The sequence below is a fragment of the Pseudomonas sp. IT-P171 genome (assembly GCF_949767765.1).
GTDB lineage: Bacteria > Pseudomonadota > Gammaproteobacteria > Pseudomonadales > Pseudomonadaceae > Aquipseudomonas > Aquipseudomonas fluorescens_B.
Map to the genome: position 1 here is coordinate 113,769 of NZ_CATKQN010000005.1, position 55,721 is coordinate 169,489.

A 55,721-nucleotide genomic window follows, 5' to 3' on the forward strand; every position below is an offset into this window, starting at 1 on the left:
CATTCGCACAGCAGTGGCTGGGCAAGCGTCTGGTGACTTACCAGACTGATGCCAATGGTCAGCCAGTCACCAAGATCCTGGTTGAATCGTGCACTGATATCGCTAAAGAGCTGTACCTGGGCGCTGTCGTTGACCGTTCGAGCCGTCGCATCGTGTTCATGGCTTCCACCGAAGGTGGCGTGGACATCGAGAAAATCGCTCACGACACTCCAGAAAAAATTCTGAAGGCCACTATCGATCCACTGGTTGGCGCTCAGCCATTCCAGGGTCGCGAGCTGGCATTCCAGCTGGGTCTGGAAGGCAAGCAGGTTGCTCAGTTCGCCAAGATCTTCGTAGGTCTGGCCAAGCTGTTCAAGGATCACGACCTGGCTCTGCTGGAAGTGAACCCGCTGGTGATCAAGGCTGACGGCGATCTGCATTGCCTCGACGCCAAGATCAACATCGACGCCAACGCCATGTACCGTCAGCCTAAGCTGAAGACTTTCCACGATCCGTCGCAAGACGATCCGCGCGAAGCGCACGCTGCCAAGTTCGAACTGAACTACGTGGCACTGGAAGGCAACATCGGTTGCATGGTCAACGGTGCTGGCCTGGCCATGGGTACCATGGACATCGTCAACCTGCATGGCGGCAAACCAGCCAACTTCCTCGACGTGGGCGGCGGTGCTACCAAAGAACGCGTTACCGAAGCGTTCAAGATCATCCTGTCCGACACTAACGTCGCTGCAGTACTGGTCAACATCTTCGGCGGCATCGTTCGTTGCGACATGATTGCCGAAGGCATCATCGGCGCTGTGAAAGAAGTCGGCGTGAAAATCCCGGTTGTTGTTCGCCTTGAAGGCAACAACGCTGAGCTGGGCGCTAAAGTACTGGCAGAAAGCGGTTTGAACATCATCGCTGCTACCAGCCTGACCGACGCTGCTCAACAAGTCGTTAAAGCTGCGGAGGGCAAATAATGAGCGTCCTGATCAATAAAGACACCAAAGTTATCTGCCAGGGTATTACCGGTTCGCAAGGTAGTTTCCACACCCAGCAAGCCATCGAATACGGCACCAAGATGGTTGGCGGCGTAACTCCTGGTAAAGGCGGCACCGAGCACCTGGGTCTGCCAGTGTTCAACACCGTGAAAGACGCTGTAGCTGCCACTGGCGCCACCGCCAGCGTGATCTACGTTCCAGCTCCTTTCTGCAAGGACTCCATCCTGGAAGCGGCATTCGGCGGCATCAAGCTGATCGTTTGCATCACCGAAGGCATTCCTACCCTGGACATGCTGGATGCCAAGGTCAAGTGCGACGAGCTGGGCGTAGTCCTGATCGGTCCTAACTGCCCAGGCGTGATCACTCCAGGCGAATGCAAGATCGGCATCATGCCAGGTCACATTCACTTGCCAGGCAAGGTCGGTATCGTTTCCCGTTCCGGCACCCTGACCTACGAAGCTGTGAAGCAGACCACTGACGCCGGTTTCGGTCAGTCGACTTGCGTCGGCATCGGCGGTGACCCGATCCCGGGTTCGAACTTCATCGACATCCTGAAGCTGTTCCAGGAAGACCCGAAGACCGAAGCGATCGTGATGATCGGCGAGATCGGCGGTTCGGCTGAAGAAGAAGCGGCTGCCTACATCAAGGCAAACGTGACCAAGCCGGTTGTTTCCTACATCGCTGGTGTGACTGCCCCTGCGGGCAAGCGCATGGGCCATGCTGGCGCAATCATCTCTGGCGGCAAAGGCACTGCAGACGAGAAGTTTGCTGCCCTGGAAGACGCAGGCGTTAAAACCGTGCGTTCGCTGGCAGACATCGGCAAGGCTTTGTCCGAGCTGACCGGTTGGGCGATCAAGTAAGCCTCGCGCTTAGCTGACGCTTCACCAAACAAAGGCCACCTTCAGGTGGCCTTTGTCGTTTCCGTGATTCCATATCTCCACAGGCCACAGTGCTTTTTGTGGCGAGGGAGCTTGCTCCCGCTGGGCTGCGAAGCGGCCCCCAAATCACGCGACCGAGGCATGTCGGGTGCGCCGCATTTCATGGTTTTACGGCTGCTTCGCAGCCGAGCGGGAGCAAGCGCCCTCGCCACAGGGTTCTGTGCAGGTAAATTAGATATGTAAACGCGACACGGAAATGTCGTAGATCGGAATGTTCGCCCTCTAACAGTGCGTTTTTAGCTCAAGTTCGTTAGGCTAGCCGCCATTTTGCGTCCGCGACCCACAAGGTTGCTTCGCGCTAAAGGGTCAGTCCTATGCGGACCGACAGCATTTCCCTCACCCATAAAGGGAAATCCCTCTCTAAATTCCGATTCAGTAGTGTGGTATTTCCTTAATGAAAGTGTTGAAAGGCCAGGACATCCTGGCACTTGGTTTTATGACGTTTGCCCTGTTCGTCGGGGCTGGCAACATCATCTTCCCGCCTATCGTCGGTTTGCAGTCCGGGCCTCATGTCTGGATGGCGGCGCTGGGCTTTCTGATCACCGCGGTCGGTCTGCCGGTGATTACCGTCGTGGCCCTGGCCAAGGTCGGCGGCGCCATGGATGCCTTGAGCAGTCCCATCGGCAAAGTCGCTGGCGGCTTGCTGGCCGCTGCATGCTACCTCGCGGTTGGTCCGCTGTTCGCGACGCCGCGCACTGCGACCGTATCGTTCGAAGTGGGCCTGGCGCCGCTGACCGGCGAAAGCCCGCTGGCGCTGTTCCTCTATAGCTCGGTGTACTTCCTGCTGGTGTTCTTCATCTCGCTCTACCCGGGCCGCTTGCTGGATACCGTTGGACGGTTTCTCGCACCGCTGAAGATCATCGCCCTGGCGGTTCTCGGCATTGCCGCGTTTGCTTTGCCTGCCGGTGATATCGGCGTGGCGACGCCTGAGTATGTCGCAGCACCGTTCTCCCAGGGCTTCATCAATGGTTACCTGACCATGGATACCCTCGGTGCGCTGGTGTTCGGCATTGTCATCGTCAACGCCATCCGCTCCCGCGGCGTCGAGTCGCCGGTGTTGATCACCCGCTACGCGATCATTGCCGGGCTGATCGCCGGCGTCGGTCTGGCGCTGGTGTATGTCAGCCTGTTCCGTCTCGGTTCGGGCAGCCATGAAGTGGCTGCCGGCGCGACTAACGGCGCGGCGGTATTGCACGCTTACGTTCAACACACTTTTGGTTCGTTGGGCAGCGGTTTCCTTGCGGTGCTGATCTCGCTGGCCTGCCTTGTCACGGCGGTCGGTCTGACCTGCGCCTGCGCCGAATACTTCAGCCGTGTGCTGCCGCTGTCCTACAAAACATTGGTCATTATCCTGGCCGTGTTTTCCCTGTTTGTGTCCAATCTGGGCCTCACCAAGCTGATCGCGTTCTCGATCCCGGTACTCACCGCGATCTACCCGCCGTGCATCGCGCTGGTCGCCCTGAGCTTCTGCAAGGACTTCTGGCATGAACAGGGCCGCATCGTCGGTCCGGTGATGCTGGTGTCGTTCATCTTCGGTCTGATCGACGCGCTCAAGGGCGCGGGTCTGGCGGACTGGATGCCGACGCAACTGGCTCACTTGCCGCTGAGCGAGCAAGGCCTGGCGTGGCTGGTGCCATCGGTCATGACGCTGGTGGTTGCAGTGGTATGCGACCGCCTGCTGGGTAAACGCGAAGAAGCCTTGGCTTAAGTCGCTTCATGCCCGCCACAAGCGGGTCTTGAGCTACAACAGAAATGCCCCGTATCAATCGACACGGGGCATTTTTTATGCGCGTGACGCAGTGTCTTTTTTTGTGAGCTAACGTCGAAACACTGCAAATCCCCTGCGGGAGCCTCCGCAAACACATCACAAGGACCTGCATGTCGTTCATCCACGCCAACCTGATCCACATTCTCGCCGCCGCCTGGTTTGTCATCTGTTGGGGCGGCTATACCCGCTATGCGACATGGAAAGGCCGCGACACCGCGTGCCTGGCCAGTGTGCTGCATCTGTACCGCGAAGACTGGATGCGCCGCATGCTGCTGCGCGACAACCGTATCGCCGACGCCAGCGTGGTCGGCAACCTGGAACGCAACGCTTCGTTCTTCGCCTCGAGCACGCTGATTATCCTGGCTGGCATTCTCACCGTGCTGGGCGCGTCGGAACGGGCCGTGTCGTTGCTGGCGGATATCCCGATGGTGCAGCAGGCCTCCCAGGGGATGTCCGAGATCAAGTTGCTGTGCCTGGCGCTGGTGTTTGTGTATGCGTTCTTTACGTTCAGCTGGTGCATGCGCCAATACAACTTCGCGGCCATTCTGATCGGTTCGGCACCCATGGTCGGCGAGCGCCATGTCTCGGAGCAGGAGCGCAAAGCGTTTGCGGCCCGGGCGGCGCGTGTCATCTCGATGGCCGCCAACCAGTTCAACTTCGGCCTGCGCTCCTATTACTTCGGCATGACCATGCTGGCCTGGTTCGTCAGCCCCTGGTTGTTCATGTTGATGAGTGCCGGCGTAGTGCTGGTGCTCTATCGCCGGGAGTTTCATTCCGACGTTCTCGACGTGATGGTCTATACCCCTACAGAGGCGCCCTTGCCTGAAGCGAACAAAGAGGCTGCTTGATGAGTATTCCGTTCTGGTGTGTGTTGATCAGCGCCTTGCTGATTTACGTAGCCCGCATGCCGGTGGCCAAGGCCATGAAAGAGCAGGGTGGTTACAACAATCACCTGCCTCGCCAGCAGCAGGCCCAACTCACCGGCTTCGGTGCCCGCGCGGTAGCGGCCCATCAGAACTGCTTCGAAGCCTTCATATTGTTCGCGGTGGGGGTGTTGATGGCGCACACCACGCAGACGGCGGGATGGCTGATTGACTCGCTGGCAATCATCTTTGTGATCACGCGAGTCATTTACTTACTGTGCTATTGGGGCGATCTCGCCTGGCAACGAAGTCTGGTGTGGGTTGTCGGGCTAGTGTGTTCGTTGCTACTGATGATTAGTCCGACTTTTAGAACTATTTTGCTCTAGCAGGGCAAATGACAGGCAAAAGAAAACCCGCACTTGGCGGGTCTTCTTTATCACGCTAAAAACTGATTTAGTTTTTAGGTGCTTCTTTCACAGCGGCTTCGTTCGATTCAGCCTGAGCTTTGGCGGCTTCGGCGTTTTCTTTCGCTGCGTCGTTCACTTTATCCTGAGCTTTGTTCATGTCTTGCTGAGCCTGCTCAGCATGTTCGTTGGCTTCTTGAGCTTTGTCCTCGGATTTTTTATCGCAGGCTGCGAGACCGAGGGAAGCGGTCAACATCAAGGCAATAGCTAAAGTCTTACGCATGGGGTGTTTCTCCTTATGGAAAATATCTACTTGGCCTTTCGAGCACAGCCAACAGGGTTAAGTTCCTCAATTCGTTCAGATATATAAGATAATTCCCACGGGAACTTTTACCGAATCCGCCTAGTGCGGTGTCGGAATACTAAGAAGAGTTTTTATCAAATGGCCGAAAACCCCGTTTTTGAGCGTGCGACGCGATTTTTATCGGCATTGCGACACTGTCAGGTACTCGGGCTGCGAGTTCACAGCGTCAGCAGTGGCGGGCTTACCGTGATTCTGCCGTACAGCCCGCAAATCATCGGTAACCCGCAAACCGGCGTGATCCACGGCGGTGCGCTGACGACCTTGATGGACACCGCGTGTGGCATGTCCACCCTTTGCGTGTTGCCCGAGTTCGAAGTCTGCCCGACCCTCGATCTGCGCATCGACTACATGCACGCGGCCGAGCCGCACAAGGATGTGTATGGCTTTGCCCAGTGCTATCGGGTCACCACGGACGTGATCTTCGCCCGTGGTTTTGCCTATCAGGATGATCCCGAACAGCCTATCGCCCATGTGGTGGGCACGTTCATGCGCATGGGCAAGGGCGTCAAAGGCACCAAAGGCTTCGGTGGCGCCATCGCCGGAGGGGCGAAATGATCGACAACTTCAAGGAACAACTGCAACAGGCCCATGAGCAGGGCGACTACGCCGCGCTGCTGCACCTGATTCCCTACGCCAAACTGATCGGCGTCGAATGCTCGCGGGTCGGGGATGACCTGCTGTTTCGCCTCCCGGCGAACAAGGACAACATTGGTAACCCTTTGCTGCCGGCAATTCATGGTGGTGTGATTGCCGGGTTCATGGAGCTGTCCGCCGCGCTGCACCTGCTGATTCTCACCGGTTCGCCGGGCGTGCCGAAGATCATCGACTTTTCCCTCGACTACCTGCGCACGGGGCAGTTTCGCGACACCTGGGCCAGATGCCAGGTGTGTCGTCAGGGTCGACGTGTCGCAAACGTGGCGGTAACCGCCTGGCAAAGCACCGAAGCCGAGCCAATTGCCACCGCCCGTGCCCACTTCAAAATCGATGAGCCCTTGAAATCCTGATCCGAGCCCCCAACTTTGATGACAACCCGCCGCCGACCCTGAAGGTCGCGGCCACTGCCATCTGATTGGAGTTTGATGACCATGAGTGTGGAAACTCAAAAGGAAACCCTGGGCTTCCAGACCGAGGTGAAGCAACTGCTGCACCTCATGATCCATTCGCTGTATTCCAACAAGGAAATCTTCCTTCGCGAATTGATCTCGAACGCCTCTGACGCTGTCGACAAATTACGTTTCGAAGCCCTGTCCAAGCCTGAGTTGCTGGAAGGTGGCGCCGAACTGAAAATCCGTGTGAGCTTCGACAAGGACGCTAAAACCGTCACCCTCGAAGACAACGGTATCGGCATGAGCCGTGAAGATGCGATCACCCACCTGGGCACGATTGCCAAATCCGGCACCGCCGATTTCATGAAACACCTGTCTGGCGATCAGAAAAAAGATTCGCACCTGATCGGTCAATTTGGCGTGGGTTTCTACTCCGCATTCATCGTCGCCGACAAAGTTGACGTGTTCAGCCGTCGTGCCGGTGCTGCCGCCAGCGAAGGCGTGCACTGGTCGTCGAAGGGCGAAGGCGATTTTGAAGTGGCCACCGTCGAGAAAGCCGAGCGCGGCACTCGCATCGTGCTGCACCTGAAGTCCGGTGAAGACGAGTTCGCCGATGGCTGGCGCCTGCGCAACATCATCAAGAAGTACTCCGACCACATCGCTTTGCCGATCGAGTTGCCGAAAGAAGTGGCCGCCGCCGAGGGTGAAGAGAAGCCAGCCGTTGAGTGGGAAACCGTCAACCGCGCCAGCGCCCTGTGGACCCGTCCTCGCACCGAGATCAAGGACGAGGAATATCAGGAGTTCTACAAGCACATCGCTCATGACTTCGAAAACCCGCTGAGCTGGAGCCACAACAAGGTCGAAGGCAAGCTCGAGTACAGCTCGCTGCTTTATGTTCCGACCCGTGCTCCGTTCGACCTGTACCAGCGTGAAGCGCCGAAAGGCCTGAAGCTGTATGTGCAGCGTGTGTTCGTGATGGATCAAGCCGAGTCGTTCCTGCCGCTGTACCTGCGCTTCATCAAAGGCGTGGTCGATTCCAATGACCTGTCGCTGAACGTGTCGCGGGAAATCCTGCAGAAAGACCCGATCATCGATTCCATGAAGTCGGCGCTGACCAAGCGTGTTCTGGACATGCTGGAAAAACTGGCGAAAAACGAGCCTGAGCAATACAAGGGCTTCTGGAAAAATTTCGGTCAGGTCATGAAAGAAGGCCCGGCAGAAGACTTCGCCAACAAAGAGAAAATCGCCGGCTTGCTGCGTTTCGCGTCCACTCAGGGTGAAGAAGGGGAGCAGGTCGTGGGTCTGGCCGAGTACCTGGCTCGCGCCAAGGAAGGTCAGGACAAGATTTACTACCTGACTGGCGAAACTTACGCGCAAGTCAAAAACAGCCCGCACCTGGAAGTCTTCCGCAAGAAAGGCATCGAAGTGCTGCTGTTGACCGATCGTATTGACGAGTGGCTGATGAGCTACCTCAGCGATTTCGACGGCAAGAGCTTCGTTGACGTGGCGCGCGGTGACCTGGACCTGGGCAATCTGGACTCGGAAGAGGACAAGAAGGCCGCGGAAGAAGTCGCCAAGTCCAAAGAGGGTCTGGTCGAGCGTCTGAAAACTGCACTGGGTGATTCGGTTGCTGAAGTGCGGGTTTCCCACCGTCTGACCGACTCTCCGGCGATTCTGGCTATCGGCGAACAGGACCTGGGCCTGCAGATGCGCCAGATCCTCGAAGCCAGTGGTCAGAAGGTTCCGGATTCGAAGCCGATCTTCGAGTTCAACCCGGCCCACCCGCTGATCGAGAAACTCGACAACGAGCAGAGCGACGAGCGCTTCGGCGACCTGTCGCACATTCTCTTCGATCAGGCGGCCCTGGCGGCCGGCGACAGCTTGAAGGACCCGGCCGCGTATGTGCGCCGCCTCAACAAGCTGCTGGTTGAACTGTCGGTTTAACGGCGTTGTACAAAAAAACCCGCTTCGGCGGGTTTTTTTATTCCTGGGCTTTAGCGGGCGGGGGGCAGTTCGATCCGCTCAACTTCCCCGGGCACCGTCGGCCAATCCCCGGCTGCCCAGCGCCGACGGGCTTCATCGATAGCCGCCGGATCGCTTGCCACAAAATTCCAGTTGATCCTTCGTGGCCCATCCAGCGGCGCACCACCCAACAGCACCGCATGACAGTCGCTCTCGGCGAACAACGTCATCTCTTCCCCCGCAGGCAGCACCACCAGCGCATGGGGTTCTATCAGCTCGCCATCGAGCTGCAATTCGCCGCTCAACACGTACAGCGCCCGTTCTTCATGCTCGGTGGGAATCAGCAGCGTGGTCGCTGTCTGCAGGTTCAGTTCCGCGTACAGCGTAGGAGAAAGCACCGGCACCGGCGATTCCAGGCAGAAGCCTGACCCGGCGATCATCCGGATCTTCACCCCGAGGTTGTCGCTGACCGGCAGTGTGGCCGCCGGATGGTGGCTGTAGTGTCCCGGTCCCTGCTCATGTTCCTTTGGCGATGCCAGCCAGATCTGCAAGCCGTGCATCGTGAATCCGCTGTCCTTCAATGCCTGGGGCGTGCGCTCGACGTGGGCAATCGCGCTGCCGGCGGTCATCCAGCTGACGTCTCCGGCCTCTACCACCTGATCGGAACCGAGGCTGTCCTTGTGCTGGATTTTTCCTTCGAACAAGTAGGTGAGGGTCGATAGACCAATGTGCGGATGCTGACGGATGTTCATGCCTTTGCCCGCCGGATAACGGGTTTCGAGCATATGGTCGAAAAACACAAAAGTCCCGACGCTGCGGCATTTGGCTGACGGTAGCGGACGAAGAATCGGCTGGCCTTCAACATCTTCGGCGCGGGGGCGGATCACGAGGAGAGTGTTCATGGTGCATTCCAGGCTGAGCGGGTGACGCGTGGAGCATAACCCGCTTGCCCGGCCCTTGCCGCTATTGGCTGAACGCGCCTTCGGACAGATGGGTTTCGATGCTGACTTCAGTAGTGGTCATCAGCTTGTGCACAGGGCAACGGTCAGCCACGCGGTGCAGTTCGTCACGTTGCGCGTCGGTGAGCACACCTTTGAGGGTCAGTTTGACGTGCAAGACATATTTGCCTTTCTGTTCTTCGCTGTTGTCGCGTTTGACCTCGACACCAACACCCGTCAGCGGAATGTCTTTTTTCTTCGCGTACAGCTTCAGGGTCAGGGCCTTGCACGCGCCGAGCGCTGCGTCGAAGTAATCATGTGGCTCGGGTGCCGAGCCTTCACCGCCGGCGGAAGTCGGCACATCGGCAAAGAGTTCGTGGTCATCGATTTGTACGCTGTGACGATAACCTTCGGCGGAAACGGTATTGACGGTGACTGTCATGGGAAACCTCGGCAGTAGGAAAAGTCATTCGATCAAAAAAGACCTTGAAGGTATAGAGCATTCCTCCTGATACGCGTTCCACTTTCTTGTTTGAAGCAATTGCAATTCCCTATGGCGAGGGGGCTCGCTCCCGCAGGACTGTGTAGCCGTCCCTTTTTTTGGGGTCGTTTCGCAACCCAGCGGGAGCAAGCTCCCTCGCCACAGGTTACTTTGCGTCAGGCGAAAAAAAGCCCCGCATTAGCGAGGCTTCTTGTGTCGATCCGGATCAGCTGCCTTTGACAGCCTTGCCGTTGACCTTGCCGTCGAGGAGCATGATGTTGTACTCCTTGCCGTCGGTTTCGACCTGTTGCAGGCGGACCAGCAGGTAATCCCAGTCCTTGGCGAACCACAGCACGGTGATGCGCTTGCTTTGTGTCGGATCGCGCACGCGCTCGACCTTGATCGCGTCGATCTGGCCAGCCTTGGTGTCGACTTTTTCCGAACCCAGCACGCGGAAGTCATAGGTATCGACTTCACCATCATCGACCACCTGATAGCTCATGCTTTTCTTGCCGGCGGCCACGTCGTGTTGCAGGGCCAGCTGATAGGTGGATTTGTCGACCATGCCGCGGTTGAGCGGAATGTTGACGGCGTCACCACGATCGGTGCCGGTGACCTTTTTGGTGGTCCAGTCGAAATCCAGGTCGGCCTTTTTGGCTTTGCCCAGGCCCCCGCGTTCAAAGTGGTAGGACTGTGGCAGCAGGGTGTCCTTGTCCAGGGTCAGGGTGCTTTCTTCGGTCAGGCTGGCGATCATCATCGAGGCCTTGAAGCTGAGCTTCCAGACGCCGTTGGCTTCCTTGGTCAGGCTGCGCTCGGCAGTGCCGCTCATTGGAAGCTGCTTCCAGTCGGCGGTGTAGCTGGCGGAGAAGGGTTGAAGTTCTGTGGCCTGCGCGAAAGGCAGGGCAAGCAGAGCGCAAGCGAAGAGCAGGGCGCGACGCATAAAATCTCCTAGGTTCGAATCAAGTGGCCGCTGGCCGCGAGTAACTTGCCATCCAGTAAAGCACCTTGTTCACCGAGAGATAAACGACCTTCGGCAAACCAGCGTACGGCCATCGGGTAGATCAGGTGTTCCTGGGTGTGAACTCGCTGCGCCAGACTCTGCGGCGAATCATGCAACTCTACCGGTATTACTGCCTGTACGACCAGTGGTCCGCCATCGAGTTCCTCGGTGACAAAGTGCACGGAACAGCCGTGTTCAGTGTCGCCGGCCTCCAGCGCGCGCTGATGAGTGTGTAACCCTTTGTATTTGGGTAGCAGCGAGGGATGGATGTTGAGCAGGCGTCCCGCGTAGTGGCGCACGAAGTCAGCGCTGAGGATGCGCATGAAACCGGCCAGGACCACGAGTTTGGGATTGAAGGCGTCGATCAGTTCGATCAGCGCGGCATCGAAGGCTTCGCGGCCTTCGAACGCCTTGTGATCCAGGGAGCGGGTGTCGATGCCCGCATCCCTGGCACGTTGCAGGCCGTAGGCGTCGGCGCGGTTGGAAATCACCGCGGCGATGCGGACCGGGCTGTCGCCGGTCCGCGTGCTGTCGATCAGGGCCTGCAAGTTACTGCCGGTGCCGGACAACAGCACCACCACATCACAGGTCTGAGACATCAATGAGCCTTGAGGTTCTTCAGTTCAACCTGGGCCGCGCCTTCGGCAGCGGTGGCGATCTGGCCGATGACCCAAGGCTGCTCGCCCGCTTCACGCAGTACGTTCAGCGCGGTTTCAACGTGCTCTTGAGCCACGCAGATCACCATGCCAACGCCGCAGTTCAGCACGCGGTGCATTTCGTTTTCGTCGACGTTGCCTTTCTCTTGCAGCCAGTCGAACACGGCAGGGCGAGTCCAGCTTGCAACGTCAACCACCGCTTGAGCGCCTTTTGGCAGCACGCGCGGGATGTTGTCCAGCAGGCCGCCGCCCGTGATGTGGGCCATGGCTTTGACGGCGCCGGTGTCCTTGATCAGCTTCAACAACGGCTTCACGTAGATGCGGGTCGGGGCCATCAGCAGGTCGGTCAGCGGCTTGCCGTCGAGCTGGATGTTTTCGATGTCGGCACCGGACACTTCGATGATCTTGCGGATCAGCGAGTAGCCGTTGGAGTGCGGGCCGGAAGACGGCAGGGCGAGCAGGGCATCGCCGGCAGCGACTTTCGAACCGTCGATGATTTCGGATTTTTCCACGACGCCGACGCAGAAGCCGGCCAGGTCGTAGTCTTCGCCTTCGTACATGCCCGGCATTTCAGCGGTTTCGCCGCCCACCAGGGAGCAACCGGACAGTTCGCAGCCTGCGCCGATACCGGTCACGACCTGGGTCGCGGTTTCAACGTTGAGTTTGCCGGTGGCGTAGTAGTCGAGGAAGAACAGCGGCTCGGCGCCGCAGACCACCAGGTCATTCACGCACATGGCCACCAGGTCGATGCCGATGCTGTCGTGCTTGTTCAGGTTCAGCGCCAGACGCAGCTTGGTGCCGACGCCGTCAGTGCCGGAAACCAGCACAGGCTGCTTGTAGCCGGCCGGGATTTCGCAGAGGGCGCCGAAACCGCCCAGGCCGCCCATGACTTCCGGGCGCGCAGTGCGCTTGGCGACGCTCTTGATGCGTTCGACCAATGCTTCACCGGCGTCGATGTCTACACCGGCGTCCTTGTAGCTCAGGGAGGGTTGCTTGCTCATGATCCAGGCCTTTAGGGGGGATTCAGGGGTAACGACCGAGTCCAGTGGGACCGCCGAAACAAACGAAGGGCATGTGCCTTGCGCGAATTTCAGGGTGCCCGGCTGTTGCCGGTCTGCGAAGGCGCGCGATTTTATCAGGCTTGAGGGGCAGCGGCCATCCTCAGGCCGACAGCAGGGGCATATCGATACAAAAAAACCACGATTGCCCGTGTTGGTCGCCTCCCGCTTGGCTGTATAAGGTATCGCGATTAACCGTCTATCGTTATGGCAGTGCGAAAAACTTAACCGGGACGCGTGAATGTTTTACGTCGGGCGATGGTCACAGCCTTGCTCGATTGTCTTCATGCGGTCAGTTCCAGCCGCCCTTGTCGTCAGGAATCTTCCATGCGTTTTTTCAGATCATTGTTTGTGGGCTGTTTGTCTCTGGCCAGCCTGGCGAGTCAGGCCGAAACCGTCAAAAGCCTTTATCAGGTGCGCGAGCCTGTCACCAGTCAGGCGCCAGAAGAGCGTGATCAAGCCACCCAGCGCGCGCTCGACACGCTGGTGTTGCGCCTGACCGGCGATCCCAAGGCCGGGCAAAGTCCGGGGTTGGCGGCCATTCGCAAGGACCCGCAGCAGATCATCAGCCAGTACGGTTTCGAAGCCGGTCCGCCGGAAGTGCTGAAGGTGGATTTCGACCCGGCCAGCACCGAGCAGGCGTTGCGCCGTGCCGGGCTGTCGCTGTGGGGCGCGAACCGGCCATCGATCCTGACGTGGTGGCTGAACGACTCAACCGAAGGTTCGAGCCTGGTGGGTGATGGCCAGGCCAGTGCGGCGCCACTGCGTCGCGCGGCACAACACCGTGGTCTGCCGCTGCGCCTGCCACTGGCGGACCTGAGCGAGCAACTGGTCGCCACCGCGCCGAATCTTGAAGGCACCGATGCGACGCCGTTGCGCGGCGCATCGGATCGCTACAATGCTGACGCCTTGCTGGCCGTGCATGCCCGTGAAGAGGGTGGTCAGTGGCAGGCCAAATGGCATTTGTGGCTGGGCGATCAGAAGGAAGCGGGCAGCGTGCAGGGCGCGGATCAGGCCGCGGTCGCCGATGCGGTACTGCTCGCGGTCAGTCAGCGCCTGGCGCCCCGCTTTGTGGTCAAGCCCGGCAGTTCGGGCGAGCAGTTGCTGGAAGTGCAGGGCATGAACCTGGAGCGTTACGCGACACTTGGGCGTTTGCTGGAGCCGTTTGGCGCGCGCCTGCAGAGTGTTGACGCTGACCGGGCTCTCTACCGGGTCAATGGCAGCGCCGAACAGTTGCGGTCGCAGTTGTCGCTGGCGAAGTTGCAAGAGGTTCCGGCGGGTGAGGCCCCGGCACCGAGCGTGCCTGTTCAGCCGGTGGCCCAGGGTTCGGCGCCTGCTGTCGCGCCACCGCCCGCACCGGTGCCGCAGTTGCGTTTCCGTTGGTAAGGTTTTCTTTCTTTATATAGATGCATATGGAGTGGTACATGGCCGATACGCGGCGTTGGTTCTGGTTGGGTGGGGTGGTTCTGCTCTGCGCGTTTATCTGGCTGTTGCATCCGATTCTCACGCCGTTTCTGGTGGCGCTGCTGTTGGCCTATTTGTTCGACCCGCTGGTGGATCGGCTGGAAAAGGCCGGTCTGTCCCGGACCTGGGGCGTAGTGGCGGTGTTCGCGCTGTTCACCTTGATCTTCACCACCTTGTTGCTGGTGCTGGTGCCGATGCTCGCCAAGCAGTTGTTTCGCTTGTATGAACTGGCGCCGCAGATGCTCGACTGGTTGCAGCACACCGCATTGCCATGGGCGCAATCGAAGTTCGGGTTGTCGGATGGTTTCTGGAAGTTCGACAAGCTCAAGGCGGCGATCAGCGAACACATGGGCCAGACCACCGACATCGTCGGCGTGGTGCTGAGTCAGGCGACTGCATCGGGCCTTGCATTGATCGGATGGCTGGCCAATCTGGTGCTGATCCCGGTGGTGAGCTTTTATCTGTTGCGGGACTGGGACCTGATGATGGCCAAGATCCGCAGCCTGTTGCCTCGTGACCGGGAAGAGCGCGTGGTGATCCTGGCGGGCGAATGCCATGAAGTGCTCGGCGCGTTCGTGCGCGGGCAATTGCTGGTGATGGTGGCGCTGGGCGTGATCTATTCGGCGGGCCTGATGCTGGTAGGGCTCGAGCTGGGGCTGCTGATCGGGATGATCGCCGGCCTGGCGGCGATTGTGCCGTACATGGGGTTTGTCATCGGGATAGGTGCGGCGCTGATTGCCGGCCTGTTCCAGTTCGGTGGCGACTTGTACCCCATGGTTGGCATCGTCGCGGTGTTCATGGTTGGCCAGGCGCTGGAGGGCATGGTGCTCACACCGTTGCTGGTGGGCGACCGGATCGGTCTGCACCCGGTGGCGGTTATCTTTGCGATCCTGGCCGGTGGTGAGCTGTTCGGTTTTACCGGCGTGCTGCTGGCGCTCCCGGTGGCGGCGGTGATTATGGTTCTTGTGCGCCATGTGCATGATTTGTATAAAGATTCGGATATCTACGGTGGCGTCGACGAACCTGAGCTCTAGAGGTCTTCGATGACGCGTCGCGGGCAGCCTGGTCCAGTGCCAGGCTGGCCTCTGTCCCATGGGCGGCTGTCACATGCGCCGCCAAAGAAACGCTCATGAAACCAGTGCGATAACGCAAACCTTTGATTTTGCTTATGGTCTGTCGCATTGTGCGGTCAGCTTCACGGGTATAAACTTCGCAAACTTTACACAGAGGCCACTAACGGTTCCTTTGGAACTGTTCAGTCAGCATGAAACCGATTCAGCTGCCCCTAGGTGTGCGTCTGCGTGATGACGCTACCTTTATCAATTACTACCCAGGCGCCAATGCCGCTGCACTCGGCTATGTCGAGCGGCTGTGCGAAGCCGACGCCGGCTGGACCGAAAGCCTGATTTATCTCTGGGGCAAGCACGGGGTAGGGCGCACGCATCTGTTGCAGGCGGCCTGCTTGCGCTTCGAACAGATGGGTGAGACGGCGGTGTATCTGCCACTGGCCGAGTTGATGGATCGCGGCATCGAAATTCTCGACAACCTCGAACAGTACGAACTGGTCTGCCTGGATGATCTGCAGGCGGTGGCCGGCAAGGCGGACTGGGAAGAGGCGTTGTTCCATCTGTTCAATCGCCTGCGTGACAGCGGTCGGCGCCTGCTGATTGCCGCATCGACGTCACCGCGTGAACTGCCGGTGAAGCTGGCGGACCTGAAATCCCGACTCACGCTGGCGCTGATCTTCCAGATGCGACCGCTGTCCGACGAAGACAAATTGCGCGCCCTGCAACTGCGTGCGTCCCGTCGCGGATTGCACCTGACCGACGAAGTCGGACATTTTATCTTGACCCGTGGCACTCGCAGCATGAGTGCGCTGTTCGAGCTGCTTGAGCGTCTCGATCAGGCCTCCCTTCAAGCTCAGCGCAAGCTGACCATTCCGTTTCTAAAAGAGACGCTGGGCTGGTAAAGCCCAAGTCCTACAAGGCTTTTGGCATATTTCAGGCGCCAAAAAGTTCGCGTTCCTACAGGGTGTAGGCCGCGCAAGCGTCTAAATGGGGCTTAAGCGCTTAGATGGAAACGCGAAACCGGAAAGTCACATAAAGTTCGATTGAATTTGCAAATGAGGATGATAGCGGGCATAGTCTCGGCTTCTTTACAACTATCAGCCACGGTCGTGCCCATGCTAAATCGCTTTGCACCCCTCGTGCCTCTCGCACTCGTCACCCTGTTGTTCGGTTGCGCTGCCCACTCTCCAGTGTCGGAGCAAGCGCCTCAGCAGCAGGTAAAAAATTCAGTTACTGCGCAATCCTCTTCCGTTCTTTTCCAGGAAGAGCTGGCCACCGATAAAGAACTGGCTGACTTCGCCGACGGCAAGTCGTACCAGCTTCCGGTGCTCGCCGACAGCATCCTTGAGCGTGGCATGTCCCTGATCGGTACCCGTTACCGTTTCGGCGGCACCTCCGAGGCGGGTTTTGATTGCAGCGGTTTCATCGGTTACCTGTTCCGGGAAGAGGCCGGCATGAACCTGCCGCGCTCAACTCGCGAAATGATCAACGTGGACGCGCCGCTGGTTGCTCGCAGCGCGCTCAAGCCGGGCGATCTGCTGTTCTTCGCGACCAATGGCCGCCGCGGTCGTGTCAGTCACGCCGGGATCTACCTCGGTGACAACCAGTTCATCCACTCCAGCAGCCGCAAAAGCGGTGGGGTCCGGGTCGATAGCCTGGGCGACAGCTACTGGAGCAAGACCTTCATCGAAGCCAAGCGCGCACTCGCGATGGCCCCGACCGTGGTCACGGCACGCAAGTAATGCTTGATCCTGTCGCCACGTCAGTGGCGACAAAAAGCCTCTCTGCGACAGAGTAGGCGGATAGTTTGTAAGGCGAACTTAAAGTCTTACTTGAAGTTTGCCGCATAGCCGCTAGAATCCTGATCTATTATTGATGGCAAACCGCCTGCGTCCTGCGCAGGCGGTTTTCTTTTCTGCCCTGTCGGCAGAAAAAAGCCGCAGCCAGATCAGGATGTTCTGCTTATGACGATGTCGGCCCGCCTCGCACTCATGTTCTTCGCAGCGCTGCTCAGCGCATGCGCCAGCCGTACACCGCCACCTGCGCCGGTGGTTCGTGCGCCGATTGTTTTCGGGTCACCCCAACCCTTTTCCCCTGAGGCCGAAGACGTGCTGTTTCGCGCGTTGGGTCTGGTGGGCACGCCTTATCGCTGGGGCGGCAACACGCCGGATTCCGGATTCGATTGCAGCGGCCTGATCGGTTATGTCTACCGTGACGTCACTGGCATCTCGCTGCCGCGCACCACCCGCGAGATGATCAGCATGCAAGCGGCCAGTGTCGGCAAGGAAGGCCTGCAAACCGGCGACCTGATTTTCTTCGCCACCAATGGCGGCTCTCAGGTCAGCCACGCCGGGATCTACGTCGGTGAAGGCCGCTTCGTCCATGCGCCAGCCACGGGCGGCACGGTGAAGCTCGACAGCTTGTCCAAAGCTTATTGGCAGAAAGCCTACCTCAGCGCCAAGCGTGTCCTGCAACCTGAGCATCTGGCGCGTAACCCTTGATTCGCAGAGGTCGTCATGACCGCTCGTACGCTCAATCTCGATGATTCCCTGTATCAATACCTGCTCGACGTTTCCCTGAGGGAAACGCCGCTGCTCAAGCGTTTGCGCGATGAAACCCAGGCCCTGCCGATGGCGCGCTGGCAGGTGGCGCCGGAGCAGGGGCAATTCCTCGCATTGCTGGTGAAACTCACCGGCGCCAGGCGCCTGCTGGAAGTCGGCACCTTCACCGGTTACAGCGCGTTGTGCATGGCGGCGGCGTTGCCGGATGGCGGTTCACTGATCTGCTGTGACATGCCTGGTGACTACAACGCCACGGCGCGCCGTTACTGGCAGGAAGCAGGGCTCGCCGAACGAATTGACCTGCGCCTGGCGCCTGCGCTGGAAACCCTGGCTCAGTTGGACCAGCCCGGACAATTCGATTTGATGTTCATTGATGCCGACAAGGCCAACTATCCGGCCTACCTGGAGCACGCGCTGCGACTGCTGCGCGTTGGAGGCCTGGCAGTGTTCGATAACACCCTGTGGAGCGGGCGGGTGCTGGAGCAGAATCCCGAGAGCGAAGACACCCGAGCCATCCAGGCGCTTAATCTCGCCTTGAAGGATGATTCTCGTGTGGATCTGTCGCTGTTGCCGTTGGGCGATGGATTGACGCTTTGCCGCAAGCGCTAAACGCGGTCCCCTGTGGGAGCGAGCCTGCTCGCGATAGCGGTGCGCCAGGTACATCAATGTCGGATGTGCTGACCCCATCGCTAGCAGGCTTGCTCCCACAGGTCTTGAGTGTGGCAGCTACTTCGCCGCAGAAACCCGCCACACTTTGTTCCCCACATCATCCGCCACCAGCAAGCTACCCTGCTGATCGATCACCACACCCACCGGCCGACCCATGGCTTTCTCTTCGTCATTGAGGAAGCCCGTGAGTACATCAATCGGTTGCCCAATCGGCTTGCCGGCACTGAACGGTACGAAAATCACTTTGTAGCCACTGTGCGGTTTACGGTTCCACGAACCGTGCTGCCCAATGAATGCGCCTTCCTTGAATTGCGCTGGCAGCGAGTTGCCTTCAGCGAACGTCAGGCCCAGCGATGCGGTGTGCGGGCCGACCGCGTAGTCCGGCGCGATGGCCTTGGCGACCAGGTCCGGATTTTGCGGTTCGACGCGAATGTCGACGTGCTGGCCGTAATAGCTGTAAGGCCAGCCGTAGAATCCGCCGTCCTTCACTGAAGTGATGTAGTCCGGCACCAGGTCGCTGCCGATTTCATCCCGCTCGTTGACGGCCGTCCACAGTGCGCCGGTCTGCGGCTCCCAGGCCAGGCCATTTGGATTGCGAATCCCCGAGGCGAAGATCCGGTGATTGCCGGTGGCGCGATCCACTTCCCAGATCGCCGCGCGACCTTCTTCCTGGTCCATGCCGTTTTCGGCGACATTGCTGTTGGAACCCACCGTGACGTACAGCTTGCTGCCGTCCTTGCTGGCAATGACGTTTTTGGTCCAGTGGTGATTCAGTGTGCCGCCCGGCAGATCAACCACTTTGATCGGCTGCGACTTGATGGCCGTGTCGCCATTCTCATAGTGGAAGCGCAGCAAGCGATCCGTGTCGGCGACATACAGGTCATTGCCAACCAAGGTCATGCCGAAGGGCGAATTGAGGTTTTCCAGAAACACCGTACGGGTTTCGGCGATGCCGTCATGGTCCTTGTCCCGTAACAGCGTAATGCGGTTCGGGCTCGGTACACCGGCACCGGCGCGGCCCATGACTTTCTTCATGACCCAGCCTTTAACGCCTTTGCCATCGTCGGGTTTGGGCGGCGCGTTGGTTTCGGCGACGAGCACGTCACCGTTCGGCAGCACGTACAGCCAGCGCGGATGATCGAGATCTTCGGCGAACGCCGCCACCTGGGTGCCCGCTGCGGTGGTGGGTTTCGCACCGTCCGGCCAGCCGATTGCCGGGGCGATGTTCACCGTCGGGATCAGGGTTTTGTTCGGTTCTGGCAATTTGGGTGACGGGCCGGTGCCGTCGGAGACTTGCAGGCTGGAGGTTTCACCGCAGGCGGCGAGCCCTCCGGCCAGGGCGATGACGAGAACGAACGGGGGCTTGTGCATGCTGATCTTCCCTATAAATGCAGTGACCTGATCAATAGAGAAGCGCACACCCGCGATGGTTCAACCGGTCAGCCGCGGGCTTCCTTGAACAGCACGGCGATGCCAGGGTGATAGTTGCCCGCTTCATTACGCAACTTGCGGTAGGCGTAGGGGAAATACCAGGCGACGGCGCAGGAGTGTTCCTTTAGCAGATCGTCGACCATGTCCTGGAGTTCTTCCGGGGTGGCGCCATGCTGGGCTTTTTGCGGTGCAACGAACAGGCAGCCGAGTTTCAGGTCACTGGCGTAGCTGATTCGCCTGGCGTCGCTGGTGATATCGGCCAGCGCCTGTGTCAGGTTCAGGTTGTTGACCCGTGGCCAACGCTGCGTGGCTTGAAGGTAGGCGCGTTCTTCGCTGGTGGCGATGAACAGGTCGGCGCGGGCGTTGCGTTCGCCTTCCTCGTTCTGTTTGCGGGTCGGTGTCTGTTGCAGCGTGACCATTTCCGCCGCCCATGCGGCGGCGGAGAGCAAGCCGAGGTTGGCTTTTTCGTCGTACCAGTAAGGCGTGTCGTTATCGCCGCGCACGGCGTTGTAACGGTCGATACAGTCAAACCAGCGCTCCAGCACCGGGCGCAGGAATTCCAGCTTCGGATTGCTGATGATCATGCCTTGCATGTGGCTCACCCTTGTTATTGTGTTGTCAGGTTGTGGCGCTTTGATATCACTGCTGAGAGTGTGGCACAAGATTGGCGTCAGTTAATTGATCAACGGCAGTTAATCGCCCGACGGCGTCCCGGCTTTAATTGACGCTCCACCCCCAACCCTCTAACCTTCGCGGCTTGTTTCAGGTGCTCTGTGGCCTTGGTCGACAGAGTGAAACAGGGAAGCCGGTGAGTGCATTCGTTCCATTCATGAACAATCACGATCCCGGCGCTGCCCCCGCAACGGTAAATGAGTGAAGACTGAGCATTGTTGCCACTGTGTCGATATCGGCATGGGAAGGCGCGCAGTCAGGCGGAGTGCCGCTCATGAGCCCGGAGACCGGCCTGATCCATCCAGCGGCATCACGGTGGGCGATGCCAGGCTTCTTGCCGTCTATTCTTGTGCCTGCCCGCCGTTATCCAGCCTCAACGGAGAGCTCCCCATGACTGATACTCCCGATCGTGACGAACGCCATCTGGCGCGCATGCTGCGCAAAAAAGCCGTGATCGACGAACGCATCGCCAACTCGCCCAATGAATGCGGCCTGCTGCTGGTGCTGACAGGCAACGGCAAAGGCAAAAGCAGCTCGGCGTTCGGCATGCTCGCCCGCTCCCTGGGCCATGGCATGCAATGCGGCGTGGTGCAGTTCATCAAGGGCCGCAACAGCACGGGCGAAGAACTGTTTTTCCGGCGCTTTCCCGAGCAGGTGCGTTTTCATGTGATGGGCGAGGGCTTTACCTGGGAAACCCAGGACCGCCAACGCGACATCGCCGCCGCCGAAGCCGCCTGGGCAGTGTCCCGTGAACTGCTTCAGGATCCGTCGATCGGCCTGGTGGTGCTGGATGAACTGAACATTGCCCTCAAGCACGGTTACCTCGATCTCGATCAGGTGCTCAGCGACTTGCAGGCGCGGCCGCCGATGCAGCACGTGGTGGTCACCGGTCGCGGCGCCAAGCCGGAAATGATTGAACTGGCCGACACCGTTACAGAAATGGGCGTCATCAAGCACGCCTTCCAGGCCGGCATCAAAGCGCAAAAAGGCGTCGAATTGTGAGTCAACCACGTCATTGCCCGGCGGTCTTGATTGCCGCGCCGGCTTCCGGTCAGGGCAAGACCACCGTCACCGCCGCGCTGGCCCGTTTGCATCGCAATCAGGGGCGCAAGGTGCGCGTGTTCAAATGCGGTCCGGACTTTCTCGACCCGATGATTCTCGAGCGCGCCAGCGGTGCGCCGGTCTACCAACTGGACATGTGGATGGTCGGCGAGCAGGAAAGTCGTCGACTGTTGTGGGAAGCCGCCGGTGAAGCCGATCTGATCCTGATCGAAGGCGTCATGGGGCTGTTTGACGGTACGCCGTCCAGCGCTGACCTGGCGCGGCATTTCGGTGTGCCGGTGCTCGGGGTGATCGACGGCACGGCGATGGCGCAGACCTTTGGTGCGCTGGCGTTGGGGTTGGCGAAGTATCAGCCGGACCTGCCGTTCGCTGGCGTGCTGGCCAACCGGGTGGGCACCTTGCGCCATGCGCAGTTGCTTGAAGGCAGCCTGACTGAAGGCTTGCGCTGGTACGGCGCATTGTCCCGGGAGACCGGGATTGAATTGCCGAGTCGGCACCTCGGTCTGGTTCAGGCCAGCGAGTTGAACGATCTCGACCTGCGTCTCGATGCGGCGGCCGAATCACTGGCCAACAGCTGTGACGTTGCGCTGCCGCCACCTGTGGAGTTCGCCGCTCCAGAAGTGATCGCCGCCGAACCGTTGCTGGCCGGTGTACGGATTGCCGTGGCCCGTGATGAAGCCTTCGCTTTCACCTACGGCGCGAGCCTGGATTTGCTGCGAGCCATGGGCGCCGAATTGTCATTCTTCTCGCCGATCCGCGACATGCAATTGCCGGAGGCAGATAGTCTCTATCTGCCGGGCGGTTACCCGGAATTGCACCATGTCGCGCTGGCACAGAACACCTCCATGCTTGGCGCCACTCGCGCTCACCATGCGGCGGGCAAACCGTTGCTGGCCGAGTGTGGCGGCATGCTGTATCTGCTCGATTCGCTGACCGATGTCGAAGGTACTCGCGCAGAACTGGTGGGGTTGCTGGCCGGTGATGCGGTGATGCAGAAACGGCTGGCGGCGCTGGCGTTGCAGGCGGTGGAATTGCCCGAAGGTTCGCTGCGCGGCCACACCTATCATCATTCGTTGACCAGCACCGAACTTGAGCCGATTGCCCGTGGCCTCAGTCCTAACGGCGGGCGCGGAGCGGAGGCGGTTTATCGGCAGGGGCGGATGACGGCTTCCTATGTGCATTTCTATTTCCCGTCCAATCCGAACGCTGTAGCTGCGCTGTTTGCGCCTGACCGTGAAGCTGCCATCGCTGGCAGGCCAGCTCCCACAGTTGACCGTGTATTACCTGAAGAAACGCAGATCCCTGTGGGAGCTGGCCTGCCAGCGATGAGGCCATGACCGACAACGCATTCAGTGAAGCCGAGCGGGAAGCAGTGTATCGCGCGATAGCCGAACGCCGCGACATGCGCCACTTCAGCGGCGGCACCGTCGAACCTGAGTTGCTCCGGCGACTGCTCGAAGCCGCGCATCAGGCCCCAAGCGTCGGCCTGATGCAGCCTTGGCGATTCATCCGCATCAGCGATCGCACCCTGCGCGGCAAGATCCAAGTGCTGGTGGAAGAAGAACGCATCCGCACCGCCGAAGCCCTCGGCGAACGCACCGACGAATTCATGAAGCTGAAAGTCGAAGGCATCAACGACTGCGCGGAAGTGTTGGTCGCCGCGCTGATGGACGACCGTGAACGCCACATTTTCGGCCGCCGCACCCTGCCGGAAATGGACATGGCCTCGTTGTCCTGCGCGATCCAGAACCTGTGGCTGGCCTCCCGCGCCGAAGGACTGGGCATGGGCTGGGTCTCTTTATTTGAACCGCAAGCCCTGGCCGATCTGCTGGGTTTGCCCGCCGGGGCCAAACCTTTGGCGATTCTTTGCCTCGGGCCGGTCAAGGAATTCTATCCGGCGCCGATGCTGGTACTCGAAGGCTGGGCGCAGGCGCGTCCGCTAAGCGAATTGCTGTATGAGAATTATTGGGGAGTGAGTCAATGAGTGTGGCGTTGTTGAGTGTCGCCGCAGTGGCGCTGGATGCGCTGCTGGGTGAACCCAAACGCTGGCATCCGCTGGTGGCGTTCGGCCGTTTTGCCGACCGCATCGAACAACGTTTCAATGGTGAAGGACGCGGCTGGCGCAGCCACGGCGTTACCGCCTGGGTGATCGCGGTCGTGCCGCTGACCTTGCTCGCCACGGCTTTTTCCTGGGCGCCTTATGTCGGCTGGATCGTCGAGATTCTCGCGCTCTATTGCGCCCTCGGCCTGCGTAGCCTCGGTGAACACGTCACGCCGGTGGCCACGGCGCTGCGCAGTGATGATCTGGAGGAAGCGCGCGCGCGTGTCGGTTACCTGGTCAGCCGCCAGACCAGTGAGCTGGATAAAACCGAGGTCGCCCGCGCCGCCACCGAATCCGTCCTGGAGAACGGCAGCGACGCGGTGTTTGCCGCGCTGTTCTGGTTTGCAGTGGCTGGCGCGCCCGGCGTGGTGCTCTACCGATTGAGCAATACGCTGGATGCGATGTGGGGTTATCGCACCGAGCGCTTCGAACGTTTTGGCTGGGCCGCGGCGAAGATCGACGACGTGCTCAACTACATTCCTGCGCGACTGGTGGCGTTGACCTACGCGCTGCTGGGCAAAACCCGACTCGCCTTGAAATGCTGGCGCACCCAGGGTCCGACATGGGACAGTCCGAACGCCGGCCCGGTGATGGCCGCGGGTGCTGGTTCGCTGGGCGTCGAGTTGGGCGGGGCGGCGATTTATCACGGTGAACTGCATCAGCGTCCGCAACTGGGCGAGGGCGCGCCGGCGGACGCCGACTCCATCGACCGAGGCTGGCAATTGGTCCAGCGCGGGGTATGGTTATGGCTGCTGATTCTCTGCGTGGGGGCTGAATTCTATGCTTGAGCATGGTGGACGGTTGCGCAAGGCGGCGCTCGAATACGGCATCGCCGAAGCTGATTGGCTTGATCTGTCCAGCGGCCTCGCGCCCTGGCCGTTTCCGGTCCCCGACATTCCGTTGCGCGCCTGGGCGCGATTGCCGGAAACCGATGACGGACTGGAACAAGCCGCCTGCGATTACTACGGTGCCGCGCAGGTGCTGCCAGTGGCCGGTTCACAAATGGCGATCCAGTTGCTGCCGCGTTTGCGCCGGGTCGGCAAGGTCGGCGTGCTGTCGCCGTGTTACGCCGAGCACGCCGAAGCCTGGCGCCGCAGCGGCTACATCGTGCGTGAAGTGCTGGAGCAAGAGGTCGACTTTTTCCTCGACAGTCTCGATGTGCTGGTGGTGGTCAACCCGAACAATCCGACGGGCCTGAGCCTGACCCCGAGCCGTCTGCTCGACTGGCATTCCAGACTGGCCCAGCGCGGTGGCTGGCTGGTGGTGGACGAAGCGTTCATGGACAACACGCCACAGCTGAGCCTGGCGCCGTGCGCCCATCAGGTCGGCTTGATCGTGTTGCGCTCCTTCGGCAAGTTTTTTGGCCTGGCCGGTGTCCGGCTGGGGTTCGTGCTGGCGGAGCGCAAGCTGCTCAAGCTGCTCGCCGAACAAGTCGGGCCCTGGGCCGTCAGCGGACCGACTCGCGTGTTGGGGCAAGCCTGTCTGCAGGATACCGAAGGCCACGCCAGACAGCGTGTGCGCACCGAAGCGGCCAGCGAGCGTTTGGCTGCACTGTTGGAAAAGCACGGTTTCAAACCTCAGGGCGGTTGTGCCCTGTTTCAGTGGCTGACCACCGAACACGCCGAAGCACTCCATGAATTCATGGCCCGCCACGGCATTCTGCTGCGGTTGTTCACCCACAACAGCAGCCTGCGGTTCGGCCTGCCCGGCGAAGAAGCCGACTGGGCCCGACTTGATCAAGCGTTCGACGCCTACGCCAGGGAAACCCGATGACAACGTTGATGGTGCAGGGCACGACTTCGGACGCCGGTAAAAGCACACTGGTGACGGCGCTGTGTCGCTGGGTCACGCGGCAGGGCGTACGAGTCGTGCCGTTCAAGCCGCAGAACATGGCGCTCAACAGTGCCGTGACCGCCGACGGTGGCGAGATCGGACGTGCACAAGCGGTGCAGGCTCAGGCCGCTTATCTCGACCCGCATACCGACATGAACCCGGTGCTGCTCAAACCCAACAGCGACACTGGCGCCCAAGTGATCATTCACGGGCGCGCTGTCACGACGATGAACGCGGTTGCGTATCACGACTACAAAGCCATCGCCATGCAAGCGGTGCTCGCGTCCCATGAGCGGCTGAGCGCGGCGTATCCGGTGGTGATGGTCGAAGGCGCAGGCTCGCCGGCCGAGATCAATTTGCGGGCCGGCGACATTGCCAACATGGGGTTTGCCGAGGCGGTGGATTGCCCGGTGCTGCTGATCGCCGACATCAATCGCGGCGGCGTTTTCGCACATCTGGTGGGCACGCTGGAATTGCTTTCTCCCACCGAGCAGGCGCGGATCAAAGGCTTCATCATCAACCGTTTTCGCGGCGACATTGCCTTGCTGCAACCCGGCCTCGACTGGCTGGAAGCGCGCACCGGCAAACCGGTGATCGGCGTGCTGCCCTACGTGATGGACCTGCACCTGGAGGCCGAGGACGGCATCGATCAGCGCCAGACCGACAAGGCCGACCAGGTGCTGAAGGTCGTTGTGCCGGTGTTGCCGCGCATCAGCAACCACACCGATTTCGATCCGCTGCGCCTGCACCCGCAAGTGGACCTGCAATTCATCGGCCCCGGCCAGGCGATTCCACCCGCTGACCTGATCGTTCTTCCCGGCTCGAAAAGCGTGCGCAGCGACCTCGCGTATTTGCGCGCCAATGGCTGGGACACCGCCATCGCCCGGCATTTGCGCTATGGCGGAAAGGTGTTGGGGATTTGCGGCGGCCTGCAGATGCTCGGCGAGCAGGTGCACGACCCGTTGGGCCTCGAAGGTGCGCCGGGCTCCAGTGCCGGTCTGGGTTTGTTGGCGTTCGAAACGCAGCTCGAAGAAGAGAAGCAACTGCGCAATGTGCGCGGGCGCCTGACGCTGGAAAACGCTGAAGTCAGCGGTTATGAAATTCATGCTGGCGTGACCACCGGACCCGCGTTGGAAAATGCCGCCGTGCAGTTGGACGATGGTCGTTGCGACGGCGCGCAAAGTGGTGACGGACAGATTTTCGGCACCTACCTGCATGGCCTGTTCGAATCGCCGGCGGCGTGCAGTGCGCTGTTGCGTTGGGCGGGTTTGCAGGAGGTGCAGGACGTGGATTACCACGGCTTGCGCGAGCGGGATATCGAACGTCTGGCGGATCTGGTGGAGAAGCATCTGGATACCCGGCTGCTGCGTGAGCTCTGCGGGATTTGATGAGGCCGGCACAGTCACCGAAGATTGAAAGGAATGAACCATGCTGCAACTGATCCTCGGCGGTGCCCGCTCCGGCAAAAGTCGCCTGGCCGAGAAACTCGCGTCCGACAGCCACCTGAGCGTGACCTACATCGCCACCAGCCAACCCCTGGACGGTGAAATGAACGAACGGGTCGCCCATCACCGTGCACGCCGTCCGGCCGAGTGGGCGCTGATCGAAGAGCCCGTTGAACTCGCCCGCGTCCTGCGCGAATCCGCCCGCGCCGATCGTTGCCTGCTGGTGGATTGCCTGACCCTGTGGATGACCAATCTGCTGATGCTCGACGACGCCGAGCGACTGACCGCCGAGCGCGAAGCCTTGCTGGACTGCCTGGCCGAATTGCCGGGTGAAATCATTTTTGTCAGCAACGAGACCGGAATGGGTGTCGTGCCGCTGGGCGAATTGACTCGCCGCTATGTCGATGAAGCCGGTTGGCTGCATCAAGCCTTGGCCGAGCGCTGTCAGCGAGTCGTCCTGACCGTCGCCGGCCTGCCCCTGACCTTGAAAGGAACTGCGTTATGACTCAAACCTGGTGGCTGAATCCGTGCAAGCCGGTTGACGCTCAAGCCGTCGAACAGGCTCAGGCACGGCAACAGCAGCTGACCAAGCCCGCCGGCTCTCTTGGGCGGCTCGAGTCGGTAGCGGTGCAATTGGCCGGGTTGCAGGGGCAGGTCAAACCGAGCCTGGATCAGTTGTGGATTGCGATTTTTGCCGGTGACCATGGCGTGGTCGCCGAAGGCGTGTCGGCGTTTCCCCAGGAAGTCACCGGGCAGATGCTGCACAACTTCGTCAGCGGTGGCGCGGCGATCAGTGTGCTGGCGCGCCAGCTCGGCGCTTCCCTCGAAGTGGTCGACCTCGGGACCGTGACGCCATCGTTGAATCTGCCGGGCGTGCGGCACTTGAACATCGGCGCAGGCACCGCGAATTTTGTTGAAGGTCCCGCCATGACTCAAGCGCAGGGCGCGCTCGCCTTGCAGGCCGGTCGTGACAGTGTGCAGCGTGCCAGCGCCGCCGGTACGCAGTTGTTCATCGGTGGCGAAATGGGCATCGGCAATACCACGGCGGCCAGCGCGTTGGCTTGTGCGTTGCTGGATTGCCCGGTGCTGCACTTGACCGGGCCGGGCACCGGCCTGAGCGCGGCGGGTGTCAGCCTCAAGGCCCAGGTCATCGAACGCGCTTTGGCTTTGCACCGCGCTCAGCGTGACGACGCGCTGCAAACCCTGTTCAGCCTCGGCGGTTTCGAAATTGGAGCGTTGGTCGGCGCGTACCTGGCGTGTGCCCAGGAAGGCATCGCAGTGCTGGTCGACGGGTTCATTTGCAGCGTTGCGGCGTTGGTGGCGGTGCGCCTGAATCCTGACTGCCGCCCGTGGCTGTTGTTCGGTCATCGCGGCGCCGAGCCGGGTCATCGTCATGTGCTGGAAACCTTGAACGCCGAACCGTTGCTCGACCTCGGCCTGCGTCTGGGTGAAGGCAGCGGCGCTGCGTTGGCCGTGCCGCTGCTGCGCCTGGCGTGCGACCTTCACGGACAAATGGCGACGTTCGCCGAAGCGGCCGTGGCGGATCGTCCGGCATGACTTTGCGCCTTGATCTGTTGCGCCACGGCGAAACCGAACTCGGTGGCGGCCTGCGCGGCAGCCTCGACGACGCGTTGACCGACACAGGTTGGGCGCAGATGCGCGCGGCGGTGGTCGAGCAGGGGCCTTGGGATCGTCTGGTCAGTTCGCCGTTGCAACGTTGTGCGCGGTTCGCGCAAGAGCTCGGGGCGCAACTGGGCTTGCCCGTGCAGCTGGATAAGGATCTGCAGGAACTGCATTTCGGTGCGTGGGAAGGGCAGAGCGCGTTGGCGTTGATGCAAACCGATGCCGAAGCGCTGGGCCTGTTCTGGGCTGACCCTTATTCGTTTACGCCACCTCAAGGGGAGCGGGTCGAGGATTTTTCGACGCGGGTATTGGCGGCTGTAGCCCGGTTGCATGCGGCGTATGCGGGCGAACGTGTTTTGCTGATCAGTCATGGCGGCGTCATGCGTTTGTTGCTGGCGCAGGCGCGGGGCTTGCCACGTGAGCAGTTGCTGAACGTTGAAGTCGGCCATGGTGCGTTGTTTTCTCTGAGCATCGAGACTGGCGTCATCCTCAAGGAAGCGATCTGATCATGTTGCCGTTCTGGATCGCCCTGCAATTTTTGAGCAGTCTGCCGATTCGTCTGCCGGGCATGCCGGCGCCCGAGGAGTTGGGGCGCTCCCTGCTGTTTTATCCGTTGGTGGGGCTGCTGTTTGGCGCGATCTTGTGGGCGCTGAATTGGCTGTTGCTCGGCACGCCTTTGATACTGCACGCAGCGCTGTTGCTGACGGTTTGGGTATTGCTCAGCGGAGCGTTGCACCTCGACGGTCTGGCCGATAGCGCCGACGCCTGGCTCGGTGGATTCGGCGACCGTGAACGCACGCTGACGATCATGAAAGACCCGCGCAGCGGTCCGATCGCGGTGGTGACGCTGGTGCTGGTGTTGCTGCTCAAGTTCGCTGCGCTGCTGGCATTGATCGAGCAACAACACAGCGTTTTCCTGATCGTCGTTCCGTTGATTGGCCGTGCCGCGTTGCTGGGGTTGTTCCTGACCACGCCCTATGTGCGGGCCGGTGGTTTGGGGCAGGCACTGGCCGATCATCTGCCGCGATTGGCGGGCAAGTGGGTGCTGGCGGTCAGTGCATTGGCGTGTGTGCTGATTGCAGGTCTCGGCAGTGTTTTGGCGTTGGTAATCGCTTTACTGGTCTTCTTTTGGTTGCGACAGGTGATGCTGCGGCGACTGGCCGGGACCACGGGCGATACGGCCGGTGCATTGCTAGAGTTGCTGGAAATGACGGTGATCGTAGGGCTTGCATTAGTTTTGTAGGATCGCCGCACCGCTTGCTCCTACGGGTAACATGTTTTAAAAATTTGCTTTCATTTAACCGCGGGTATATACACGCACCATGCTCGAATCCCAATGTTTATGCATCAACCTGCGTCGCGCCGCCCGTGGCGTCAGCAGGCATTACGACGGCGCTCTCGACGGCTTCGGAATCAACGTTGCCCAGTATTCTTTGCTGTGCAATCTGCAGCGTCTGAATGAACCGAGTATTTCCGTCCTGGCGGAGGCCATGGGCCTGGACCGCAGTACCCTCGGTCGTAATCTGCGAGTGCTGGAGGGCGAAGGCCTGGTCAGGCTGGTCGAGGGCGAAGACATGCGCAATCGCATCGTCAAGCTGACCGAGGCTGGCGCTGAGCGTTTGACCGCGGCGTTGCCAGCCTGGGAGGCGGCGCAGCAGCGACTGGTTGATCGACTGGGTGCCGAAAAACGCGAAATTTTGCTGAAGTTGCTGGACGAACTGGCGTGACGCCGGTTTTTCCGATCTTAAGCGGGTATATACCCGCTACCGGAGAATAAGAATGACATCGATGTGGCGTACTTGCGGTTGGGTTTTAGTGGGGAGTGCGCTGATCCTTGCGTTGTCTCTGGGCGTGCGACACGGCTTCGGGTTGTTCCTGGCGCCGATGAGTGCCGAATTTGGCTGGGGGCGTGAGACGTTTGCCTTTGCCATCGCCCTGCAAAACCTGATCTGGGGGCTGGCGCAGCCCTTCACCGGTGCGCTGGCCGACCGCTTCGGCGCGGCGAAAGTGGTGCTGATCGGCGGCGTGCTCTACGCGATGGGCCTGCTGTTCATGGGGTTGTCCGATTCGGCGGTCACCCTGTCGTTGAGCGCGGGCCTGTTGATCGGTATCGGGCTGTCGGGCACCTCATTTTCGGTGATCCTGGGCGTGGTTGGCCGCGTGGTACCCCCAGAGAAACGTAGCATGGGCATGGGCATCGCCAGCGCAGCTGGCTCTTTTGGCCAGTTCGCGATGGTGCCTGGCACGCTGGGTTTGATCGGTTGGCTCGGCTGGTCGGCGGCATTGCTGGCGCTGGGCCTGCTGGTCGCGCTGATCGTGCCGCTGGTGAGCATGCTCAAGGACAAGCCGTTGCCAGTTTTCGGTCATGAACAGACCCTCTCCGAAGCCTTGCGTGAAGCCTGTTCCCATTCGGGCTTCTGGCTGCTGTCGTTCGGCTTTTTTGTCTGCGGTTTCCAGGTCGTGTTCATCGGCGTGCACTTGCCGGCGTATCTGGTGGATCAGCATTTGCCCGCCACGGTCGGCACGACGGTGCTGGCGCTGATCGGCTTGTTTAACATCTTCGGTACTTACACGGCGGGCTGGCTCGGCGGGCGGATGTCCAAGCCGCGTTTGCTCACCGGCCTGTATTTACTGCGGGCCGTGGTCATTGTCCTGTTTCTGTGGGCGCCGGTGACGACGACCACGGCGTATCTGTTTGGCATGGCCATGGGCTTCCTGTGGCTGTCGACGGTGCCATTGACCAACGGCACCGTGGCGACCTTGTTTGGCGTGCGAAATCTGTCCATGCTCGGTGGGATTGTTTTCCTGTTCCACCAGCTCGGATCATTCCTGGGTGGCTGGTTGGGCGGGGTGGTGTATGACCGGACCGGGAGCTATGACTTGATCTGGCAGGTAGCGATTCTCTTGAGTCTGTTGGCGGCTGCCCTGAACTGGCCGGTGCGTGAGCGGCCGGTGGCGCGCCTGCAAACCCGGATGAGTGCGACATGAACAGCCTCTGGCCGCGGATCGCCGTGGCAACGGGCGGCGTGTTACTGCTGGCGTTGGCGTGGTGGGGTTGGCATCAGGGCGGGCTGGCGTTGATGCAATTGGGTATGGGCGCTTGCTAGCACGAGGTGAGGGCGAGTAAGTTCGTTTCAGGCGACTTTTCAAGGAGGTATGGACATGCTGATGCGCTGGCTGGCCGTTCCCGCGTTACTGGTGTCGTTTACCGGATTGTCACAAGCCACCGAGTGCCCGGAGCTGTTGCAAGGCTCGTTGCCCAAGCTGCGCGCCAAGGAATCCATCGACCTGTGTCAGCGCTTTGCCGGTAAACCGCTGGTGGTGGTCAATACCGCCAGCTTTTGCGGTTTCGCCCCCCAGTTCAAAAGCCTTGAGGCGCTGAACCAGCATTACAAGGGCCAGGGCCTGGAGGTAATCGGTGTGCCTTCCAACGACTTCAAGCAGGAGTCCAAGGACGGCGAAGAGACCGCCAAGGTGTGCTACGTCAATTACGGTGTGACCTTCACCATGACCGAACCGCAGAAAGTCCGCGGTGACGACGCGACCCACCTGTTCCGGGTGCTCGCTGCGCAGAGTGATGCGCCGAAGTGGAACTTCTACAAATACGTGGTCGATCGCAAGGGCAAAGTGATCGCCAATTTTTCCAGCCTGACCAAGCCTGATGACCCCGAGTTTATCGAGGCGGTGGAGAAAGCACTGGCCTCGCAGCCCTGATCGATACCCACTAAAAAGCCCCGCCTCTGTACAAGAGCGCGGGGCTTTTTTGATTCAAGCGGCGAGCGGTTCAGGCTCGCCGTGAGTCATCAGAAGCGGTAGGTTGCACCCACACCGAAACCGTTTGCCGAGTTTTCATACTTGGCGGTGTAGTTCTGGTTGCGAGCGTTGGTCTCGTTGATCTTGACCGACTCTTCGACCAGGTACGAATACGCGACGTCGATGGTCAGGTCGTCGGTCGGGCTCCAGCCGGCGCCCAGGCTGAAAATCTTGCGATCGCCAGTCGGAATGCGTGGGGAACGGTTCTCGTTGTTGGTCGGCGCCTGATCGACGGAGAAACCGGTACGCAGGACCCATTGCTTGTTCACTTGATACGAAGCACCGATGGCGTGAGCCCAGGTGTCATGCCAGTTCTGTTCTTCGGTGATGGTGCCAAACTGAGGGCGCAGGGCCGCTGGAACGCCTTCGTTCTCGACGGAGATCTCTTTCAGGCGGCTCCAGCGAGTCCAGGTGCTACCGGCGTAGAGCGTCCATTGGTCGTCCAGCTTATGAGTCAACGAGAAGTCGACCGATTCAGGCGTGGTGATGTCCAGCGACGCGTCGTACTTCTGGCTCGGGTTCTGACCCTGCAGCGCGAAGAGTTGGTAGTTGACCTTGGTGTTGCCCTCGAGCTTGTATTTCACTTTCGAGTGATAGGTCAGGCCGACGCGAGTGCTATCGGTGGCTTGAACCAGGATACCGAAGTTGTAGCCAAGCGCAGTGTCGTCACCTTCGATCTTGACCTTGCCGTCTGGACGGGCCTGCGTTGCCGACAGGTTCGATTCCAGAGTGCCGTCAATACGGTTGATGGTCGGACCGAAACCGATCGACACCTTGTCGTTGAAGGCATAGCTGACGGTTGGCTGCAGGGTGACGATTTTGACTTCGCTCTTGCTACCGAAGTAACGACCGGCAAAGTTGTTCTCATAGTCGGTCACCAGGCCGAACGGTGCGTATACACCGAGACCGAATGCCCAATGATCGTCGATAGGCTTGACGTAGTAACCCATAGGGACGCCCATGAAAGGGACCATGTCACCTTTGTTGGAGCCACCATTAGGGCGGGAACTGGCATCACTGATGTCTGTGTGCGCGTCGATAAATGCAACGCCACCGGTTACTTGTTCGCGCTTGAGGCGAGACATACCGGCAGGGTTGCCAAAAACGGTGGAAGCGTCGTCGGCAGAAGAAGATCGCCCGGCAAAACCTGTCCCCATTCCGCTGATGCTTTGCTCATTGAGGGCGAAGCCACTTGCGAAGATTTGGGTGGAGGCCACGGCAACGGCAAGGCTAAGGGTGGTTTTGAGCATTACTTTTTTCATTATTAGAACTCTTGGTGATCACCGGGCCGAAAATTACCAACATTTTCGTCCCAGCGCCATAGGCTGTATGCGTTGATTTAGAGCGGTTTTGTAGGACAATCCGACCAAATCGCGGCGTGTTGCGCGATCTTCGGAAAAGGGGGGGATTAGCAGGCAACCTGATTCAATGGTGAAACACAGGTTTGCCAGGCATAGGTGAAGTCTCTCAGGCGTCCTTGAGGCTGGAAGGTCTGGCGCCAGATGCGGGCCATTCCCAGCAGGTCGTCTGCTTCGGGAAGCGGAGTGTTCTGTTCTTCGACCAGCAGCCAGGCGATGGCGGTGGCATAACGCAGGTTGACGGTCAGTTCGAGGTGCGGGCCGCTCAGGAAAGCATGCTGGCTGGCCAGGCCGCGGACCAGGCTGGCGCGCTCCGGATCAAGTGCCAGGTAATGGTCCCAGAGTGCCTGGTGGCGGGGTTCGGCGATTCGGTACAGGCCGTGTCCACGGCGATCGTGCAGGGCGGAGCCCAAGGCTGACTGACTGGCGGCGATGCCCAGCAGCAGGGATTCGGCGGTTGCGCTATGGCGCCCAAGGTAGATCAATGTCGGACGTATCACATAGCGGCACAGTTCGCTGGCAGCGATACCCATAAAACCCTCGAACATGAAGTGGTCGGCGAGTCCTGAAGGTAGCGTTGGCAGCGGGTGGATCGAATCAGGCTCGCCGGAAGCGGCTCAGGCCGCTTGAGTTGAAGTGTAGTGTCATATTCGCGCTGTAAAGGACTGTTTTTAAAATATTTCCGGCAGCCAGTTATAACCGTTATATCGGTTAGTGCTTACGCGGCGGGCGCGAAAACAGAAATATCGGGCAATAAAAAGCCCCGCTTTTCAGCGAGGCTTCTGAGGTTTTCAGCCTTTGCGGCGTATCAGGCAACCAGTGCCTGACGGGTACGCTCGATCACAGCCTGCAGCGGCTCGGCGCTGGAGTATTGATCGGGGTACAGGCGTTCGCTGTGACGAGCGATGCCGTGTTCGTTGACCAGTGTGAAGCTGAAGCAGCCTTTGCGAGCGGCCATGATCAGGCAGTTCATTGGGGCAAAAGCGTTGGTTAGGGTGCGGATAGCATCCTGGGTGTGGATTTGAGTAGTCATTTAATGGGTGTTCCTACAAGCGACACGGATAAGAACCGTGCAAAGTTAAAACGTTCCAGTGACGACGACCACCATTGGTCGAACGAAGAACCCGACTGGAACAAAGCAGCCAGTTTGAAGCGCTGATTAAATTGGCGCGCTTGGGCTGGCAGGTAGGTACTTAGGAGGGCAGGCAACACATCAAGGGCAAAGGTTCTGGGCCCGGGGTGAAGATCCTGATCAATTTGCAGGCTGGTTCGGTCAGAGTAAATGAGCTTCGCAACACCCTTTGTTTTCGATTCAAAGGCAGTGTTGACGCAAGTTTTACCTGGAAACCATCGAGGTGGTCGATCCCGCTTGTTCGATTGATGCTTCCTGTTGGAAGGCATATCGGGGGGATTTGTTCGACCAGAATTGACTTTCAGCTTGGTACTAACGCCGCGGATAGTAACGGATTGAATTGCAGAAAGGAAGTGTGTTAGCCAAAAACATCTTCTGGTATCACCTCGCAGGTGTTAATTGGCAGCCATGATCGCCTTGTAATGGCTCAAAATCCGACGGTCGGTCTGCGACGTTCATCGGGTCAAAGTAAGCCTGAACCAGGGGTTTGGCAGGGGTTATCCCCAGACCGGCTAACAAAATGCGCCGAAAAAGCGCATCGATATAACTGTCTCGGAGGCACTTGTGCACATAAGTTGCGCGAGTTGTCACCCCACTGTCATCTTGCCCTCCAGCGCAGTGGGTGCCTGCAACCAAAATTTAAGTCAATGAAAAACATCGCTTTTTTTTACTGGTGAAAAAATCGTCAGTTTGACTGCGAGCCCCATTCCACAGGGCTTTGCGAGAGTTCAAGGGCGGTTGTCCACTGAGTTATCCACAGCTTCTGTGGATTGTCCCGAGCGCTTGCTCTAGCACGGGCGTGCCGGGTTTTTTTAGGCTTTACCTGTAAGAAAAAAAGAGTAGAGTGGCGCGCCTTCCGATCTGCCCCACAGTGCTTTATGAAGTTTCGCTCAGTACCCGTTTCTGTAACCTCTACACCTCCCCGTGTTACCCCGCCCAAGCGCTTTTCGATGCGTGTGGCCGAGTGGCTGCTCGACAGCCCGCGCCTGGGTGAAAACAGCAACGTCAAACACTTCGCCGGGCGATTGCTCAAGCAACCGGCCCGAGAAGGCGTAGTGGCCGCGCAAAGCCGTCTCGGCCAGTTGATGTGCCGCGAATGCGGGAATGCCCGGGATCGCCGAATCGGCCAGGACCTTTTGCGTCAGGCCGCGCGGGCAGGGGATCGACGCGCCCAACAGGAACTGGGTCTGATCGAAGACTGAGCTGTCCAAGACCTGACACCTTGGTTAACCTTCAAGCTTTATCGAATGGGCAGGAATGGCGATGGCGATGGACTTGACCAGCATATTGCTCGGGCTGGCGGGGGCTGCACTGCCGTTGTTGGCATTGGCCTGGCAACTTCAGCGCCGGGCGAGCGCCTCGCAGTCGGATGTCGCCCTGCTGGAAGAACGCCTGGCCATGACCCAACTGGCCCAGGATGGACTGAACGCCCAGCTCGAAGCCTGTCGCGACGAGATTGCCGATCTGGGGCAGGCCAACGCCGCCAAACAGGCAGACCTTGCCGCGATGCGCCGTGAAGTCGAACTGTTGCAGATCGAGCGCGATGACGCCCGCGATGCGTCCCACGCCTGGAATATCGAACGCGCCGGCAAAGAGGCTGAGTTGCGACGTCTGGACGCCCAGGCCGCCTCCCTCAACGCCGAGCTGCGCGAGCAACAGGAAAGCCATCAGCAGCGTCTCAACGACCTGCAAGGCTCGCGAGACGAATTGCGTGCCCAGTTCGCCGAACTGGCCGGCAAGATCTTCGACGAGCGCGAGCAGCGTTTCGCCGAAACCAGTCAGCAGCGTCTGGGCCAGTTGCTCGATCCTTTGAAGGAGCGCATTCAGTCGTTTGAAAAGCGGGTCGAGGAAAGTTATCAGGCCGAGGCGCGCGAGCGCTTCTCGCTGGCCAAGGAGCTGGAGCGCCTGCAACAGCTGAACCTGCGCCTGAGCGATGAAGCCACCAACCTGACCCGCGCCTTGAAAGGGCAGAAAACCCAGGGCAACTGGGGCGAGCTGATTCTTGAGCGGGTGCTTGAACACGCCGGCCTCGAGAAGGGCCGCGAGTATCAGACCCAAGTCAATCTCAAAGGTCCGGACGGTGAGCGGTTCCAGCCAGACGTGATCATTTATCTGCCGGGCGACAAGCAGGTGGTTGTCGACTCCAAGGTCAGCCTGACGGCTTATCAGCAATACGTGGCAGCGGAAGACGATGCCATCGGCCAGATCGCCATCAAGCAGCATGTGCTGTCGCTACGCACTCACGTCAAAGGCCTGGCCGGCAAGGATTACAAGCGGCTCGACGGTTTGCACAGCCTGGATTTCGTCTTGCTGTTCGTCCCCATCGAAGCGGCATTTTCCGCGGCGTTGCAGGCGGAGCCGAGCCTGTTCCAGGAGGCTTTCGACCGTAACATCGTGATCGTCAGTCCGACCACGTTGCTGGCCACCCTGCGTGTCATCGACAGCCTGTGGAAGCAGGAGCGCCAGAGTCAGAACGCCCGGGAAATCGCCGAACGGGCAGGTTGGCTGTACGACAAGTTCGTGCTGTTCATTCAGGACCTGGATGAAGTCGGCAATCGCTTGCAGCAACTGGACAAGGCCTACAGTTCTGCACGTAACAAGCTGACTGAAGGCCGTGGCAATCTGGTCAGCCGCAGTGAGCAGCTCAAGTTGCTGGGCGCGCGAGCGAGTAAAAGCCTGCCGGCGGACCTGCTGGAGCGGGCAATGACCGATGTGGACGGGTTGGCAGAGTTGCCCGAGTAAAATCAAAAAGATCGCAGCCTTCGGCAGCTCCTGCAGATGTACACAAAACCCTGCAGGAGCTGCCGAAGGCTGCGATCTTTTGGGCTTACAACGGCAAATGCCGACTCAACAACGCCCGCAACGCTGCCGGTTTCACCGGTTTGGCCAGGTAGTCCAGCCCCGCTGCATGCACCTGGGCCACGGTTTCCGGATGCCCATCGGCGCTGATCACCACGCCTGGCACCGGCTCGCCCAGGCGGGTTCGCAACCAGGCCATCAAGTCGGTCCCGGTCTCGCCATCGTCCAGGTGATAATCCACCAGCACCAGTTGCGGATGCATGCCATTGCCCAGCAGGGCCGCACATTCGTCGCGGTTGCGCGCTGTCCAGACCTGACAACCCCAGCGGGTCAGCAGGCTGTTCATGCCAACCAGGATGCTGTCTTCGTTGTCGATGCACAGCACCTGCGCGCCGCTCAGGAGTTTGCCGTTGAGCTCGGTGACGTTGGCCGGCGCCGCGATTTGCGCCTTGGCTAACGGAACGGTGACGCTGAATACACTGCCGCGCCCCGGCCAGGAACGCACTTGCAAGGTGTGGCCCAGAACGCGACACAACCCGTCTGCAATCGCCAGGCCCAGGCCCAGACCTTTCTCGGCACGGGTCTGGTGGCTGTCCAGGCGTTTGAATTCTTCGAAAATCACTTTCAGTTTGTCTTGTGCAATCCCCGGCCCACGGTCCCAGACCTCCAGGCACAGTTCGCCCTTGTGCCGACGAACCCCCAGCAGCACGGGCCCCTTGGCGTAGCGAAAGGCGTTGGTCAGAAAGTTCTGCAAGATCCGACGTAACAGTTTGATGTCGCTGTTGACCCGCAGCGTGCTGCCGCGAACGCGGAATTTGAGCCCTTGGTCCCGGGCCAGCGCCTTGAATTCTGCGCCGAGCGTGTCGAACAGTTCATTGAGCACAAACGGCTTCGGATCCGGGTTGATCTTGCCGTTTTCCAGGCGGGAAATGTCCAGCAGATCGCTGATCAGGTCTTCGGCCGAGCGCAATGACGAATCCAGGTGATGGACCAGTTTCTGCGCTTCGCTGGACAAACTGTCTTCCTGATGGGACAGCGCTGCAGAAAACAGTCGCGCGGCGTTCAGCGGTTGCATCAGGTCGTGGCTGACCGCCGTGAGGAACCGGGTTTTCGACTGGTTGGCCGACTCGGCGGTGCCCTTGGCTTCGGTCAGCGCCACGTTGAGTTGCGACAGCTCGTGGGTGCGCTCGGTGACCCGCCGCTCCAGGCCTTCGTTGGCTTCGGTCAGCGCCTGCTCGGCTTCGCGGAACGCGGTGATGTCGGTAAAACTCATGACGAAACCGCCGCCCGGCATCGGGTTGCCGATCAGCTCGATCACACGACCATTGGGGAACAGTCGTTCAGAGGTGTGGGCGCGGCCCTGGCGCATCCAGTGCAAACGGCGGGCGACGTGCACTTCGGCTTCGCCCGGACCGCACAGACCGCGTTCGGCGTTGTAGCGAATGATGTCGGCAATCGGCCGGCCAACGCTGATCAAGCCGTCCGGGTAGTTGAACAGCTCCAGGTAACGCCGGTTCCACGCCACCAGTCGCAACGACTGGTCGACCACGCTGATGCCTTGTGTGATGTTCTCGATCGCGCCTTGCAGCAGTGCGCGATTGAACTGCAGCACTTCCGAGGCTTCGTCGGCGATTCGCACGACATCCTCGAGTTGCATTTCCCGACCTTCGATAGCGGCTTTTACTACGGCGCGGGTCGAGGAGGCGCCGAGCACACCGGCCAGCAAGCGCTCGGTGTGGGCGATCCATTCACCGTCGGCGTTCTGGTTCGGGTTGAAGCCTTTGCCCTGTCGGTAAGCGAAACGGATAAAACTCTGACGGGCGCGTTCTTCACCGACAAACCGTGCGGCCAGATGCAGCAGATCGTCGATTTGCACCGCCAGCATCGAGCGGGCGCTGGGGCGGGCACTGATCTCCTGGCCGATGAAACGGCCAGCCTGCCAGTGTTCCGAAACCCGTGTGCGCGACAGCACCGATACCCAGGCGAACAAGGTGAAGTTGGCGGCCAGTGACAGCACCACGCCCTGGGTCAGTGGGGTGAGCGGCAGGTTTAGCGGGTTGCTGTGCAACCAGGCCAGGCCGGGGAAACTGCTCAACGATAAACCGAGGCTGTGGGCGGCAATCGGCAGGACCAGCGTGTAGAACCACAGGAATGTCCCGGCGGCGAGGCCGGCGAATACGCCGCGGCGGTTGGCCTGTTTCCAGTACAGTGCGCCGAGCATGGCCGGTGCCAGTTGGGTCACGGCGGCGAAGGCGATCTGGCCGATGGTCGCCAGGCTCGCGGTGGAGCCCAAAAGGCGATAGCTGACGTAGGCCAGCAGCAGAATCACCACGATGCTGACGCGGCGCACCGAGAGCATCCACTGGCGGAATACTTCGAACGGCCGCTCGGCGTTATTGCGGCGCAGCAACCACGGCAACAGCATGTCGTTGGACACCATGGTCGACAGCGCCACGCTGGCCACAATCACCATGCCGGTTGCCGCCGAGGCACCGCCGATAAAGGCCAGCATCGCCAGCGCGGGGTGGGCTTGCGCCAATGGCAGGCTGATGACAAACGAGTCCGGCAACACCGAGCTGGGCAGCAGCATCTGACCGGCCAGGGCGATCGGGACAACGAACAAGGCCGCCAACGCCAGGTACGCCGGGAAGACCCACTTGGCCAGGCGCAAATCCTGTGGGTCGATGTTTTCCACCACCGTCACGTGGAACTGCCGGGGCAGGCAGATGATCGCCATCATCGCCACGCCGGTTTGCACCACCATCGATGGCCAGTTGATGGTTTCCTTCCAATACGCTTCAAGGCGCGGTGCGAGCATCGCCTGATCGAACAGGTCGTCGAAGCCGTCGTACAGGCCGTAGGTCACGAACGCGCCGACCGCGAGAAACGCGAACAGCTTGACCAGCGATTCGAAGGCAATCGCCAGCACCATGCCCCGGTGGTGTTCGGTGGCGTCGAGGTTGCGGGTACCGAACACGATGGTAAACAGCGCGAGCACCAGCGATACAATCAACGCCGTGTCCTGGGCGCGAGTGCCCATGGCGTCGGCGCCGGCACCGATCAGCAGGTTCACCCCGAGCACGATGCCTTTGAGCTGCAACGCAATGTAGGGCAAAACGCCGACCAGGCAGATCAACGCCACGACAATCGCCAGCGACTGGGATTTGCCGTAACGGGCGGCGATGAAGTCGGCAATGGAGGTGATGTTCTCCTGCTTGCTGATCATCACCATTTTTTGCAGGACCCACGGTGCGCAGACCAGTAGCAGGATCGGCCCGAGGTAGATCGGCAGGAAGGACCAGAGTTGTTCGGCGGCCTGGCCGACGGCGCCGAAGAACGTCCAGCTGGTGCAATAGACCGCCAGCGACAAGCTGTACACCCAGGCGCGCACCCGCGGCGGTAACGGCGCACTGCGACGGTCACCGTAGAAGGCGATGGCGAACATGATGGCCATATAGGCCAGGGCAACGGCGGCGATCAGCCCGCTGGACAGCGACATGGGAACTCCAGACAAAAGATACCGGGACTCCCGCCCGGACAGACAGTCTCGCACGACCGTCTGCGTTAGTCAGTGTCGACCAAGGTCGTGGCGTGGTGGGGTGTCGCAGGCGGTGTGTCAGATGTATCCAAGGTGTTTTTTCATGCCCCTGCTCGAGCAAGCCCGCTCTCACATTCGGCTGCATGCTTATAGGAGAACTCGGTTAAATGTGTGGGCCTTGCTCGCGAAGAAGCCCTCACTGACTCAACGCAATCTCGATCAACTGATGCAGCTCCTCAACCTCCAGCGGTGCCGCCGAAAACAGAATGCGAAACACCGAAGGCGCCGCCACCAGATTGATCAGTCGATCAACATTCGGTTTCGGTTGATCAGGATAGCGATCCAGAATCGTCTGCAACTGCCCGCCAATGAGCGCTGTGCAAAAGCCCGGCGTCAGGCTCGATTGCACATCGCGCAGCATGTTGCGGCCAGGTTCGGAGCTCATTTCGTCCAGATACTGCTCCGCCCACGCTCGCACGTCTCCCCGCAAGCTGCCGGTGTTGGCCGGTTCGCTATCGGGCTGCATGCGCGCCAGGGCGACATCCGCCAGCAATGTCGACAAGTCGCCCCAGCGTCGATAAATGGTCGACGGCGTAACCCCTGCGCGCGCAGCAATTTGCGGGACGGTCACGGTGGAACGGTCCTGCTCTTCAAGAAGTGCGCGGACCGCCGAGTGAATCGACTCTTGCACCCGGGCGCTGCGTCCGCCAGGGCGTAAACCTTCTTTAATAGCCATGCATCGGACCTTAACACTAATAATTTGCTTTAAGCGCTGGTGAATAGCACACTCCGCAAAAGCAAAAAATTAGCTTTTGCGGAGTGTGCGCATGTCGAATTCAGCTTCCAACCGTTCAAGCCTGTGGTTCCTGGCGATCACTTTACTGAGTTTTCTCGCCGCTTCCACGGCACCGACGCCGTTGTATCACTTGTATCAGGAGCAAATGCAATTCTCGGCAACGACCCTGACCGTGATTTTTGGTGTGTACGCCATCAGTTTGCTGGTGGCGCTGCTGACCGTCGGTTCGCTTTCGGATCATCTGGGGCGCAAGCCGGTCATTTTCACGGCTGTCCTGCTGAACCTGCTGGCGATGCTGCTGTTTATCAATGCTGACAGCGTAGTTTGGTTGATCAGTGCGCGGGTCCTTCAGGGGTTTGCCACCGGGATGGCCACTGCCGTATTGAGTGCCGCGCTGCTCGACATCGATCGCCATCAGGGGCCGCTGGTCAACAGCGTTGCACCGCTGCTCGGCATGGCGATTGGCGGTATGGGCTGCGGCTTGCTGGCCGAGTTTGCGCCGCTGCCGTTGCAGTTGACCTATTGGGTGCTGCTCGCGCTGTTTGTGATGCAGGCGCTGTACGTCTGGCGCCTGCCGGAAAGCGTCAGTCCGCAGCCGGGGGCATGGGCCTCGTTGCGCCCAACCCTGCATGTACCGACCCAGGCACGCGCCACTTTGTGGCGGGTGTTGCCGCTGAATCTCTCGACCTGGGCGCTTGGCGGTTTTTTTGCCTCGCTTGCCCCCTCGTTGTTGCGCACCGCTACCGGTTCAACCTCGAATCTGATGGGTGGGGCGGCAGTAGCGGCATTGACACTGACTGGCGCTCTGATGATTTTCATCCTGCGTAACCAGCCCGCCGCCAAGGCTCTCAAGTTGGGGGGCACCTTCCTGCCAGCAGGTGTCGTGTTGCTTTTACTGGGTGTGCACAGCGCCAGCCTGCCTTTGTTTTTCCTTGGCTCACTGGTGGCCGGTTGCGGATTCGGTGCCGGATTCCTCGGCTCGGTGCGCAGTCTGGTACCACTGGCGCTGCCCCATGAACGGGCAGGGTTGATGTCAGCATTTTATGTGCTCAGTTACCTGGCGTTCTGTTTGCCATCGTTGCTGGCGGGGAGCCTGACGCGGACGTTTGGCCTGGTGACCACCACCGACGGTTATGGCGCGGTGCTGATCATCCTGTCTGTCGGTGCCTTATTGGCGTTGCAGCGTGAGCAGCCCATCAAAGTCTGTAGCGCCGATGTTTAATGATCGCTAGCCTTGGCACTGCCATTCATTTCCACGGACCGACCATGAAAATCATCCGCAGCCAATCCTTCACCGCTGAGCGTGCCTGGGGCGCGCTCGACATCGCGAACATGAATGGCATCACCACCCGTTTGCACTGGACCGACCAGCCCTACAAATGGCACATCAATGACGGTCAGGAAGTGTTCGTCGTGCTCGATGGCCAGGTGCAGATGCACTACCGCGAAGCAGGTCTGGAGAAAGAGGTGATGTTGAATGTAGGAGATATCTTTTACGCCGCTGTAGGCACCGAGCATGTGGCGCATCCGCTGGGTGTGGCGAGGGTATTGGTGATCGAATCGGAAGGCAGTGTCTGATGATATATCTGCTAAATAGATAACAGTTAGAGATATTACCCGTTATATCGATATTCGATTCGGATCTACCATGGATTCCACCTCAACCGAGGAGAGGAATTTGACATGACATGCTCTGAAACCGCCAAGCCCGGCCTTAAACCGTTCAGTCATTTGCAGCATCCGCGCGAGGTGATCCGCCAATTCACTCCGAACTGGTTCGCCGCGACCATGGGCACCGGCGTTCTAGCGCTGGCGCTGGCGCAGTTGCCGGTCGCGAGCACGGGGTTGCAAGCGGTTGCCGAAGCCCTCTGGCTGTTCAATATCTTTCTGTTCGCTGTGTTCACGGTACTGTACGCGGCACGCTGGGTGCTGTTCTTCGACGAAGCACGACGGATTTTCGGCCACTCCACGGTATCGATGTTTTTCGGCACGATTCCCATGGGACTGGCGACGATCATCAACGGTTTTCTGGTGTTCGGCCTGCCGCGCTGGGGCGAGGGCGTGATTCATGTTGCCGAAGCGCTGTGGTGGCTGGACGTGGCGATGTCGCTGGCCTGCGGGGTGCTGATCCCCTACATGATGTTTACCCGCCAGGAACACAGCATCGATCAGATGACTGCCGTCTGGCTATTGCCGGTGGTGGCTGCGGAAGTGGCGGCGGCCAGCGGCGGCTTGCTGGCGCCGCATCTGGCCGACGCTCATTCGCAACTGATGGTGCTGGTCACCAGCTACGTGCTCTGGGCATTTTCCCTGCCGGTGGCGTTCAGCATTCTGACGATCCTGTTGCTGCGCATGGCGCTGCACAAACTGCCCCACGAAAACATGGCCGCTTCGAGCTGGCTGGCGCTCGGCCCGATTGGCACCGGGGCGCTGGGGATGTTGCTGCTGGGGGCCGACGCACCGGCGATCTTTGCCGCCAACGGTTTACCGGGAATCGGTGAGATCGCCGCCGGGCTGGGGCTGGTGGCCGGGATCACCTTGTGGGGCTTTGGTCTGTGGTGGATGCTGATCGCGTTGTTGATCACCGGCCGTTACCTGCGCGCCGGCATACCCTTCAACCTCGGCTGGTGGGGGTTCACCTTTCCGCTGGGCGTCTATTCTCTGGCAACGTTGAAACTGGCCAGTACCTTGAACCTGACGTTTTTCAGTGCCTTTGGCTGTGTGCTGGTGGCGATGCTGGCAGTGATGTGGCTGATCGTCGCCAAACGCACCGTGCAGGGCGCATGGCGGGGCGAGTTGTTTGTCTCGCCGTGCATTGCAGGATTAAACAAATAACCGGCAAAGATTAGGTAAGGTGTGGCCTGGATCGACGATCGACATTCCAACAATGGTATCCACGCCACTCTCTACCCAAATTCAGGAACACGGAAGATGAGTCACCCCTCACAGTTCAGCCTGCTTCGCACCCGGCGCTTCCTGCCGTTTTTCGTGACCCAGTCCCTCGGGGCGTTCAACGACAACGTCTTCAAGCAGTCGTTGATCCTCGCCATTCTGTACAAGTTGACTATCGAGGGTGATCGTTCGATCTGGGTCAATCTGTGTGCGCTGCTGTTTATCCTGCCGTTCTTTCTGTTTTCGGCGCTGGCCGGTCAGTTCGGCGAGAAGTTCGCCAAGGACGCGCTGATTCGCCTGATCAAGCTCGGGGAGATCGCGATCATGGCGGTCGGCGCAGTCGGATTTGTCTTCGATCACCTGTCGCTGATGCTGTTGGCGCTGTTTGCCATGGGGACGCACTCGGCGCTGTTCGGGCCGGTGAAATACTCGATCCTGCCTCAGGCCTTGCGTGAAGAAGAACTGGTGGGCGGCAACGGGCTGGTGGAAATGGGCACCTTCCTGGCCATCCTCGCCGGGACCATCGGCGCCGGGATCATGATGTCGTCCGCGCATTACGCACCCATCGTGTCCACGGCGATCATCGGCATTGCAGTGCTGGGTTATCTGGCCAGTCGCAGCATTCCCCGGGCAGCGGCCTCATCGCCGGAAATGCGCCTGAACTGGAATATCTTCAGTCAATCCTGGGCCACCTTGAAACTGGGCCTGGGGCAAACCCCGGCGGTATCGCGCTCGATTGTCGGTAACTCATGGTTCTGGTTTGTCGGGGCGATTTACCTGACGCAAATCCCGGCGTATGCCAAGGAGTGGATGCACGGTGACGAAACCGTGGTGACGCTGATTCTTACCGTGTTCTCGGTGGGTATCGCACTCGGCTCGCTGCTCTGCGAAAAACTGTCCGGACGCAAAGTCGAGATCGGGCTTGTGCCGTTCGGATCGTTCGGTCTGACCGTGTTCGGATTGTTGCTGTGGTGGCATTCCGGCTCAATTCCCGACAGCGTCAACGGCCATGGCTGGATCGAAATCCTCGGCTTTGGTCACACCTGGCTGGTGTTGATCGACATTCTCGGCCTCGGGGTTTTCGGCGGTTTCTACATTGTGCCGCTGTACGCGCTGATTCAGTCACGCACCCCGGAGAACGAGCGGGCGCGAGTGATCGCTGCCAACAACATTCTCAACGCGCTGTTCATGGTGGTCTCGGCGATTGTTTCGATCGTGTTGCTGAGCCTGGCCAAGTTGTCGATCCCGCATCTGTTCCTGGTGGTGTCGCTGCTGAACATCGGCGTCAACGCCTACATCTTCAAAATCGTCCCCGAATTCAGCATGCGCTTCATGATCTGGCTGCTCAGCCACTCCATGTACCGCGTGGAGCATCGCAATCTGGAGGCGATTCCGGATGAGGGCGCGGCGCTGCTGGTGTGCAATCACGTGTCCTTTGTCGACGCGTTGCTGATTGGCGGCGCGGTGCGTCGGCCGATTCGCTTTGTGATGTACTACAAGATCTACAACCTGCCGGTGCTGAACTTCATCTTTCGCACGGCCGGGACCATTCCTATCGCGGGACGTCAGGAAGACATTCAGATTTACGAAAGGGCCTTCACGCGCATCGCCCAATACCTGAAGGACGGTGAGCTGGTGTGCATCTTCCCTGAAGGCAAACTGACTACCGACGGCGAGATCAGCGAATTCAAGGGCGGGCTGACGCGGATTCTCGAAGAGACGCCGGTGCCAGTGATTCCGTTGGCATTGCAGGGGCTGTGGGGGAGTTTCTTCAGTCGCGATCCCGACAAAGGCGTGTTCCGTCGGTTGTGGTCGCGGGTGACCCTGGTGGCGGGGTCGGCGGTGGCGGTCGAGGCGGCAGAGCCTGCCAGGTTGCAAGGGTTGGTCGGGGAACTGCGTGGCGCTGTGCGCTGATTCCTGTCAATGCGGGCCGCTACGGTTGCGAGCCCGCCGGCGACTCTTCAGCCCGCCATCGCCAATCGGTTGCGTCCTTCACGCTTGGCCACATACAGCGCGCTGTCGGCCCGGCGCAACAGGCTTTCGACTGACTCGCCGGGCAGCAGGGTCGCACAGCCGAGGCTGACGGTCAGCTCGATCAGCTTGCCATCGGCCAGATAATCCTTGGCCTGGGCGGCAAACCGCAGCCGCTCGCCGACCATGGCCGCCGCCTCGCGGCCGGTGTTGGACAGCAGAATCAGGAACTCTTCGCCGCCAAAGCGAAACACCATGTCGACGTTGCGCAACTGGCCTTTGATCGAGGCTGCAACGGCTTTGAGCACATCATCGCCGGCACTGTGGCCGTGGGTATCGTTGATCTGTTTGAAGTGGTCGATGTCCAGCATCAGCAGCGACAAAGGTTGCAGATGCCGACGCGACATGTCGATTTCCCGTTGCAGCGTCTGGTCCATGGCAATGCGATTGCCGGTGTCCGTGAGGGGGTCGCGCAAGGCGCTTTGGGTGGCGGCGCGGTAGAGCAGGGCATTGCGCATCGGGTACAGCAATGCGGACAGCAGCGACTCGAGGTTGCCCTGCTCCTGCTCGCTGAAGCGCTGATTTCTGCGGAAAACCAGTTCGCCCAGGTGCTCGCCTTCATGGCTGAGGGTGTAACTGATCGAGTGGTGACCGCGCAGACCGAGCTCCAGGCGCAAGTCGCTGGCTTTGTGCTGGTAGCTCAAGGCGTCGAGCGGCACGAGTCGGTGAATTTCACGGTAGAAGAGCCCGAGAATGCGTTGTGGCTCAAGCGTGGTTTGCAGTTGCAGGCTCAGTTGCTGGCGCACTTGCGCAAGACTGACCGGCCGCTTCAGAAGCAGGGGCTGTTGACCAAAGCCCAGGCGTTGCAATTTGGCGCTATCGAAGTCAATTGCGTTGGTCTGGGAAGGTGATTTCATATGGCGTGCGCCCCTAAGCAGTAAGGCTGTCTTACAGGCTGGGTGAGAGCGGCTTTGGGCTGCGCGTCGTACTGGTCCATCAGTCCCGTAGGACATTTGGCGCAAGTCTAATCTGCTTTGTCGAAGATTAGTAACCTATCGACGCGAGCGTCGGCCCGTCTGCTTTCACACGGCGTGTCTGAGCAGATATAGAGCGAAACTCGTGCCATTCGTTTCATTCGGATTAAATTGCTTGTTAATCAATAACCTGTGTCGTTTTTCGGCGGTTTTTGCCGAACTGGATGGCATTTATTTGACTGGCATGACCTTCAGTTATGTCGCTTGTTGAGTGCCATGACAAAAATTCGCCACGGCACAAAAGCGACGCACGGCGTTACTGGGCGTTGAACGCCTGGCCGTTGATGCCGGTGCTGTCCGGACCCATCAGGTAGAGATAGACCGGCATGATCTCCTCGGGCGTCGGGTTGTTCAGCGGGTTTTCGCCGGGGTAAGCCTGGGCGCGCATGCTGGTGCGGGTGGCGCCGGGGTTGATGCTGTTCGAGCGCACCGGGGCCACGGTGTCGACTTCGTCGGCCAGGGTTTGCATCAGGCCTTCGGTGGCAAACTTGGAGACGCCGTATGCACCCCAATACGCACGGCCCTTGCGGCCGACGCTGCTGGAAGTGAACACCACCGAAGCATCCTGCGACAGTTTGAGCAGCGGCAACAACGTGCTGGTGAGCATGAACATGGCGTTGACGTTGACTTGCATGACGCGCATGAAGTTTTCGCCGGACAGCTGTTCGATCGGGGTGCGCGGACCAATGATCGATGCGTTGTGCAGCAAGCCGTCGAGGTGGCCGAACTCGGTTTCGATCATCGCCGCCAGCTCATCGTATTGATGGGGCAGGGCGGTTTCGAGGTTGAACGGGATCACGGCCGGTTGTGGATGGCCGGCGGCCTCGATTTCGTCATAGACCTGAGTCAGGTTGGCTTCGGTCTTGCCCAGCAACAGTACGGTGGCGCCGTGGGCGGCATAGGTTTTCGCAGCGGCAGCGCCGATGCCGCGACCAGCGCCGGTGACCAGAATGACCCGGTCCTTGAGCAATTCAGGGCGGGCGGAATAATCAAACATAAAAACCTCGTCAAAATCGTGCATCGAACCAGTGGCGAGCGGGCTTGCCGTGGCGAGGGGATTTATCCCCGTTCGGCTGCGGAGCAGCCGCAATTAACGGTTTGGGGCCGCTTCGCGACCCAACGGGGATAAATCCCCTCGCCACAATGTTTCCGGCAAACCATCGGTTTAGCAGCTACAAAGCGCGCTATCCAAAACCTTGCGCAACTCCAGCGGATGATCGACCACCACATCCGCCCCCCAATGCCGCGGGTTATCGTCCGGATGAATGTAGCCATAGGTCACGGCGGCCGTTCGGGTGCCGGCATCGCGGCCGGACTCGATATCACGCAGGTCATCACCCACGAACAGCACGCTGGCCGGATCGAGGTCGAGCATCTTGCACGCGAGGATCAACGGCTCCGGGTCCGGCTTGCTGTTCTTCACGTGATCCGGGCAGATCAGCAGCGCCGAACGCTCGGCCAGCCCCAGTTGCTGCATGATCGGCTCGGCAAACCGCAGTGGCTTGTTGGTGACCACGCCCCAGATCAGGTTGGCTTTTTCGATGTCGGCCAGTACTTCCACCATGCCGTCGAACAGCTTGCTGTGAACCGCACAGCCCGCGAGATAACGCTCGAGGAACTCCAGGCGAAGTGCTTCGAAGCCCGGAGATTCCGGGTCCATCGAGAAGGTCACGGCAACCATCGCCCTGGCGCCGCCGGAGATCTCGTCGCGGATGTGCTTGTCATTCATCGGCGGCAGGCCGCGGTCGGCACGCATCGCCTGACAGATCGCAATGAAGTCCGGCGCGGTGTCGAGCAGGGTGCCGTCCATGTCGAAAAGAACTGCTCTGATACGCATCTGCTTACTCCTCGCGCAGGGTCTGGATCATGTAGTTGACGTCCACGTCGGAGGCCAGTTTGTAGTGCTTGGTCAGCGGGTTGTAGGTCAGGCCGATGATGTCCTTGACGGTCAGGCCGGCCATGCGGCTCCAGGCACCGAGCTCGGAAGGGCGGATGAATTTCTTGAAGTCGTGGGTGCCGCGCGGCAGCAGCTTCATGATGTATTCGGCACCGACGATGGCGAACAGATACGCCTTCGGGTTGCGGTTGATGGTGGAGAAGAACACCTGGCCACCCGGCTTGACCATTTTGAAGCAGGCGCGGATCACCGACGACGGGTCCGGTACGTGCTCGAGCATTTCCAGGCAAGTGACTACGTCGAACTGCTCCGGCATCTCTTCGGCCAGGGCTTCGGCGGTGATCTGCCGGTATTCGACGCTCACGCCGGATTCCAGCTGATGCAGCTGAGCAACGGCCAGCGGCGCCTCGCCCATGTCGATGCCCATCACGGTCGCGCCGCGTTGAGCCATGGCCTCGCTGAGGATGCCGCCGCCGCAACCGACGTCGAGAACCTTCTTGCCGGCCAGGTTGACGCGTTCGTCAATCCAGTTGACCCGCAGCGGATTGATGTCATGCAGCGGTTTGAACTCGCTTTCGCGGTCCCACCAGCGATGGGCCAGGGCTTCGAATTTGGCGATTTCGGCGTAGTCGACGTTACTCATGGTTCATCCTCTAAAACTTGAAAAATCCTGTTGCCCCGGCGGTTCGCCCCGGGGTGCTTACGATTCGGTGTGGCCGCTGATGCGCCGGCCCCAGGCCTTGGCGGTGGCGCAAAGCTGTTCTTCATCGAGACGGGTCAGGCGACGGTCGTCGAGCAGTTGCTTGCCACCCACCCAAAGGTGTTTCACGCAGTCGCGACCGGTGGCATATATAAGCTGCGAAACCGGGTCGTAGACCGGTTGCTGCGCCAGGCCGGAAAGGTCGAACGCGACCATGTCCGCGGCTTTGCCGATTTCCAGCGAGCCGACCTCCGCCTCGATGCCCAGGGCGCGTGCGCCGTTCAGGGTGGCCATGCGCAGGGCGCGATGGGCGTCCAGCGCGGTGGCCGAGCCGGCGACGGCTTTGGCGAGCAATGCGGCGGTGCGGGTTTCGCCAAGCAGGTCGAGGTCATTATTGCTGGCCGAGCCATCGGTGCCGACGGCCACATTGACGCCAGCCTGCCACAACCGCTCCACCTGGCAGAAACCGCTGGCCAGCTTCAGGTTCGACTCTGGGCAATGAATCACATGGGTGTTGCTTTCTACCAGCATCACCAGGTCTTCATCGCTGATCTGAGTCATGTGAACCGCCTGGAAGCGTGGCCCCAACAGGCCCAGGCGCGCGAGTCGGGCCAACGGGCGTTCGCCGCGCTGCTCGACCGATTGCTGCACTTCGAAGGCGGTTTCGTGGACGTGCATGTGAATCGACGCGTCCAGCTCTTCGGCGATCACCCGGATTTTCTCCAGGTTTTCGTCGCCCACGGTGTAAGGCGCGTGGGGGCCGAAGGTGACTTTGATGCGCTCGTGGTGCCTGAGATCGTTGAACAGTTCAACGCCCTGACGAATGGCTTCGTCCGCCGTGCTGGCGCCCGGGATCGGGAAATCGAGGATCGGAATCGCGATTTGTGCGCGAATGCCGCTGTTATGCACGCGTTCACTGGCAACCTTCGGGAAGAAATACATGTCAGAGAAACAGGTGATGCCACCTTTGATCTGTTCGGCGATGGCAAGGTCGGTGCCATCGCGTACAAAGGCTTCATCGACCCACTTGGTCTCGGCGGGCCAGATGTGGTTTTCCAGCCAGGTCATCAGCGGCAGATCGTCTGCCAGGCCGCGGAACAGCGTCATCGCCGCATGCCCGTGAGCATTGATCAGGCCGGGGCTGAGCAACATGTCCGGCAGTTCGCGGATTTCGGTGGCGTCAAGCTTCAGCGCAGCCGCGCGCGGGCCGATAAAGACAATGCGCCCGTCGCGAATGCCCAGGCCATGCTCTTTGAGGACAACGCCAGCGGGTTCGACGGGTACCAGCCAGGTCGGCAGCAATAACAGGTCGAGCGCAACGGCAGTGTTCGGCATCGAGGGTCGGTTCCAGTGCTTTTGTAAAGGATGGCGAAGTATACCCGAGCGTCTTCGCGGGGGGATCGCTATAATCGGCGGCTTTGTTACTGAGTACGGGGTGTGGGATGCGCAATCGACTGTTGGCTGCGGAGAAGGTGAAGGCCATCGATTGGCGTGATGGCGCCCTGTACCTGCTGGATCAGCGTATTTTGCCATTCGAGGAAACCTGGATTGCCTACACCAGCGCTGCTGGCGTGGCCGAAGCCATTCGTTCGATGGTGGTGCGTGGTGCTCCGGCGATTGGCATCAGTGCTGCGTATGCCATGGTGCTGGCAGCCCGTGCCCGAATTGCAGAAGGCGGTGACTGGCAGGCTGCGTGGGAAGAGGATTACGCGTTGCTGGCCGATTCCCGGCCAACGGCGGTGAATCTGTTCTGGGCCTTGAGTCGCATGCGTGACCGCCTGGATCGTCTCAAGGAAGATGCAGACCCACTGGCGGCGCTGGAAGCGGAGGCCATTGCCATTCACGAAAGTGATCGCGAAGCCAACCTGACCATGGCGCAACTGGGTGTGGACCTGATCCGCAAGCATCAGGGCAACGCGCAGGCGATCCTGACCCACTGCAACACCGGCGCGTTGGCCACCGGCGGCTTCGGCACCGCGCTGGGGGTGATTCGCGGGGCGTTCATCGAGGGCATGGTCGAGCGCGTCTACGCCGACGAAACCCGTCCGTGGCTACAGGGTTCGCGTCTGACGGCGTGGGAGTTGGCCAACGAAGGCATTCCCGTGACCCTGAATGCCGACTCTGCCGCTGCCCATATCATGAAGACCAAAGGCATTACCTGGGTCATCGTCGGCGCCGACCGGATCACCGCCAATGGCGACGTGGCCAACAAGATCGGTACTTATCAACTGGCGGTGAACGCCATGCACCACGGCGTGCGCTTCATGGTGGTGGCGCCGAGTTCGACCATCGACATGAACCTGGCCAGTGGCGACGACATTCCGATTGAAGAGCGTGACGGCCGCGAGTTGCTGGAAGTGGGCGGCAAGCGAGTCGGGGCGGATGTCGATGCGTTCAACCCGGTGTTCGACGTGACCCCGGCGGATTTGATCGACGCGATCGTCACCGAGAAAGGCATCGTCGAGCGTCCGGATACGGCGAAGATGGCGCAGTTGATGTGCCGCAAGCGACTGCATTGAGGGCGTTCGGCGTCTTGTGAATCGCCATCGCCGGAAGGCTGGCTCCCACAGGTTTTGTGATCGGCACCGATCCTGTGGGAGCCAGCCTGCTGGCGATGAGGCGCCCAATGCCAATAAACATCCGTAATTCGGTCGCGAATTCTGCATTCGGAGTGGCTCTGAGCCTCTCTCGTCGCCGTTAAGCCTGCCACCAGTCAACTAACTACACTCCATGCGCGTCTGGGGGATAGGTGCGTGGCGGCTCTTGTGATAACATCCGGCGGTTTCCAAGGTAGCCCGATGTGGCTGCCTTTACTGCGCAGATCCATGGCATAACTCGTTGATTTGTCGTAAGTCGGTGCACTGGCAATCAGCCTGCATCGGCGAGCTTCGTTCGTCCCATATGGATGTGACGAAGTTTCACCAGAAAAAGGAATCAGGCTTCTCATGGGCGAACTGGCCAAAGAAATCCTCCCGGTCAATATCGAAGACGAGCTGAAGCAGTCCTACCTCGACTACGCGATGAGCGTAATTGTCGGGCGGGCACTGCCGGATGCGCGCGATGGCTTGAAGCCCGTGCACCGGCGTGTGCTGTTCGCGATGAGCGAGCTGGGCAACGACTTCAACAAGCCGTACAAGAAATCTGCCCGTGTTGTCGGTGACGTGATCGGTAAGTATCACCCTCACGGTGATACCGCGGTTTACGACACCATCGTTCGGATGGCGCAGCCATTCTCGCTGCGCTACCTGCTGGTAGACGGCCAGGGCAACTTCGGTTCGGTGGACGGCGACAACGCCGCGGCCATGCGATACACCGAAGTGCGCATGACCAAGCTGGCGCACGAACTGCTGGCCGACCTGCATAAAGAAACCGTGGACTGGGTGCCGAACTACGACGGCACCGAAATGATCCCGGCGGTCATGCCGACCCGTATTCCCAACCTGCTGGTCAACGGCTCCAGCGGTATCGCCGTGGGCATGGCGACCAACATTCCGCCGCACAACCTCGGTGAAGTCATCGACGGTTGCCTGGCCCTCATCGACAACCCCGAGTTGACCATCGATGAGCTGATGCAATACATCCCCGGCCCGGACTTCCCGACTGCCGCGATCATCAACGGTCGCGCCGGCATCATCGAAGCCTACCGCACCGGTCGCGGTCGCATTTACATGCGCGCCCGCTCGATCATCGAAGACATCGACAAGGTCGGTGGCCGTCAGCAGATCGTCATCACCGAACTCCCTTACCAGCTGAACAAGGCCCGTCTGATCGAGAAGATCGCCGAGCTGGTAAAAGAGAAGAAGCTGGAAGGCATCACCGAATTGCGCGACGAGTCCGACAAGGACGGTATGCGCGTCGTGATCGAGCTGCGTCGTGGCGAAGTGCCTGAGGTGATCCTCAACAACCTCTACGCCCAGACCCAGCTGCAAGCGGTGTTCGGTATCAACATCGTGGCGCTGATCGACGGCCGTCCGCGGATCCTGAACCTCAAGGACCTGCTGGAAGCCTTCGTTCGCCACCGTCGCGAAGTCGTTACCCGTCGTACCGTGTTCGAGCTGCGTAAAGCCCGCGAACGTGGTCACATTCTGGAAGGTCAAGCGGTTGCCCTGTCGAACATCGACCCGGTCATTGCCCTGATCAAGGCCTCGCCAACCCCGTCGGAAGCCAAGGAAGCGCTGATCAGCACGCCTTGGGAATCCTCCGCCGTGGTCGCGATGGTCGAGCGTGCCGGTGCCGATTCGTGCCGTCCGGAAAACCTCGATCCGCAATACGGTCTGCGCGAAGGCAAGTACTTCCTGTCGCCGGAACAGGCGCAAGCCATTCTGGAACTGCGACTGCACCGCCTGACCGGTCTGGAACACGAAAAACTGCTGGCCGAGTATCAAGAGATCCTCAACCAGATCGGCGAGCTGATCCGCATCCTCAACAGCGCCACGCGCCTGATGGAAGTGATCCGCGAAGAGCTGGAAGTGATCCGTGCCGAATACGGCGACGTGCGACGCACCGAAATTCTCGATGCCCGTCTCGACCTGACCCTGGGTGACATGATCCCGGAAGAAGAGCGCGTCGTGACCATTTCCCATGGTGGCTACGCCAAGACCCAGCCATTGGCTGCGTACCAGGCCCAGCGTCGTGGCGGTAAAGGCAAATCGGCTACCGGCGTCAAGGATGAGGACTACATCGCTCACCTGCTGGTCGCCAACAGCCACACCACGCTGTTGCTGTTCTCCAGCAAAGGCAAGGTGTACTGGCTGAAGACCTACGAAATCCCGGAAGCGTCCCGCGCAGCCCGTGGTCGTCCGCTGGTCAACCTGCTGCCGCTGGACAGTGATGAATACATCACCACCATGCTGCCGGTCGAGGAATACACCGAAGGTCACTTCATCTTCATGGCCACCGCCAAAGGCACCGTGAAGAAGACCCCGCTGGAATCCTTCAGCCGTCAACGCAGCGTCGGTCTGATCGCGCTGGAACTGGATGAAGGTGACGTACTGATCTCTGCCGCCATTACCGATGGCGATCGTGAAGTCATGTTGTTCTCCGACGGTGGCAAGGTCACTCGCTTCAAGGAAACCGACGTCCGCGCCATGGGCCGTACCGCTCGCGGTGTCCGCGGCATGCGTCTGCCGGAAGGCCAGAAGCTGATTTCCATGCTGATTCCGGAAGAGGGCAGCCAGATCCTTACCGCCTCGGCCCGTGGTTTCGGCAAGCGTACGGCGATCACCGAGTTCCCTGAGTACAAGCGTGGCGGTCAGGGCGTTATCGCCATGGTCAGCAACGACCGTAACGGCCGTCTGGTCGGCGCGGTTCAGGTGCTCGACGGCGAGGAGATCATGCTGATTTCCGACCAGGGTACGTTGGTTCGCACCCGTGTCGACGAAGTCTCCAGCCTGGGTCGTAACACCCAG

General features: G+C 60.1%; 54 protein-coding genes and 1 riboswitch (2 of these 55 cut by a window edge). Of the genes, 36 read left to right on the plus strand and 18 right to left on the minus strand.

Annotated features, from left to right (window positions below):
* The 5 genes from sucC to ACM6I5_RS04685 all read left to right on the plus strand — a co-directional run.
* Nucleotides 1-956, plus strand: the 3' portion of a protein-coding gene (gene sucC / locus ACM6I5_RS04665) for an ADP-forming succinate--CoA ligase subunit beta (protein WP_007898980.1). Its footprint begins 211 nt before the window's first position; the window shows 956 of its 1,167 coding nt (coding positions 212-1,167); the start codon falls outside the window, past its left edge; the stop codon is at nt 954-956.
* Entirely contained in the window at nt 956-1,837 is an 882-nt protein-coding gene (gene sucD / locus ACM6I5_RS04670) for a succinate--CoA ligase subunit alpha (RefSeq protein ID WP_007898976.1), read from the plus strand. Before sucC ends, sucD begins: the two co-directional genes overlap by 1 nt.
* 472 nt (nt 1,838-2,309) lie before the next feature.
* Nucleotides 2,310-3,623 (plus strand): branched-chain amino acid transport system II carrier protein, encoded by a 1,314-nt coding sequence (brnQ, locus tag ACM6I5_RS04675; RefSeq protein ID WP_017337247.1) that lies wholly within the window; start codon nt 2,310-2,312, stop codon nt 3,621-3,623.
* 170 nt (nt 3,624-3,793) lie between these two features.
* Nucleotides 3,794-4,531: a DUF599 domain-containing protein gene (locus ACM6I5_RS04680; RefSeq protein ID WP_017337248.1), complete on the plus strand. Its 738-nt coding sequence runs from the start codon at nt 3,794-3,796 to the stop codon at nt 4,529-4,531.
* The gene (locus ACM6I5_RS04685) at nt 4,531-4,932 is read left to right on the plus strand and encodes an MAPEG family protein (protein WP_414878542.1); all 402 of its coding nucleotides are present in this window, start codon (nt 4,531-4,533) and stop codon (nt 4,930-4,932) included. Before ACM6I5_RS04680 ends, ACM6I5_RS04685 begins: the two co-directional genes overlap by 1 nt.
* Before the next feature lie 67 nt (nt 4,933-4,999).
* On the opposite strand, the gene ACM6I5_RS04690 is transcribed toward ACM6I5_RS04685, so the two are convergent.
* Entirely contained in the window at nt 5,000-5,233 is a 234-nt protein-coding gene (locus tag ACM6I5_RS04690) for a hypothetical protein (RefSeq protein ID WP_017337250.1), read from the minus strand.
* Nucleotides 5,234-5,392: 159 nt separating this feature from the next.
* On the opposite strand from ACM6I5_RS04690, the gene ACM6I5_RS04695 reads away from it, so the two are divergent.
* The 3 genes from ACM6I5_RS04695 to htpG all read left to right on the plus strand — a co-directional run bounded on the left by ACM6I5_RS04695 (nt 5,393) and on the right by htpG (nt 8,304).
* Nucleotides 5,393-5,869, plus strand: a complete 477-nt coding sequence (locus ACM6I5_RS04695) for a PaaI family thioesterase (RefSeq protein ID WP_017337251.1) — start codon at nt 5,393-5,395, stop codon at nt 5,867-5,869.
* A complete protein-coding gene (locus ACM6I5_RS04700; protein WP_017337252.1) occupies nt 5,866-6,318 on the plus strand; it encodes a PaaI family thioesterase in 453 nt (150 codons plus the stop codon). The genes ACM6I5_RS04695 and ACM6I5_RS04700 overlap by 4 nt, the downstream gene beginning before the upstream one ends.
* An 81-nt stretch (nt 6,319-6,399) precedes the next feature.
* Nucleotides 6,400-8,304 (plus strand): molecular chaperone HtpG, encoded by a 1,905-nt coding sequence (gene htpG / locus ACM6I5_RS04705; protein WP_031318553.1) that lies wholly within the window; start codon nt 6,400-6,402, stop codon nt 8,302-8,304.
* Between the two features lie 50 nt (nt 8,305-8,354).
* Here htpG and ACM6I5_RS04710 read toward each other — a convergent pair whose 3' ends face one another.
* The 5 genes from ACM6I5_RS04710 to purM all read right to left on the minus strand — a co-directional run bounded on the left by ACM6I5_RS04710 (nt 8,355) and on the right by purM (nt 12,398).
* Nucleotides 8,355-9,224, minus strand: coding sequence for a pirin family protein (locus ACM6I5_RS04710; RefSeq protein ID WP_414883283.1), 870 nt, complete (start codon nt 9,222-9,224; stop codon nt 8,355-8,357).
* 61 nt (nt 9,225-9,285) lie between these two features.
* A complete protein-coding gene (locus ACM6I5_RS04715) occupies nt 9,286-9,702 on the minus strand; it encodes an OsmC family protein (protein ID WP_017337255.1) in 417 nt (138 codons plus the stop codon).
* Between the two features lie 265 nt (nt 9,703-9,967).
* The gene (locus ACM6I5_RS04720) at nt 9,968-10,681 is read right to left on the minus strand and encodes a DUF3108 domain-containing protein (protein ID WP_017337256.1); all 714 of its coding nucleotides are present in this window, start codon (nt 10,679-10,681) and stop codon (nt 9,968-9,970) included.
* Between the two features lie 8 nt (nt 10,682-10,689).
* Nucleotides 10,690-11,340 carry a phosphoribosylglycinamide formyltransferase gene (gene purN / locus ACM6I5_RS04725; RefSeq protein ID WP_017337257.1) on the minus strand — a complete coding sequence of 217 codons (651 nt, stop codon included), beginning with the start codon at nt 11,338-11,340 and terminating at the stop codon, nt 10,690-10,692.
* Nucleotides 11,340-12,398, minus strand: a complete 1,059-nt coding sequence (purM, locus tag ACM6I5_RS04730) for a phosphoribosylformylglycinamidine cyclo-ligase (RefSeq protein ID WP_010456810.1) — start codon at nt 12,396-12,398, stop codon at nt 11,340-11,342. Before purM ends, purN begins: the two co-directional genes overlap by 1 nt.
* 384 nt (nt 12,399-12,782) lie before the next feature.
* Between purM and ACM6I5_RS04735 the strand changes: the two genes are divergently transcribed.
* The 6 genes from ACM6I5_RS04735 to ACM6I5_RS04760 all read left to right on the plus strand — a co-directional run bounded on the left by ACM6I5_RS04735 (nt 12,783) and on the right by ACM6I5_RS04760 (nt 18,156).
* Complete coding sequence (locus tag ACM6I5_RS04735) at nt 12,783-13,841, plus strand: DUF2066 domain-containing protein (protein WP_414883284.1); 1,059 nt, start codon at nt 12,783-12,785, stop codon at nt 13,839-13,841.
* Between the two features lie 38 nt (nt 13,842-13,879).
* Nucleotides 13,880-14,953: an AI-2E family transporter gene (locus ACM6I5_RS04740; RefSeq protein ID WP_017337259.1), complete on the plus strand. Its 1,074-nt coding sequence runs from the start codon at nt 13,880-13,882 to the stop codon at nt 14,951-14,953.
* A 230-nt stretch (nt 14,954-15,183) separates the two neighbouring features.
* On the plus strand, nt 15,184-15,888 hold the full coding sequence (gene hda / locus ACM6I5_RS04745) for a DnaA regulatory inactivator Hda (RefSeq protein WP_017337260.1): 705 nt from the start codon (nt 15,184-15,186) through the stop codon (nt 15,886-15,888).
* Nucleotides 15,889-16,101: 213 nt separating this feature from the next.
* The gene (locus ACM6I5_RS04750; RefSeq protein WP_017337261.1) at nt 16,102-16,728 is read left to right on the plus strand and encodes a C40 family peptidase; all 627 of its coding nucleotides are present in this window, start codon (nt 16,102-16,104) and stop codon (nt 16,726-16,728) included.
* A gap of 222 nt (nt 16,729-16,950) precedes the next feature.
* Nucleotides 16,951-17,487 (plus strand): C40 family peptidase, encoded by a 537-nt coding sequence (locus ACM6I5_RS04755; protein ID WP_017337262.1) that lies wholly within the window; start codon nt 16,951-16,953, stop codon nt 17,485-17,487.
* A 15-nt stretch (nt 17,488-17,502) separates the two neighbouring features.
* Nucleotides 17,503-18,156, plus strand: coding sequence for an O-methyltransferase (locus ACM6I5_RS04760; protein ID WP_017337263.1), 654 nt, complete (start codon nt 17,503-17,505; stop codon nt 18,154-18,156).
* Between the two features lie 117 nt (nt 18,157-18,273).
* Here the strand turns inward: ACM6I5_RS04760 and ACM6I5_RS04765 are convergent, their stop codons facing one another.
* Complete coding sequence (locus ACM6I5_RS04765; RefSeq protein WP_017337264.1) at nt 18,274-19,587, minus strand: PQQ-dependent sugar dehydrogenase; 1,314 nt, start codon at nt 19,585-19,587, stop codon at nt 18,274-18,276.
* Between the two features lie 68 nt (nt 19,588-19,655).
* A complete protein-coding gene (locus tag ACM6I5_RS04770; RefSeq protein WP_414883285.1) occupies nt 19,656-20,240 on the minus strand; it encodes a hypothetical protein in 585 nt (194 codons plus the stop codon).
* 154 nt (nt 20,241-20,394) lie between these two features.
* A riboswitch (cobalamin riboswitch) is annotated at nt 20,395-20,630 on the plus strand.
* 79 nt (nt 20,631-20,709) lie between these two features.
* Between ACM6I5_RS04770 and cobO the strand changes: the two genes are divergently transcribed.
* The 14 genes from cobO to ACM6I5_RS04840 all read left to right on the plus strand — a co-directional run bounded on the left by cobO (nt 20,710) and on the right by ACM6I5_RS04840 (nt 32,097).
* Entirely contained in the window at nt 20,710-21,321 is a 612-nt protein-coding gene (gene cobO, locus ACM6I5_RS04775; protein ID WP_017337266.1) for a cob(I)yrinic acid a,c-diamide adenosyltransferase, read from the plus strand.
* Nucleotides 21,318-22,718, plus strand: a complete 1,401-nt coding sequence (locus tag ACM6I5_RS04780) for a cobyrinate a,c-diamide synthase (RefSeq protein WP_414883286.1) — start codon at nt 21,318-21,320, stop codon at nt 22,716-22,718. The genes cobO and ACM6I5_RS04780 overlap by 4 nt, the downstream gene beginning before the upstream one ends.
* Entirely contained in the window at nt 22,715-23,365 is a 651-nt protein-coding gene (bluB, locus tag ACM6I5_RS04785; RefSeq protein WP_414883287.1) for a 5,6-dimethylbenzimidazole synthase, read from the plus strand. The genes ACM6I5_RS04780 and bluB overlap by 4 nt, the downstream gene beginning before the upstream one ends.
* Entirely contained in the window at nt 23,362-24,270 is a 909-nt protein-coding gene (gene cbiB, locus ACM6I5_RS04790; RefSeq protein ID WP_017337269.1) for an adenosylcobinamide-phosphate synthase CbiB, read from the plus strand. The genes bluB and cbiB overlap by 4 nt, the downstream gene beginning before the upstream one ends.
* Complete coding sequence (gene cobD / locus ACM6I5_RS04795; RefSeq protein ID WP_017337270.1) at nt 24,263-25,255, plus strand: threonine-phosphate decarboxylase CobD; 993 nt, start codon at nt 24,263-24,265, stop codon at nt 25,253-25,255. The genes cbiB and cobD overlap by 8 nt, the downstream gene beginning before the upstream one ends.
* Nucleotides 25,252-26,703, plus strand: a complete 1,452-nt coding sequence (locus ACM6I5_RS04800) for a cobyric acid synthase (protein ID WP_414878552.1) — start codon at nt 25,252-25,254, stop codon at nt 26,701-26,703. The genes cobD and ACM6I5_RS04800 overlap by 4 nt, the downstream gene beginning before the upstream one ends.
* Before the next feature lie 40 nt (nt 26,704-26,743).
* Nucleotides 26,744-27,265, plus strand: a complete 522-nt coding sequence (cobU, locus tag ACM6I5_RS04805; protein WP_017337272.1) for a bifunctional adenosylcobinamide kinase/adenosylcobinamide-phosphate guanylyltransferase — start codon at nt 26,744-26,746, stop codon at nt 27,263-27,265.
* Nucleotides 27,262-28,317, plus strand: coding sequence for a nicotinate-nucleotide--dimethylbenzimidazole phosphoribosyltransferase (gene cobT, locus ACM6I5_RS04810; protein WP_414883288.1), 1,056 nt, complete (start codon nt 27,262-27,264; stop codon nt 28,315-28,317). The genes cobU and cobT overlap by 4 nt, the downstream gene beginning before the upstream one ends.
* Nucleotides 28,314-28,889, plus strand: a complete 576-nt coding sequence (gene cobC / locus ACM6I5_RS04815; protein ID WP_017337274.1) for an alpha-ribazole phosphatase family protein — start codon at nt 28,314-28,316, stop codon at nt 28,887-28,889. The genes cobT and cobC overlap by 4 nt, the downstream gene beginning before the upstream one ends.
* Before the next feature lie 2 nt (nt 28,890-28,891).
* On the plus strand, nt 28,892-29,626 hold the full coding sequence (locus tag ACM6I5_RS04820; protein ID WP_414883289.1) for an adenosylcobinamide-GDP ribazoletransferase: 735 nt from the start codon (nt 28,892-28,894) through the stop codon (nt 29,624-29,626).
* Between the two features lie 79 nt (nt 29,627-29,705).
* On the plus strand, nt 29,706-30,110 hold the full coding sequence (locus ACM6I5_RS04825; RefSeq protein WP_017337276.1) for a MarR family winged helix-turn-helix transcriptional regulator: 405 nt from the start codon (nt 29,706-29,708) through the stop codon (nt 30,108-30,110).
* Nucleotides 30,111-30,162: 52 nt separating this feature from the next.
* Nucleotides 30,163-31,371 (plus strand): MFS transporter, encoded by a 1,209-nt coding sequence (locus ACM6I5_RS04830; protein WP_017337277.1) that lies wholly within the window; start codon nt 30,163-30,165, stop codon nt 31,369-31,371.
* Complete coding sequence (locus tag ACM6I5_RS04835; protein WP_017337278.1) at nt 31,368-31,490, plus strand: hypothetical protein; 123 nt, start codon at nt 31,368-31,370, stop codon at nt 31,488-31,490. The genes ACM6I5_RS04830 and ACM6I5_RS04835 overlap by 4 nt, the downstream gene beginning before the upstream one ends.
* A gap of 55 nt (nt 31,491-31,545) precedes the next feature.
* A complete protein-coding gene (locus tag ACM6I5_RS04840; RefSeq protein ID WP_414883290.1) occupies nt 31,546-32,097 on the plus strand; it encodes a glutathione peroxidase in 552 nt (183 codons plus the stop codon).
* Nucleotides 32,098-32,186: 89 nt separating this feature from the next.
* Here the strand turns inward: ACM6I5_RS04840 and ACM6I5_RS04845 are convergent, their stop codons facing one another.
* The 3 genes from ACM6I5_RS04845 to ACM6I5_RS04855 form a co-directional block, all read right to left on the minus strand.
* A complete protein-coding gene (locus tag ACM6I5_RS04845) occupies nt 32,187-33,458 on the minus strand; it encodes an OmpP1/FadL family transporter (RefSeq protein ID WP_414878557.1) in 1,272 nt (423 codons plus the stop codon).
* A gap of 146 nt (nt 33,459-33,604) precedes the next feature.
* Nucleotides 33,605-34,087 carry a hypothetical protein gene (locus tag ACM6I5_RS04850; RefSeq protein ID WP_008033583.1) on the minus strand — a complete coding sequence of 161 codons (483 nt, stop codon included), beginning with the start codon at nt 34,085-34,087 and terminating at the stop codon, nt 33,605-33,607.
* A 275-nt stretch (nt 34,088-34,362) separates the two neighbouring features.
* A complete protein-coding gene (locus ACM6I5_RS04855; RefSeq protein WP_008031832.1) occupies nt 34,363-34,587 on the minus strand; it encodes a hypothetical protein in 225 nt (74 codons plus the stop codon).
* A 977-nt stretch (nt 34,588-35,564) separates the two neighbouring features.
* Here ACM6I5_RS04855 and ACM6I5_RS04860 point away from each other — a divergent pair.
* Nucleotides 35,565-35,888, plus strand: a complete 324-nt coding sequence (locus ACM6I5_RS04860; RefSeq protein ID WP_017337282.1) for a sel1 repeat family protein — start codon at nt 35,565-35,567, stop codon at nt 35,886-35,888.
* Nucleotides 35,889-36,063: 175 nt separating this feature from the next.
* The gene (rmuC, locus tag ACM6I5_RS04865; protein WP_193393023.1) at nt 36,064-37,428 is read left to right on the plus strand and encodes a DNA recombination protein RmuC; all 1,365 of its coding nucleotides are present in this window, start codon (nt 36,064-36,066) and stop codon (nt 37,426-37,428) included.
* An 85-nt stretch (nt 37,429-37,513) separates the two neighbouring features.
* On the opposite strand, the gene ACM6I5_RS04870 is transcribed toward rmuC, so the two are convergent.
* Nucleotides 37,514-40,984 carry a NahK/ErcS family hybrid sensor histidine kinase/response regulator gene (locus ACM6I5_RS04870; protein WP_414883291.1) on the minus strand — a complete coding sequence of 1,157 codons (3,471 nt, stop codon included), beginning with the start codon at nt 40,982-40,984 and terminating at the stop codon, nt 37,514-37,516.
* A gap of 235 nt (nt 40,985-41,219) precedes the next feature.
* Entirely contained in the window at nt 41,220-41,759 is a 540-nt protein-coding gene (locus tag ACM6I5_RS04875; protein WP_017337285.1) for a TetR/AcrR family transcriptional regulator, read from the minus strand.
* 91 nt (nt 41,760-41,850) lie between these two features.
* Here ACM6I5_RS04875 and ACM6I5_RS04880 point away from each other — a divergent pair, with 91 nt between their 5' ends.
* From ACM6I5_RS04880 to ACM6I5_RS04895, 4 genes are all read left to right on the plus strand, one after another.
* On the plus strand, nt 41,851-43,041 hold the full coding sequence (locus ACM6I5_RS04880; protein ID WP_414883292.1) for an MFS transporter: 1,191 nt from the start codon (nt 41,851-41,853) through the stop codon (nt 43,039-43,041).
* 44 nt (nt 43,042-43,085) lie between these two features.
* The gene (locus ACM6I5_RS04885; protein ID WP_414883293.1) at nt 43,086-43,397 is read left to right on the plus strand and encodes a cupin; all 312 of its coding nucleotides are present in this window, start codon (nt 43,086-43,088) and stop codon (nt 43,395-43,397) included.
* 105 nt (nt 43,398-43,502) lie between these two features.
* On the plus strand, nt 43,503-44,654 hold the full coding sequence (locus ACM6I5_RS04890; protein ID WP_414883294.1) for a TDT family transporter: 1,152 nt from the start codon (nt 43,503-43,505) through the stop codon (nt 44,652-44,654).
* A gap of 96 nt (nt 44,655-44,750) precedes the next feature.
* Complete coding sequence (locus ACM6I5_RS04895) at nt 44,751-46,625, plus strand: MFS transporter (protein WP_414883295.1); 1,875 nt, start codon at nt 44,751-44,753, stop codon at nt 46,623-46,625.
* A 47-nt stretch (nt 46,626-46,672) separates the two neighbouring features.
* Here the strand turns inward: ACM6I5_RS04895 and ACM6I5_RS04900 are convergent, their stop codons facing one another.
* The 5 genes from ACM6I5_RS04900 to ACM6I5_RS04920 all read right to left on the minus strand — a co-directional run bounded on the left by ACM6I5_RS04900 (nt 46,673) and on the right by ACM6I5_RS04920 (nt 51,648).
* Complete coding sequence (locus tag ACM6I5_RS04900; protein ID WP_017337290.1) at nt 46,673-47,599, minus strand: GGDEF domain-containing protein; 927 nt, start codon at nt 47,597-47,599, stop codon at nt 46,673-46,675.
* Nucleotides 47,600-47,972: 373 nt separating this feature from the next.
* Entirely contained in the window at nt 47,973-48,713 is a 741-nt protein-coding gene (locus ACM6I5_RS04905) for a YciK family oxidoreductase (RefSeq protein ID WP_008031809.1), read from the minus strand.
* Nucleotides 48,714-48,881: 168 nt separating this feature from the next.
* Complete coding sequence (gene mupP, locus ACM6I5_RS04910; RefSeq protein ID WP_017337291.1) at nt 48,882-49,553, minus strand: N-acetylmuramic acid 6-phosphate phosphatase MupP; 672 nt, start codon at nt 49,551-49,553, stop codon at nt 48,882-48,884.
* Nucleotides 49,554-49,557: 4 nt separating this feature from the next.
* Nucleotides 49,558-50,256 carry a bifunctional 2-polyprenyl-6-hydroxyphenol methylase/3-demethylubiquinol 3-O-methyltransferase UbiG gene (ubiG, locus tag ACM6I5_RS04915; protein WP_038982154.1) on the minus strand — a complete coding sequence of 233 codons (699 nt, stop codon included), beginning with the start codon at nt 50,254-50,256 and terminating at the stop codon, nt 49,558-49,560.
* Nucleotides 50,257-50,313: 57 nt separating this feature from the next.
* On the minus strand, nt 50,314-51,648 hold the full coding sequence (locus ACM6I5_RS04920; protein ID WP_414878564.1) for a TRZ/ATZ family hydrolase: 1,335 nt from the start codon (nt 51,646-51,648) through the stop codon (nt 50,314-50,316).
* A gap of 107 nt (nt 51,649-51,755) precedes the next feature.
* Here ACM6I5_RS04920 and mtnA point away from each other — a divergent pair, with 107 nt between their 5' ends.
* Together mtnA and gyrA are read left to right on the plus strand one after the other, a co-directional pair.
* Entirely contained in the window at nt 51,756-52,832 is a 1,077-nt protein-coding gene (mtnA, locus tag ACM6I5_RS04925; protein ID WP_414883296.1) for an S-methyl-5-thioribose-1-phosphate isomerase, read from the plus strand.
* Between the two features lie 426 nt (nt 52,833-53,258).
* Nucleotides 53,259-55,721: the 5' portion of a DNA gyrase subunit A gene (gene gyrA, locus ACM6I5_RS04930; RefSeq protein WP_017337295.1), read on the plus strand. Its footprint extends 201 nt past the window's final position; the window shows 2,463 of its 2,664 coding nt (coding positions 1-2,463); its start codon is at nt 53,259-53,261; the stop codon falls past the right edge of the window.

Excerpts from the sequence above, each read along its gene's own strand:
- sucD (WP_007898976.1), top strand. The coding sequence starts at position 956 with ATGAGCGTCCTGATCAATAAAGACACCAAAGTTATCTGCCAGGGTATT.
- brnQ (WP_017337247.1), top strand. The coding sequence starts at position 2,310 with ATGAAAGTGTTGAAAGGCCAGGACATCCTGGCACTTGGTTTTATGACG.
- ACM6I5_RS04680 (WP_017337248.1), top strand. The coding sequence starts at position 3,794 with ATGTCGTTCATCCACGCCAACCTGATCCACATTCTCGCCGCCGCCTGG.
- ACM6I5_RS04685 (WP_414878542.1), top strand. The coding sequence starts at position 4,531 with ATGAGTATTCCGTTCTGGTGTGTGTTGATCAGCGCCTTGCTGATTTAC.
- ACM6I5_RS04690 (WP_017337250.1), bottom strand. The coding sequence starts at position 5,233 with ATGCGTAAGACTTTAGCTATTGCCTTGATGTTGACCGCTTCCCTCGGT.
- ACM6I5_RS04695 (WP_017337251.1), top strand. The coding sequence starts at position 5,393 with ATGGCCGAAAACCCCGTTTTTGAGCGTGCGACGCGATTTTTATCGGCA.
- ACM6I5_RS04700 (WP_017337252.1), top strand. The coding sequence starts at position 5,866 with ATGATCGACAACTTCAAGGAACAACTGCAACAGGCCCATGAGCAGGGC.
- htpG (WP_031318553.1), top strand. The coding sequence starts at position 6,400 with ATGAGTGTGGAAACTCAAAAGGAAACCCTGGGCTTCCAGACCGAGGTG.
- ACM6I5_RS04710 (WP_414883283.1), bottom strand. The coding sequence starts at position 9,224 with ATGAACACTCTCCTCGTGATCCGCCCCCGCGCCGAAGATGTTGAAGGC.
- ACM6I5_RS04715 (WP_017337255.1), bottom strand. The coding sequence starts at position 9,702 with ATGACAGTCACCGTCAATACCGTTTCCGCCGAAGGTTATCGTCACAGC.
- ACM6I5_RS04720 (WP_017337256.1), bottom strand. The coding sequence starts at position 10,681 with ATGCGTCGCGCCCTGCTCTTCGCTTGCGCTCTGCTTGCCCTGCCTTTC.
- purN (WP_017337257.1), bottom strand. The coding sequence starts at position 11,340 with ATGTCTCAGACCTGTGATGTGGTGGTGCTGTTGTCCGGCACCGGCAGT.
- purM (WP_010456810.1), bottom strand. The coding sequence starts at position 12,398 with ATGAGCAAGCAACCCTCCCTGAGCTACAAGGACGCCGGTGTAGACATC.
- ACM6I5_RS04735 (WP_414883284.1), top strand. The coding sequence starts at position 12,783 with ATGCGTTTTTTCAGATCATTGTTTGTGGGCTGTTTGTCTCTGGCCAGC.
- ACM6I5_RS04740 (WP_017337259.1), top strand. The coding sequence starts at position 13,880 with ATGGCCGATACGCGGCGTTGGTTCTGGTTGGGTGGGGTGGTTCTGCTC.
- hda (WP_017337260.1), top strand. The coding sequence starts at position 15,184 with ATGAAACCGATTCAGCTGCCCCTAGGTGTGCGTCTGCGTGATGACGCT.
- ACM6I5_RS04750 (WP_017337261.1), top strand. The coding sequence starts at position 16,102 with ATGCTAAATCGCTTTGCACCCCTCGTGCCTCTCGCACTCGTCACCCTG.
- ACM6I5_RS04755 (WP_017337262.1), top strand. The coding sequence starts at position 16,951 with ATGACGATGTCGGCCCGCCTCGCACTCATGTTCTTCGCAGCGCTGCTC.
- ACM6I5_RS04760 (WP_017337263.1), top strand. The coding sequence starts at position 17,503 with ATGACCGCTCGTACGCTCAATCTCGATGATTCCCTGTATCAATACCTG.
- ACM6I5_RS04765 (WP_017337264.1), bottom strand. The coding sequence starts at position 19,587 with ATGCACAAGCCCCCGTTCGTTCTCGTCATCGCCCTGGCCGGAGGGCTC.
- ACM6I5_RS04770 (WP_414883285.1), bottom strand. The coding sequence starts at position 20,240 with ATGCAAGGCATGATCATCAGCAATCCGAAGCTGGAATTCCTGCGCCCG.
- cobO (WP_017337266.1), top strand. The coding sequence starts at position 20,710 with ATGACTGATACTCCCGATCGTGACGAACGCCATCTGGCGCGCATGCTG.
- bluB (WP_414883287.1), top strand. The coding sequence starts at position 22,715 with ATGACCGACAACGCATTCAGTGAAGCCGAGCGGGAAGCAGTGTATCGC.
- cbiB (WP_017337269.1), top strand. The coding sequence starts at position 23,362 with ATGAGTGTGGCGTTGTTGAGTGTCGCCGCAGTGGCGCTGGATGCGCTG.
- cobD (WP_017337270.1), top strand. The coding sequence starts at position 24,263 with ATGCTTGAGCATGGTGGACGGTTGCGCAAGGCGGCGCTCGAATACGGC.
- ACM6I5_RS04800 (WP_414878552.1), top strand. The coding sequence starts at position 25,252 with ATGACAACGTTGATGGTGCAGGGCACGACTTCGGACGCCGGTAAAAGC.
- cobU (WP_017337272.1), top strand. The coding sequence starts at position 26,744 with ATGCTGCAACTGATCCTCGGCGGTGCCCGCTCCGGCAAAAGTCGCCTG.
- cobT (WP_414883288.1), top strand. The coding sequence starts at position 27,262 with ATGACTCAAACCTGGTGGCTGAATCCGTGCAAGCCGGTTGACGCTCAA.
- cobC (WP_017337274.1), top strand. The coding sequence starts at position 28,314 with ATGACTTTGCGCCTTGATCTGTTGCGCCACGGCGAAACCGAACTCGGT.
- ACM6I5_RS04820 (WP_414883289.1), top strand. The coding sequence starts at position 28,892 with ATGTTGCCGTTCTGGATCGCCCTGCAATTTTTGAGCAGTCTGCCGATT.
- ACM6I5_RS04825 (WP_017337276.1), top strand. The coding sequence starts at position 29,706 with ATGCTCGAATCCCAATGTTTATGCATCAACCTGCGTCGCGCCGCCCGT.
- ACM6I5_RS04830 (WP_017337277.1), top strand. The coding sequence starts at position 30,163 with ATGACATCGATGTGGCGTACTTGCGGTTGGGTTTTAGTGGGGAGTGCG.
- ACM6I5_RS04835 (WP_017337278.1), top strand. The coding sequence starts at position 31,368 with ATGAACAGCCTCTGGCCGCGGATCGCCGTGGCAACGGGCGGCGTGTTA.
- ACM6I5_RS04840 (WP_414883290.1), top strand. The coding sequence starts at position 31,546 with ATGCTGATGCGCTGGCTGGCCGTTCCCGCGTTACTGGTGTCGTTTACC.
- ACM6I5_RS04845 (WP_414878557.1), bottom strand. The coding sequence starts at position 33,458 with ATGAAAAAAGTAATGCTCAAAACCACCCTTAGCCTTGCCGTTGCCGTG.
- ACM6I5_RS04850 (WP_008033583.1), bottom strand. The coding sequence starts at position 34,087 with ATGGGTATCGCTGCCAGCGAACTGTGCCGCTATGTGATACGTCCGACA.
- ACM6I5_RS04855 (WP_008031832.1), bottom strand. The coding sequence starts at position 34,587 with ATGACTACTCAAATCCACACCCAGGATGCTATCCGCACCCTAACCAAC.
- ACM6I5_RS04860 (WP_017337282.1), top strand. The coding sequence starts at position 35,565 with ATGAAGTTTCGCTCAGTACCCGTTTCTGTAACCTCTACACCTCCCCGT.
- ACM6I5_RS04870 (WP_414883291.1), bottom strand. The coding sequence starts at position 40,984 with ATGTCGCTGTCCAGCGGGCTGATCGCCGCCGTTGCCCTGGCCTATATG.
- ACM6I5_RS04875 (WP_017337285.1), bottom strand. The coding sequence starts at position 41,759 with ATGGCTATTAAAGAAGGTTTACGCCCTGGCGGACGCAGCGCCCGGGTG.
- ACM6I5_RS04880 (WP_414883292.1), top strand. The coding sequence starts at position 41,851 with ATGTCGAATTCAGCTTCCAACCGTTCAAGCCTGTGGTTCCTGGCGATC.
- ACM6I5_RS04885 (WP_414883293.1), top strand. The coding sequence starts at position 43,086 with ATGAAAATCATCCGCAGCCAATCCTTCACCGCTGAGCGTGCCTGGGGC.
- ACM6I5_RS04890 (WP_414883294.1), top strand. The coding sequence starts at position 43,503 with ATGACATGCTCTGAAACCGCCAAGCCCGGCCTTAAACCGTTCAGTCAT.
- ACM6I5_RS04895 (WP_414883295.1), top strand. The coding sequence starts at position 44,751 with ATGAGTCACCCCTCACAGTTCAGCCTGCTTCGCACCCGGCGCTTCCTG.
- ACM6I5_RS04900 (WP_017337290.1), bottom strand. The coding sequence starts at position 47,599 with ATGAAATCACCTTCCCAGACCAACGCAATTGACTTCGATAGCGCCAAA.
- ACM6I5_RS04905 (WP_008031809.1), bottom strand. The coding sequence starts at position 48,713 with ATGTTTGATTATTCCGCCCGCCCTGAATTGCTCAAGGACCGGGTCATT.
- mupP (WP_017337291.1), bottom strand. The coding sequence starts at position 49,553 with ATGCGTATCAGAGCAGTTCTTTTCGACATGGACGGCACCCTGCTCGAC.
- ubiG (WP_038982154.1), bottom strand. The coding sequence starts at position 50,256 with ATGAGTAACGTCGACTACGCCGAAATCGCCAAATTCGAAGCCCTGGCC.
- ACM6I5_RS04920 (WP_414878564.1), bottom strand. The coding sequence starts at position 51,648 with ATGCCGAACACTGCCGTTGCGCTCGACCTGTTATTGCTGCCGACCTGG.
- mtnA (WP_414883296.1), top strand. The coding sequence starts at position 51,756 with ATGCGCAATCGACTGTTGGCTGCGGAGAAGGTGAAGGCCATCGATTGG.